Annotated in this window: 49 protein-coding genes and 1 tRNA gene (1 of these 50 only partly in view); 35 read left to right on the top strand and 15 right to left on the bottom strand. The window is 59.8% G+C overall.

What is annotated here, in order from left to right:
- Positions 1-188: the 3' end of a RidA family protein gene (locus tag ACTHV6_RS05540; protein ID WP_441386287.1), read on the top strand. The gene continues 286 nt to the left of window position 1, outside the view; only the last 188 of its 474 coding nucleotides appear in the window; its start codon lies beyond the left edge, outside the window; it ends in the stop codon at positions 186-188.
- Between the two features lie 159 nt (positions 189-347).
- On the opposite strand, the gene ACTHV6_RS05535 is transcribed toward ACTHV6_RS05540, so the two are convergent.
- Positions 348-1,025 (bottom strand): Crp/Fnr family transcriptional regulator, encoded by a 678-nt coding sequence (locus ACTHV6_RS05535; RefSeq protein WP_441386286.1) that lies wholly within the window; start codon positions 1,023-1,025, stop codon positions 348-350.
- A gap of 141 nt (positions 1,026-1,166) precedes the next feature.
- Here ACTHV6_RS05535 and nth point away from each other — a divergent pair, with 141 nt between their 5' ends.
- Complete coding sequence (gene nth / locus ACTHV6_RS05530) at positions 1,167-1,862, top strand: endonuclease III (protein ID WP_441386285.1); 696 nt, start codon at positions 1,167-1,169, stop codon at positions 1,860-1,862.
- A 12-nt stretch (positions 1,863-1,874) separates the two neighbouring features.
- On the opposite strand, the gene ACTHV6_RS05525 is transcribed toward nth, so the two are convergent.
- The 4 genes from ACTHV6_RS05525 to ACTHV6_RS05510 all read right to left on the bottom strand — a co-directional run bounded on the left by ACTHV6_RS05525 (position 1,875) and on the right by ACTHV6_RS05510 (position 6,182).
- The gene (locus tag ACTHV6_RS05525; protein ID WP_441386284.1) at positions 1,875-2,711 is read right to left on the bottom strand and encodes a hypothetical protein; all 837 of its coding nucleotides are present in this window, start codon (positions 2,709-2,711) and stop codon (positions 1,875-1,877) included.
- A gap of 398 nt (positions 2,712-3,109) precedes the next feature.
- Positions 3,110-3,925 (bottom strand): hypothetical protein, encoded by an 816-nt coding sequence (locus ACTHV6_RS05520; RefSeq protein WP_441386283.1) that lies wholly within the window; start codon positions 3,923-3,925, stop codon positions 3,110-3,112.
- Positions 3,926-4,105: 180 nt separating this feature from the next.
- Entirely contained in the window at positions 4,106-5,023 is a 918-nt protein-coding gene (locus tag ACTHV6_RS05515; protein WP_441386282.1) for an alpha/beta fold hydrolase, read from the bottom strand.
- Between the two features lie 142 nt (positions 5,024-5,165).
- Positions 5,166-6,182, bottom strand: coding sequence for a hypothetical protein (locus ACTHV6_RS05510; RefSeq protein ID WP_441386281.1), 1,017 nt, complete (start codon positions 6,180-6,182; stop codon positions 5,166-5,168).
- A gap of 274 nt (positions 6,183-6,456) precedes the next feature.
- On the opposite strand from ACTHV6_RS05510, the gene ACTHV6_RS05505 reads away from it, so the two are divergent.
- The 7 genes from ACTHV6_RS05505 to ACTHV6_RS05475 all read left to right on the top strand — a co-directional run bounded on the left by ACTHV6_RS05505 (position 6,457) and on the right by ACTHV6_RS05475 (position 11,094).
- Positions 6,457-7,530 carry a hypothetical protein gene (locus ACTHV6_RS05505; RefSeq protein ID WP_441386280.1) on the top strand — a complete coding sequence of 358 codons (1,074 nt, stop codon included), beginning with the start codon at positions 6,457-6,459 and terminating at the stop codon, positions 7,528-7,530.
- Complete coding sequence (locus ACTHV6_RS05500; protein WP_441386279.1) at positions 7,530-8,723, top strand: TadA family conjugal transfer-associated ATPase; 1,194 nt, start codon at positions 7,530-7,532, stop codon at positions 8,721-8,723. Before ACTHV6_RS05505 ends, ACTHV6_RS05500 begins: the two co-directional genes overlap by 1 nt.
- Positions 8,720-9,412 carry a type II secretion system F family protein gene (locus tag ACTHV6_RS05495; protein ID WP_441386278.1) on the top strand — a complete coding sequence of 231 codons (693 nt, stop codon included), beginning with the start codon at positions 8,720-8,722 and terminating at the stop codon, positions 9,410-9,412. Before ACTHV6_RS05500 ends, ACTHV6_RS05495 begins: the two co-directional genes overlap by 4 nt.
- Positions 9,409-9,939, top strand: a complete 531-nt coding sequence (locus ACTHV6_RS05490) for a type II secretion system F family protein (RefSeq protein WP_441386277.1) — start codon at positions 9,409-9,411, stop codon at positions 9,937-9,939. Before ACTHV6_RS05495 ends, ACTHV6_RS05490 begins: the two co-directional genes overlap by 4 nt.
- A gap of 137 nt (positions 9,940-10,076) precedes the next feature.
- The gene (locus ACTHV6_RS05485; protein ID WP_441386276.1) at positions 10,077-10,262 is read left to right on the top strand and encodes a DUF4244 domain-containing protein; all 186 of its coding nucleotides are present in this window, start codon (positions 10,077-10,079) and stop codon (positions 10,260-10,262) included.
- Between the two features lie 98 nt (positions 10,263-10,360).
- Entirely contained in the window at positions 10,361-10,717 is a 357-nt protein-coding gene (locus ACTHV6_RS05480) for a hypothetical protein (RefSeq protein ID WP_441386275.1), read from the top strand.
- Entirely contained in the window at positions 10,714-11,094 is a 381-nt protein-coding gene (locus tag ACTHV6_RS05475; protein ID WP_441386274.1) for an Rv3654c family TadE-like protein, read from the top strand. The genes ACTHV6_RS05480 and ACTHV6_RS05475 overlap by 4 nt, the downstream gene beginning before the upstream one ends.
- On the opposite strand, the gene ACTHV6_RS05470 is transcribed toward ACTHV6_RS05475, so the two are convergent.
- Positions 11,021-13,534 (bottom strand): DEAD/DEAH box helicase, encoded by a 2,514-nt coding sequence (locus ACTHV6_RS05470; RefSeq protein ID WP_441386273.1) that lies wholly within the window; start codon positions 13,532-13,534, stop codon positions 11,021-11,023. The two genes, ACTHV6_RS05475 and ACTHV6_RS05470, sit on opposite strands and share 74 nt — an antisense overlap.
- A 379-nt stretch (positions 13,535-13,913) precedes the next feature.
- On the opposite strand from ACTHV6_RS05470, the gene ACTHV6_RS05465 reads away from it, so the two are divergent.
- The 8 genes from ACTHV6_RS05465 to ACTHV6_RS05430 all read left to right on the top strand — a co-directional run bounded on the left by ACTHV6_RS05465 (position 13,914) and on the right by ACTHV6_RS05430 (position 26,144).
- A complete protein-coding gene (locus ACTHV6_RS05465; RefSeq protein ID WP_441386272.1) occupies positions 13,914-15,797 on the top strand; it encodes a ribonucleoside triphosphate reductase in 1,884 nt (627 codons plus the stop codon).
- 25 nt (positions 15,798-15,822) lie between these two features.
- Positions 15,823-16,611, top strand: coding sequence for an anaerobic ribonucleoside-triphosphate reductase activating protein (locus ACTHV6_RS05460; protein ID WP_441386271.1), 789 nt, complete (start codon positions 15,823-15,825; stop codon positions 16,609-16,611).
- A 346-nt stretch (positions 16,612-16,957) separates the two neighbouring features.
- Positions 16,958-19,363: an LPXTG cell wall anchor domain-containing protein gene (locus ACTHV6_RS05455; protein WP_441386270.1), complete on the top strand. Its 2,406-nt coding sequence runs from the start codon at positions 16,958-16,960 to the stop codon at positions 19,361-19,363.
- A gap of 321 nt (positions 19,364-19,684) precedes the next feature.
- Entirely contained in the window at positions 19,685-22,441 is a 2,757-nt protein-coding gene (gene topA, locus ACTHV6_RS05450) for a type I DNA topoisomerase (RefSeq protein ID WP_441386269.1), read from the top strand.
- Entirely contained in the window at positions 22,442-23,140 is a 699-nt protein-coding gene (tmk, locus tag ACTHV6_RS05445) for a dTMP kinase (protein ID WP_441386268.1), read from the top strand.
- A complete protein-coding gene (locus ACTHV6_RS05440) occupies positions 23,137-24,297 on the top strand; it encodes a DNA polymerase III subunit delta' (RefSeq protein ID WP_441386267.1) in 1,161 nt (386 codons plus the stop codon). The genes tmk and ACTHV6_RS05440 overlap by 4 nt, the downstream gene beginning before the upstream one ends.
- 118 nt (positions 24,298-24,415) lie before the next feature.
- Complete coding sequence (locus ACTHV6_RS05435; protein WP_441386266.1) at positions 24,416-26,008, top strand: alpha/beta hydrolase; 1,593 nt, start codon at positions 24,416-24,418, stop codon at positions 26,006-26,008.
- A gap of 60 nt (positions 26,009-26,068) precedes the next feature.
- Positions 26,069-26,144: transfer RNA gene (locus ACTHV6_RS05430), tRNA-Thr, on the top strand.
- Between the two features lie 169 nt (positions 26,145-26,313).
- On the opposite strand, the gene ACTHV6_RS05425 is transcribed toward ACTHV6_RS05430, so the two are convergent.
- From ACTHV6_RS05425 to ACTHV6_RS05410, 4 genes are all read right to left on the bottom strand, one after another.
- The gene (locus tag ACTHV6_RS05425; protein ID WP_441386265.1) at positions 26,314-26,979 is read right to left on the bottom strand and encodes a nucleotidyl transferase AbiEii/AbiGii toxin family protein; all 666 of its coding nucleotides are present in this window, start codon (positions 26,977-26,979) and stop codon (positions 26,314-26,316) included.
- On the bottom strand, positions 26,972-27,322 hold the full coding sequence (locus ACTHV6_RS05420; RefSeq protein ID WP_441386264.1) for a hypothetical protein: 351 nt from the start codon (positions 27,320-27,322) through the stop codon (positions 26,972-26,974). Before ACTHV6_RS05420 ends, ACTHV6_RS05425 begins: the two co-directional genes overlap by 8 nt.
- Positions 27,323-27,420: 98 nt before the next feature.
- A complete protein-coding gene (locus ACTHV6_RS05415; protein ID WP_441386263.1) occupies positions 27,421-29,070 on the bottom strand; it encodes an ABC transporter ATP-binding protein in 1,650 nt (549 codons plus the stop codon).
- A 267-nt stretch (positions 29,071-29,337) separates the two neighbouring features.
- Positions 29,338-30,045, bottom strand: a complete 708-nt coding sequence (locus ACTHV6_RS05410; RefSeq protein WP_441386262.1) for a hypothetical protein — start codon at positions 30,043-30,045, stop codon at positions 29,338-29,340.
- A 152-nt stretch (positions 30,046-30,197) separates the two neighbouring features.
- Here ACTHV6_RS05410 and ACTHV6_RS05405 point away from each other — a divergent pair, with 152 nt between their 5' ends.
- The 10 genes from ACTHV6_RS05405 (at position 30,198) to ACTHV6_RS05360 (ending at position 42,788) form a co-directional block, all read left to right on the top strand.
- Complete coding sequence (locus ACTHV6_RS05405; RefSeq protein ID WP_441386261.1) at positions 30,198-30,377, top strand: hypothetical protein; 180 nt, start codon at positions 30,198-30,200, stop codon at positions 30,375-30,377.
- Entirely contained in the window at positions 30,370-31,467 is a 1,098-nt protein-coding gene (locus tag ACTHV6_RS05400) for a hypothetical protein (protein ID WP_441386260.1), read from the top strand. Before ACTHV6_RS05405 ends, ACTHV6_RS05400 begins: the two co-directional genes overlap by 8 nt.
- 76 nt (positions 31,468-31,543) lie before the next feature.
- Positions 31,544-34,075: a molybdopterin-containing oxidoreductase family protein gene (locus tag ACTHV6_RS05395; protein WP_441386259.1), complete on the top strand. Its 2,532-nt coding sequence runs from the start codon at positions 31,544-31,546 to the stop codon at positions 34,073-34,075.
- 3 nt (positions 34,076-34,078) lie between these two features.
- Positions 34,079-34,699 carry a 4Fe-4S dicluster domain-containing protein gene (locus ACTHV6_RS05390; protein ID WP_441386258.1) on the top strand — a complete coding sequence of 207 codons (621 nt, stop codon included), beginning with the start codon at positions 34,079-34,081 and terminating at the stop codon, positions 34,697-34,699.
- A 7-nt stretch (positions 34,700-34,706) separates the two neighbouring features.
- Positions 34,707-35,510: a TorD/DmsD family molecular chaperone gene (locus ACTHV6_RS05385; RefSeq protein WP_441386257.1), complete on the top strand. Its 804-nt coding sequence runs from the start codon at positions 34,707-34,709 to the stop codon at positions 35,508-35,510.
- A gap of 227 nt (positions 35,511-35,737) precedes the next feature.
- A complete protein-coding gene (locus tag ACTHV6_RS05380) occupies positions 35,738-36,802 on the top strand; it encodes an NAD(P)-dependent alcohol dehydrogenase (protein WP_441386256.1) in 1,065 nt (354 codons plus the stop codon).
- Between the two features lie 606 nt (positions 36,803-37,408).
- Positions 37,409-38,995 (top strand): ABC transporter substrate-binding protein, encoded by a 1,587-nt coding sequence (locus ACTHV6_RS05375; protein ID WP_441386255.1) that lies wholly within the window; start codon positions 37,409-37,411, stop codon positions 38,993-38,995.
- The gene (locus ACTHV6_RS05370) at positions 38,992-39,951 is read left to right on the top strand and encodes an ABC transporter permease (RefSeq protein WP_441386254.1); all 960 of its coding nucleotides are present in this window, start codon (positions 38,992-38,994) and stop codon (positions 39,949-39,951) included. The genes ACTHV6_RS05375 and ACTHV6_RS05370 overlap by 4 nt, the downstream gene beginning before the upstream one ends.
- Positions 39,952-40,902, top strand: coding sequence for an ABC transporter permease (locus tag ACTHV6_RS05365; RefSeq protein ID WP_441386253.1), 951 nt, complete (start codon positions 39,952-39,954; stop codon positions 40,900-40,902).
- The gene (locus tag ACTHV6_RS05360) at positions 40,902-42,788 is read left to right on the top strand and encodes an ABC transporter ATP-binding protein (protein ID WP_441386252.1); all 1,887 of its coding nucleotides are present in this window, start codon (positions 40,902-40,904) and stop codon (positions 42,786-42,788) included. Before ACTHV6_RS05365 ends, ACTHV6_RS05360 begins: the two co-directional genes overlap by 1 nt.
- A 200-nt stretch (positions 42,789-42,988) precedes the next feature.
- On the opposite strand, the gene ACTHV6_RS05355 is transcribed toward ACTHV6_RS05360, so the two are convergent.
- Positions 42,989-44,326: an FtsX-like permease family protein gene (locus tag ACTHV6_RS05355; protein ID WP_441386251.1), complete on the bottom strand. Its 1,338-nt coding sequence runs from the start codon at positions 44,324-44,326 to the stop codon at positions 42,989-42,991.
- Positions 44,323-45,297, bottom strand: coding sequence for an ABC transporter ATP-binding protein (locus tag ACTHV6_RS05350; protein WP_441386250.1), 975 nt, complete (start codon positions 45,295-45,297; stop codon positions 44,323-44,325). Before ACTHV6_RS05350 ends, ACTHV6_RS05355 begins: the two co-directional genes overlap by 4 nt.
- 131 nt (positions 45,298-45,428) lie before the next feature.
- Here ACTHV6_RS05350 and ACTHV6_RS05345 point away from each other — a divergent pair, with 131 nt between their 5' ends.
- Complete coding sequence (locus ACTHV6_RS05345) at positions 45,429-46,652, top strand: sensor histidine kinase (protein ID WP_441386249.1); 1,224 nt, start codon at positions 45,429-45,431, stop codon at positions 46,650-46,652.
- Between the two features lie 6 nt (positions 46,653-46,658).
- On the opposite strand, the gene ACTHV6_RS05340 is transcribed toward ACTHV6_RS05345, so the two are convergent.
- Positions 46,659-47,318, bottom strand: a complete 660-nt coding sequence (locus ACTHV6_RS05340; protein WP_441386248.1) for a response regulator transcription factor — start codon at positions 47,316-47,318, stop codon at positions 46,659-46,661.
- A 326-nt stretch (positions 47,319-47,644) separates the two neighbouring features.
- Here ACTHV6_RS05340 and ACTHV6_RS05335 point away from each other — a divergent pair, with 326 nt between their 5' ends.
- The 4 genes from ACTHV6_RS05335 (at position 47,645) to rbsK (ending at position 52,674) form a co-directional block, all read left to right on the top strand.
- Positions 47,645-48,697: a galactitol-1-phosphate 5-dehydrogenase gene (locus ACTHV6_RS05335; protein WP_441386247.1), complete on the top strand. Its 1,053-nt coding sequence runs from the start codon at positions 47,645-47,647 to the stop codon at positions 48,695-48,697.
- Between the two features lie 123 nt (positions 48,698-48,820).
- Positions 48,821-49,780 (top strand): sugar-binding transcriptional regulator, encoded by a 960-nt coding sequence (locus ACTHV6_RS05330; RefSeq protein ID WP_441386246.1) that lies wholly within the window; start codon positions 48,821-48,823, stop codon positions 49,778-49,780.
- 152 nt (positions 49,781-49,932) lie between these two features.
- Complete coding sequence (locus ACTHV6_RS05325) at positions 49,933-51,477, top strand: FGGY-family carbohydrate kinase (protein WP_441386245.1); 1,545 nt, start codon at positions 49,933-49,935, stop codon at positions 51,475-51,477.
- A gap of 294 nt (positions 51,478-51,771) precedes the next feature.
- Positions 51,772-52,674, top strand: a complete 903-nt coding sequence (gene rbsK / locus ACTHV6_RS05320; protein ID WP_441386244.1) for a ribokinase — start codon at positions 51,772-51,774, stop codon at positions 52,672-52,674.
- 98 nt (positions 52,675-52,772) lie between these two features.
- Here rbsK and ACTHV6_RS05315 read toward each other — a convergent pair whose 3' ends face one another.
- The gene (locus tag ACTHV6_RS05315; protein ID WP_441386243.1) at positions 52,773-53,519 is read right to left on the bottom strand and encodes a FadR/GntR family transcriptional regulator; all 747 of its coding nucleotides are present in this window, start codon (positions 53,517-53,519) and stop codon (positions 52,773-52,775) included.
- Positions 53,520-53,698: 179 nt separating this feature from the next.
- Between ACTHV6_RS05315 and ACTHV6_RS05310 the strand changes: the two genes are divergently transcribed.
- On the top strand, positions 53,699-54,220 hold the full coding sequence (locus ACTHV6_RS05310; RefSeq protein WP_441386242.1) for a gluconokinase: 522 nt from the start codon (positions 53,699-53,701) through the stop codon (positions 54,218-54,220).
- A 13-nt stretch (positions 54,221-54,233) separates the two neighbouring features.
- Positions 54,234-55,568 carry a GntP family permease gene (locus ACTHV6_RS05305; RefSeq protein ID WP_441386241.1) on the top strand — a complete coding sequence of 445 codons (1,335 nt, stop codon included), beginning with the start codon at positions 54,234-54,236 and terminating at the stop codon, positions 55,566-55,568.
- 58 nt (positions 55,569-55,626) lie between these two features.
- Here ACTHV6_RS05305 and ACTHV6_RS05300 read toward each other — a convergent pair whose 3' ends face one another.
- Positions 55,627-57,162 carry a purine-cytosine permease family protein gene (locus ACTHV6_RS05300; RefSeq protein WP_441386240.1) on the bottom strand — a complete coding sequence of 512 codons (1,536 nt, stop codon included), beginning with the start codon at positions 57,160-57,162 and terminating at the stop codon, positions 55,627-55,629.
- Positions 57,163-57,374: 212 nt separating this feature from the next.
- Here ACTHV6_RS05300 and ACTHV6_RS05295 point away from each other — a divergent pair.
- Positions 57,375-57,671 (top strand): adenylyltransferase/cytidyltransferase family protein (locus ACTHV6_RS05295; RefSeq protein WP_441386239.1); only part of this gene is annotated, 297 nt, incomplete at its 3' end.

Here is a 57,671-nt window from a genome sequence, read left to right as displayed (position 1 = left end):
CCTCCGCGCCCGGCTTCACGGCACAGCCGCAGGTGGCGAACGGTGCGTCCGATCTTTTCGGGGAGATTTTCGGCCCGGCGGGTGCGCACACCCGTTCCGCAGTGGGAGTGGCCGTACTTCCGCTCGATTCTCCGGTTGAAGTCGAGCTCGTTTGTCGGGTTGACGACGACGAAATCCGAGCGCAGTAGAGCTCGTTCTTATTGCCGAGGATGAGGAAGTCGTCATGGCTGCCCAAGCGACGACGACGAATAACCCATCTCGCGGGCAGAACCCGAACAAGTAGGTAGTCCTTACATGCACGTGTGGGCCGGTGAAGACCGGCCCACACGTGTGTTGTGCGTTAGGCGTCAGTGCGCGCGGCGCTGGAGGCGGCCCACTTCGATAAGCAGGACGGCCCGGCCCTCAAGCCGAATCCAGTTGCGGGAGACGAAGTCAGCAAGCGACTTGTTGACGGTCTCGCGGGAAGCGCCCACAAGGTGAGCCAGCTCTTCCTGCGTGAGATCGTGAGGCACGTAGATACCTTCAGGCGTGCGCTCGCCGAAGCGGTTGGCCAGATCAAGCAGTGCCTTGGCAACGCGGCCAGGCACGTCAGAGAACACGAGATCTGCCATTTGTTCATTGGTGTGGCGCAGGCGGCGTGCAAGTTCGCGCAGCATGGACTGAGAGAGTTCGGGGTGAGCTGTCAGGAAAACCATCATGTCCTTGTGGGACAGTGAAAGCAGTTTGGTTGGAGCGATCGCCGTGACCGTTGAAGAGCGTGCTCCAAGATCAAACAATGAGAGCTCGCCGATGATCTCGCCCGGGCCGAGCACTGCAATCAGATTCTCGCGGCCGTCATCCGAGGCGTGGCTGAGCTTGACCTTACCTTCAGTCAGAACGTAGAGCCGATCACCTTCATCGCCTTCACGGAAGAGCGAATCTCCACGCTTCAGGCTGGTCTCGCTCATGAGCTCACCGAGACCCTCGAGATCCTCTGCGTCGAGATCCTTAAAGAGGGGAACCCCCTTCAGAACGGTGGTGTCCATTTGTTCCCTTTCTATCGCAAGCTTCAAAGGCCTCGATCAGACCTGATTCTTCGGAATTGTTTTCTAACCGCATCAACAATATGCCATACACATCACATCTTGCCATCTTCGCAGGGACATTGACACCAATATGCTTGAAGTATGTCTCAACGCGTCCGACTTCCATACAGGGCACGCTCGCTGAAAGAACGGCGCGAGCGTGCCAGTGCCATCACCCATGAGCTCGATGATTTGTATCCGGATGCGCAGTGTGCGCTCAACTTCTCCAACCCCTTCGAGCTGCTTGTTGCCACCGTTCTCTCGGCCCAAACAACAGATGCACGGGTCAACTCTGTAACTCCCACACTGTTCGCTCGCTTCCCGAGCCCTGAGGCGATGGCTGGTGCCAGCCGTGAGGAACTGGAGGGGATCCTCCGGCCCCTTGGGTTCTTTCGCTCCAAAGCGAAATCCTGCGCCGGCCTCTCGGCGGCGCTGTGCGAAAGGTTCGGCGGGGAGGTTCCGGCAAACCTCCCAGATCTCGTGTCCCTGCCGGGAGTTGGCCGCAAGACTGCCAACGTGGTGCTAGGCAACGCGTTTGACGTCCCTGGCATCACGGTGGATACGCACGTGGGGAGGCTGGCGAGGCGGTGGGGCTGGACCCGCCATGAGGACCCGGTCAAAGCCGAAACGGACATCAGCCAGCTTTTGCCCGAAGAAAGGTGGACGTTCACGTGCCACCAAATCATCACTCACGGGCGGCAGGTTTGTCATTCCCGCCGCCCGGAGTGCATGGAGTGTGGGCTGAAGTTTGTGTGCCCCTCCTATGAGATCTTCGTTGGAGCCCCAGCTACGGAGTAGCAGGTAGCCGCGTTAGCCTGCGAGTGCCTCCTGCAGCTCCTCCATGGTCATGACCTCGTCTTCGCCAGGAGCCTGAACTTCTTCTGCTTGATTGTGTTCACTGAGGAGCACGTTGCCCACCTCGGGAGATTCGATCCCGGCAAACTGGTTCTCTCCATCAGCAGTCAAATACAGGAGCGTGCCGTCATTGTCGTTGGTTTCATATGCGTAGACCTGCATGCCGTCTGGATCATCCGGCGAGGCGTCTGCCGTATCGAGAACACCTGGAGCGTCTGGATCCTTCAACGCAGAGACATCGAAGTCTTGCTGAGTGAAGGTGTCAACGAAGCTCTTCAAGGTCATGTCCTCCACGCCCTCAGCTTGATCTGCAGGAACCTCGAGGTACTTATCGCCCAAGGTGTCTGCTATCTGGCCGTCTGTGTCACCCATGACGGTTTCAAAGTAGCTTTCCGAGCCATTGATGTAATACGTGCCGTCGGCCCGCACGATACTCACCGCACCGTTGTCAGGAATGATGCTGCCACTGACCTCAAGAGAGTAATTGCCATCATCGGCTAATGACCCTGTTCCCAATACCTCCATGGACTCGCCGTCCTGATCAATGCTTCCGATGACGGTCACTGATTCCAGGTTATCTAAGTTGGTTCTCGCTTCCCCGATGGCCTCGGCACCGGTTGGGCCTTCCTCGGGGACAGTGGGCGCTGCCGATTCTGCGGGGGCCTGCGATTCGGCACCTCCGCTAGTGCTGGCCGGGGCCGGATCGTCACCGCCGCACCCAGATAGGGCTAGCGCCAGTGCTAGGGCGCCAGCACTTAGGCTGGCGGATGTGGTTCGTGTGAAGCGTTTCATGTGTGAGCCTCCAAATCTATGAGTTTTTGGCGTCTACATCTGCAGATATCGGTACTTGCCTACCTCCTACAGCAAGCAAGATGCCCTCCACTGTAGCGTCATCGCTCCAGTTAGGACGAAGGTCTGGACGGTTATGGCTGTGCGCAGAATTCCGCGCAGGCTCTTGACAAGTCAGGTTCAGAGTTGGACCAGTTATGGACGAATGGAATAGTAATGGACTAGATGGACATGGTGTGCCATGTCCATCGGTGACATAAGTAGTCCAACGGGCGATAAGAGGGGCCAACGGCGACATGTAAGTAAACCAACCAGCGAAAAGGGGCCGTCCAAGCGAGCTCGGTACTCACTAGGACGGCCCCTCTGGCGCAGTGAAGGCAGTCGGCTAGGGTTCGGCTAGGTTAGCCGACCATCGCCTGTTGCAGTTGCTCCATGGTCATAACCTCGTCCTCACTTGGAGCCGCAACTTCCTCTGCTTGACTGTGGTCCGTGAGGAGAACATTGCCTGCTTCGGGAGATTCGATCCCGGCGAACTGGTTTTCGCCATCCGCTGTCAGATACAGGAGCGAGCCGTCATTATCGTTCGTCTCATAGCTGTAGACCTCCCGGCCTTCAACTTCCACCAGAACACCCGGAGCATCCGGATCCTTGAGCGCCGAGGCATTGAAATCTTGCTCAGTGAAGGAGTTAATGAAGTCCTTCAGGGTTAGGCCATCCACGCCCGCGGCTTGATCGGCGGGAATCGCGAGGTACTTATCGCCCAAGGTGGCCGCTATCTGGCCTGAGGTATCACCCATGGCTGTTTCGAAGAAGCTCTCTGAGGCCTTGATGTACAAGGTGCCGTCAGCTCCCACGACTGTCAGGTCACCATCGATGCCAGAGTAATTTCCGCTCACCGATAGAGAGTAGTTGCCACCATCAGCCAATGATCCGGTTCCGGCAACCTCCATGTTCTCGCCGTCCATCTCAAGGCTTCCGGAAACCGTCACTGACTCCAGATTGTCTAGATTGGTCCGAGCTTCCTCAATGGCCTCGGCACCGGTTGGGCCTTCCTCAGGCGTGGTGGGAGTTGGCGATTCTGCGGGGGCCTGCGATTCGGTACCGGCGCTAGTGCTGGCCGGGGCCGGATCGTCACCGCCGCACCCAGACAGTGCGAGCGCCAGAGTAAGGGCACCAGCGGCGAGGCCGGCAGATGTAGTGCGCGTCAAGCGTTTCATGTGGTCCTCCAAGATATGGGTTTGTGGCGCCTACTGCTGCTGCGATGGGTGCACTCCTGCGTCACACCATGAACAAGACGCTCCTTTACTGTAACCCCACCGTTCTTGTCAGCCCCATGCGCCCCGAATAGTGATACAGGCCTCATTGTGAGGGGCCGCCGTCGTCGTCAAAAAACAAACCTACGGAAGCGATGCCAAGAACTCGAGGATAATGCTCGTGGATTCCTCGGGCGCCTCCTCGTTGACGAAGTGCCCAGCGCCCGGAACCGTGATGTGCCGGTAGGTGTTGGTGACGAATTCGGCGTCGCGGTGCCACGCGCGCTTGGGCAGGAGCGGGTCCAGATCCCCGCGCACGGTCCACACGGGAACCTCGATGTCCCGCTTCGTCACGTCAAAAAACTTGCGGCCGTCGGGGCGGGTGGTGGAGGTGTATGACCATCGCAGCTGCTCAACGGCGATGTCAGCGGCCTCGGGAAGGCGCATCGCGGCGGCGTAGTGTTCGGCCTGAGACGTGGCGCCATCGTTGCCGGGCGCGGACCATTCCGCGAGCAGGCCCTTGACGTAGGACTCGTTGCGGAGCGCCTTGCGCGCCAGCGGGCTGACGAAAGTCTGGGCCACATGCCGCCACGTGCGGAACGTGACGTGCATGCCAGCGCGCTGAAGCGTACGGGTATGTGGGGCGGAAAACGTCAAAATTCCCGCAACAAGATCAGGGAACATCGCCGGCGCGGCCCACGCGAGCATGCCGCCGCGCCCCAGCCCGATCACCACAACGCGCGAGGCCCCCAGGCTCCGAGCAATTCCGCTCAGATCGCGCGTCAATGTGCCGGCGTCAACGCCCTCGGGAGTCTTGTCCGAGCCGCCGAGCCCGCGCTGATCGATTGCCGCGACCTCGTAGCCCGCCTGAGCGATCGGCTCCAGCTGATGCCGCCACGCCCACCAGTACTCCGGGTGTCCGTGGACCAGAAGAACAAGGGGGCGGTCATCGCGGTGCTCGCCCATGTGCGCAAGGTGGAACTGGCAGCCATTGGCTTGAATGAAACGGTGGCTCCACGGTCCGGGAATGAACACACACGAGTTATCGGCCGGTGTGGCCATGGGGGATCCTAACGATGGGGACTAGGCGTTGGCTGAACGCGGGGACGATTGGGGAACGCTGGGTACTTCTGGGAAACCTGACAACCTGAGCCAAAGAAGCACGCCGGGAACAGTCCCGGCGCGCTCGTGACAAAAAGTGAGGTTACTGCGCCTGCGAATCAAGCGCAATAGAGCGCCGCGCCCGCGCATCACCCGCGCGCTCGCCTTTGCGGCGCACGGAGTGGGAAACAAAGCCGGTCAGGAGCAGGAATGCGCCAAACATGAGGAATCGGCCAGAGCTCAGATCAGAGGTGATGTGATCCACCACGTTCGCGGTGAAATCGTTGTATCCGCCGATCAGGCTGTCGAATTTCGGGAGCACTGTGTCGCGGACGAAGGTGGGGGCGATGAGCGGGACGATGCCCGCGATCAGCGTGATCGCGCCAACTACCTGAATTCCCAGAGAGGAGTTGCGCGCCAGCATCCAGATGAGGGACACAATGGCGATCCCGCCGGCCAGTTCGCCGATCGCCGCCCAGTTGAGCACGCCGGTTTCCCACGGGTTGTTTGCCACGCCGGAAAGGCGAATGCTGGCGTCCGAAAGGAAGTACCACGCCAGCGGGGCCAGCACGATGGTGGCGATGAGCACTCCGGCGTGTGCCCAGCCGCGGCTGCCCGGGGCTTCCGGGACGGGGGCGGGGCGTGATTTCTTGGCCTCGGCTGGTTCTGATGAGGAGGCTTTGGTTGCGAAGAGCTCGTCATCATCAGCGAAAATATCGGGTGTCGCTTCGCCGGCTTCCACGGGCGTTCCCTCGGAGGTGGCGGGGCTTGAGGCGCCTAGTTCGGCGCCGGATTCGGTGCCGGGTGTGCTAGGGCTGCCGGCACCTCCCGCGGTTCCCGGAGAGCTTGAGGCACGGGGCGAACGTGGCTCCGTGGTGCCGTCCTGGCGAACGATCGCGTCCGCAAGTGAGGCGGGGCCGGCATCTTCGGGGCGGGGGTCAGAATCAAACGCGGGGTCCATCCCGTGTGTGGGCTCCTCGGCGCTAGCGGCCGTGATTCCGGAATATCCGTTGGCCGGTTCCGGGGCAGACTGCGCCGTGGATTGGATTGGCGCTAATACGTCATCCTCGTCAAATGGGCGCCGAGCAGCCGAGCTGTACGGATCGGTCGGGGTAGGCATAGTTCCCTCCTAGAACACTTCTAAGACGACGCTACGTCAGAACCGCCCCGGGGTTGGAGACATTGACGGCGTGCCTTGTGTGAAACAGTGCGAATTTGGGTTCGGAGTGGTGGGTGGGGCGGCCGGGCGGGGTGGTTCCGTTGTTTTTTGACGACGACGACGAAGCCAGCCGTATTGAAGCCCGCCGTATCCCCAGCCGTGCGGTGGCACGAGTTATCCACATGTGGCAGTGGTGGCCGTGCAAGGTTCGGGCCGGTGCGTCAGGGTAGGGCCCATGAACAACTCACAAAGGAGAGCGGGCGGCAAGCGCGCTACTGAACCGGGCCGGCGCGAGGAAACTTACCGCGAGGATGCCTACCGCGAAGATGCCGTGGCAACGCTTGAGGCCCACAGCGATGCTGTGATCAAAGAGGTTCAACGGTTGGCTGCGCTGGCCGGGATCGCGGTTCCGCGAGTGGCCTCAGGTACGGCAACTCCCGCCGTTCTGCGAATCGTGGAGGAACCTGGAAGCGAGGTCAAGGTGCGTGCTCGGTTCCATCCTGTCTACACGCAGTATTTTGCTGCGGGCAGCGTGGTGATCGCCCTACCAGAACAGGCGGCCGATTTGCTGGAACTCTTGGTGGCTGCCGGTTCCACGCGGCGCGGGACCATTATCGGCGTTCTGCCAGCTCACGGAGGGGCGGGGGCATCGATGCTGTCATCGTGGCTGGCCCGGCATCTGAGCCAAGAGGATAGTACAGGGCTGATCGATCTTGATCCGCTTTCCCTTGGGCTGGCGGAAGATCTGGGATTGGCCGGAGATGCCGGGTTGCGGTGGGCCGATCTCAACGAGGATGCGGGTGCGCTTGTTCCCGGCCGGCTCAATGCGGCACTCCCGCACCTCGGGGATCTCAGAGTACTCAGCGCGGATGATCGAGGCGCAGTCCCACCCAGTGGTGAGAGCGGCGAACGCGCCATCTCCGCCCTCTCACAAGTCCACAAAACCACCGTGCTTGACCTTCCCAGAGGTGCCGGGCTTGGCCATGGGATTTCACGTGGCTGGTTGGAGTGGTGCGACGTGGTGGTGATCGTCAGTCACCCAACCTCCCGTGGGCTTGAGCAGTGCCATCGGATTCTTGCCGCGTTGCCGTCGCATCACAAGGGGATCGTGGTGGCCAATGGTGCAAATGGGGGCTCACAGGCAGCGGCTCTTGCCTTGGAGCTCGGCCATAGTCAGGTGTTTGCCCTCCACAGGTTGCGGAACATGCAGCAGGATCTTGAACACGGCGTTCGGCTCGGAGATCGCCAGCGCAGCACCACGGCGCGAGAAGTTGGGCGGATCGCCGCTGCGTGCCAAGAGGGTGCGTGATGGCGCGCCTCAGCCGCGAACAAGTGGACGCGGCGCGTGCGGTTCTGGCATCGGGGGCTGGCGTTAGCGAAGCGCTCGATGCAGTCTCTCCCGAATACGTGGGCATCCGCGATGTACTGAACATTGGCGGGCAGATCCGCCATGCGCTCGCGGGGGCGGGGCCCCACTTGCAGCCGCTGCTCGATGATCCAGCCGTCACGGATGTTCTCGTCAACGGGGCGAAGGGCATCTGGATTGATCGGGGGCGCGGGCTGGAGCGGGTCAAGGAGCTTGAAAACGTCCACAATGCCGAAGACGTGAGGGAGTTGGCCGTGCGGTTGGCGGCGGCGTGCGGGCAGCGTTTGGACGATTCAAGCCCGGTCGTTGATGGCACATTCTCCGGTGGGCTGCGGCTGCACGCCGTTCTTCCCCCGCTTGCGGCTGAGGGAACGCTGATCTCGTTGCGAACCCATCGGCCCGTGACGTTCGGGATCAAGGATCTCGACGATCGGGGGATGCTTTCAGGGATGGGATACATCCTCGAAGCCATCATGCAATCGCGTGCCAACGCCATGATTTCAGGTTCCACTGGCTCGGGGAAAACAACCTTGCTTGCTGCGCTTCTCGCAACAGTTCCGCCCACCGAACGCATTCTCATCATTGAGGAAGCCTTTGAGCTACGGCCACGCCACCCCCACGTTGTTCACCTGCAAGAACGCCGGGAGAATGTTCAGGGCGCCGGCGCTGTCAGTATGAGCGAGCTTGTGCGCGCTGCGATGCGGATGCGGCCAGACCGGATCGTCCTCGGGGAGTGCCGCGGCAGCGAAGTGCGGGATGTTCTGTCCGCCTTGAACACCGGGCACGAGGGCGGCTGGGCCACAATCCACGCAAACTCCGCGGTGGATGTACCCGCACGGCTCGTGGCACTGGGCGCTCTGGCGAACATGAATGAGGCCGTGGTGGCCGCGCAGGCAGCGAGTGCTTTGGACGCCGTGATTCACGTGGAGCGGCAGGCCGGGGTTCGTCGAATCTCCCAGATTGCCGTTCTCCAACGGCGGGGCCAGGAACTTGCGGCGCTGCCCGCCGTGGAGGTTCGCGGTGATGGGCGGCTGAGCTATGGTCCCGGCTGGGAACGGCTGGCCAAGCGCCTCGATCTTCCGGCGGCGGAGGGCGCATCTGCGTCAGGTACGAGGCGCAGGAGGAGGGCGTCATGAGCGCGCTCGCGGCCCTGCTGCTCGTGGTCACGTTGTGCGTGGCGATGCCGGCTGCTCCGCGCCTCGCCAAGGTGAAGCGGCGGAGGTTGAGCCTGACGGTAGATAAGAGGGGCAAGTCCAAAGATAAGCCACGGAAGAAGAAGCAACCGGAGGACCTTGGCATGATTGTGTCCGAGGTTGCCACACGGCTGCGTTCAGGTGAGCGCACCGAACAGGCGTGGAAGCGGACTCTGGAGAGAGCGGGATTCGAGGGGCAATGGGAGCTCGATGATCATGGCGTCCCGCAGGCCATGCGAAAGATCTGGAACGCAAGAGGCCCGTTGGGCAACACGAGAAAAGGAACACTGCGCACCGGCGTTCCTGCCGCCGTTGCCGTATGCCGAATGAGCCGGTTAACGGGTGCTCCCACCGCGGACATACTGGACTCATGCGCTCGCGGTATTACCGAGGCCGGGGAGGCCACGGCCGCCCGCGAGGTGGCACTAGCCGGCCCGAAAGCAAGCGCGCGAATGCTCTCATGGCTGCCTCTCATGGGGATTGGCTTCGGAACCATCATTGGCGCACAGCCTCTGGCGTTTCTCACGGGAGAAATCGTTGGATACATGTGCCTTGCTCTTGGCGGTGGGCTGGAGATTATTGGCGTGCTGTGGGTGCGGCGGCTGACGCTCAATGCGGAGCGAGCAACATGACGTTGATGATTGCCGTGGCCGGCATTGTGCTCATCGCCTTCATCTACAGTCCGGGGCTAGGGCGCGAAGGTGGTGGCGAGGAACGGAGCTTGCCGCTAGATCGGATCGATGGGGCGATGGCCGCCGATCTGATCGGCGCGGCGTTGCGCGCTGGAACGTCCATTCCGGGAGCCCTCCGGGCGCTCGATACCGCACTCGAAGAAGAAGGCGAAAACCATGTGAACCGCGCGGCCCAGATTCTCCTCATGGGAGGCCAGTGGGAGGAAGCGTGGAGCGAGGCCCCAGAGCACCTTCACCCAGTTCGCGATGCTCTGGAGCCGGCGTGGACGGACGGGGCGGCCCCGCTGCCACTCCTTGAACGGTGTGCGGACACGATACGGCAGAGCCGGGACCGTAAGGCACGCGAAGCAGCCGCCAAGCTTGGCACGAAGTTGGTGATGCCGCTGGGTCTGTGTTTCTTGCCAGCATTCGTGGTACTGGGAATCATTCCGGTGATTGCTGCAGCGGGCATCACCATCTTCGGGTAGGTGCTCGTGGTTTCCACAGGTTCGGTTCGTGCAGTCCCTATTCACAGGGGAAGAGCAATTCACGTTGCGGGATGTGGTGATCGGACAGAGTTGTCCTAGCTCGCAACCGCGGGCACCTCACTGAAAGGACAACAAACATGTTCACTAAGGAAAACTCGCTCATGATGGAGGAGCACAATGCGGAATCCGGGATGGCTACTGCTGAGTATGCGGTTGGCACGATGGCGGCATCCTCGTTTGCGGGGATCATCCTCTGGCTCGTCCAGCAGGATTGGCTCAAAGATGCCGTGGAAAGCATCTTCAAGAACATCTTCAAGATGTAGGCCGATCGTCAACGTGTAAGTGAGCGGGCCGGTGGGGTACGGCCTCAGCGGCCCGCTCGCGCGGTGCGTGAGCCGATACCTTTGGAAGGGATGGCAACATGAAGAAACGATCATCAGAATCGGGCATGGTCACGGCCGAAATCGCGATGGGTCTGATACCGATCATGGGGGCATTCTTGCTTCTTATGGCCGCCATCGCCTTGGGCAATGCTGCACTGCAAGCTCAAGAGGTGGCGCGCGCTCTCGCGCGGCAGGCGGTGATAGGAAAGCCGATCACCAACATGATCTCCCAGTATGAGCAGGACATTCCAGGATCGAATATTGAGCTGGGTGCAGATGGAGAATACGTTGTTGTCACCGTGTCTGTTGAACCCAACGGCGTGCTCACACCGTTCGATATGGAGGTGTCCTCAACAGTGACGGGCATTCCTGAACCGGGGGTGAGTTTGCCATGACGGAGACTGAAAGGACTGAAGCAGGTTCGGGGACAGTGCTGAGCCTCGCTGTGGTGATAGCAATGGTGATCTCCCTACTCGGGATGTTCGCCATTGCGGAGGCCCTGCTGGCCAGAGACCGCACTCAGGACGTCGCGGATCTCGCTTCGCTTGCGGGAGCTGAACAGCTTCGCCTCTCGGGTGAGGGTCAGGCGTGTAGCGCGGCTGGGGATCTCGTGGCCCGCCACAACCTGGACATGGTGGCGTGCGAGGCGGAGGGCGGTCACCTGTCCGTCACAGTTGAGGGCAAGCCGAAAGCTATCCCTATGACTGTGACGTCCCGGGCCCAAGCAGGCCCTGCGAACGAGCCTCCCGCATCGAACGGACGAGCACCGTGAGCAGATCTTGGGCCCCGCGCTTGGATAAGGGGGAGTTATTGTTGCCGCACTTGGGGGACTGAACGCATCGGGGGCAGCCGCTCACGCATGGGCAGGTGGCGATTGTTTCCAGCGTGGCGTTGATCCAGTCCACGCCGGCCTCGAAGCCGCGTTCGGAACAGCCTGATCCGCCCTCGATGGCATCGTGCACGATGACGGTGGCTGAACCGGTATCGAGGTGGGCAGCGGTAGACAGCCCGCCAAGATCCCATCTGTCGCATGTGGCGAAGAGCGGCAGTATGCCGATTGAGGCATGTTCGGCTCCGTGCAGGGCACCGGGCAGATCCGCGGTGGGCACGCCAGATTCCTTGATGGCCGCAGCGCTCATGGTCCACCACGTGGCACGGGTGCGGAGTTGGCGGACCGGCATGACGAGCGGAACCATGCCCAGATACATGCCGTCTCTGGCACGCCGGATGTCATAGCCCACAACGCGCGAGGAGACCACAACGCTTCCCCGCGCCCAGACGCCAGTGGCGAGCTGGACGGATTCGTCAGTGTCCAGAATCTCCACCGATGTTTCCTCGCGGGCGAAGGTTCGCAGCTCCTCGTCGCGGTGCTGATGTACGAGTGCCACTTCCTCGCCCAGTTCCTCTACTTCAAAGGGGACTCCCTGATGAAGATAGATGGCGCCGGGGAACACGGTGGTGTCCGCACGGGACGAATCCACGGTTCCGAGCACCGTGCCATCGGCCGTATCCACGATCGAGACGGTCGATCCTTCGCCGCGCAGGCTGACGGTTTCATGCGCCCCCACCCCGAGCGTGGTGTTCCAGAACCATCCGGCGGGCCGGCTGCGAAGCAGGCCTTCGTTGGCTAGTTCGCCGAACAGCTCGGTGCCTTCTAACCCGAAAACGGCGGCGTCGCTCGCCTGAAGAGGCAGCTCGGCAGCCGCCGCACATATCTGCGGGATGAGCACCCCGGGGTTTGCTGGATCGAACACGTTGGCCTCGCTGGGAGTGTCCGCGATGACCTCAGGATGGTCAAGGAGGTACTGGTCCAGTGGATTGTCGCGGCCGATAAACACAGCGAGTCCGGGCCTACCCGCGCGGCCCGCCCGCCCAATCTGCTGGCTGAAGGAGGCATGCGTGCCGGGCCAACCCGTCACCACCACGGCATCCAGCCCGGATATGTCGATTCCCAGCTCAAGGGCGCTCGTGGTGGCCAGGGCTCGCACATCCCCCGTCCGCAGCTTCGCCTCAAGCTCCCGCCTCTCCTCGGGCAGATATCCGCCACGGTAGGCGGCAACCGTGCCAGCTAGGTGGCTGGCCGAAAGCTCCAAACGCTCCTGCGCGATCTCCGCAACGCGTTCCGTTCCAGGGCGCGAGCGCACGAAGGTCAGCAGGCGCGCCCCTTGCTCAACAAGGAAAGCCGTCAGATCTCCGGCTTCAGAGTTCGCGGCGCGCCGCGGAGCATCATCTTCCATGGGAGCATCCGCGGGCTCTACGTGTTCCGGAACGCTGGCAGGCTGCGCTGGCCAAGCTGCATCGATCGGTGTGGTCAGCCATTGATCGTCATCAACGCGCCCATCGAAACGTGCGGGAGGCGGGGCAAACCCGTCGTCGTCGTTCTTCTCAATCCGAGCGGGCCTCCACAACACGATGGTGCTGCCCGCACGCGGCGAACCGTCCTCGGTGACGGCTTCAACCGGCCCGAAGGATTCGCCGAGGAAGCGGCTCGCGGCGCCGGCCGGATCGCCGCTGGTGGCGGAGAGAAAGATGACGGACGGGTGGGCGCCGTAATGTGCGGCGAGGCGGAGGATTCTGCGCACCACGTGGCCAACGTGCGCGCCGAACAGGCCCTTGTAGTTGTGGAATTCGTCCACCACGATCAGCCGGAGTCCCCTCCACAATCGCGCCCATCTGGCCTGCCCGGACAGCATCACGTGATGGGCGAAATCGGGATTGGTGAGGACGATATCGGCGTTATCTCTAGCGTAGGAACGCTCAGGCAGATCCGAATCGCCGTCCGCTGTAGCCACGCCAATGTGCGAACCGGTCATGGAGATCAACGCGTCAAGCGCCGCCATCTGATCCGCGGCAAGCGCCTTGGTGGGGGAGAGGTAGAGGGCGGTCGGGCGATGCCGCAGGGAGGCGAGGCTCACGCGCTCGGTGGAAAAGCTCAGCAGATCGCTGAGGATCGGGACCCAGGCGGCAAACGACTTGCCCGAACCCGTACCGCTGGCCAGCACCACGTGGCGGCCCTCGTGCACGCACTCGGCGGCGCGGGCTTGGTGGATCCACGCCTCCGTTGCCCCCGAGGAAGCCAGAGCGGTGAGCAGATCGGGGTGCACCCACTTGGGCCACGGCGTGGTACGGCTCTCGCGCGCCGGACGCTCAATGGTCCCGGCAATCTGGCCGGGCAGAGCGTGGCGGTTGAGGGCAGTCAGCAGATCGGTCACCTACCTAGTGTGCACCAGCGGCCTAGCTGCCGTGGTAGCTGAGAGCGATGCCTCTATCACTCATGGGCAGGCGGGGCGCGCATGCACGGGGGTGACAAGTCGCCTAGATCCAGATCGGCCTCAAGCCCCGAAATAGGACTTCTGACCTAGGATTTCGCAGGGCTGGGGCGTAGGGCGTTCACTAGATGTAGTGCTCCCCGCGTGTTGCAAACACTAGATCTTGTGGTCGGGTCATTAGGCTAGGGAGCACCCCGGAAGATGGGCAGTCCTCGCCAAAGCGAGCGGCCACAGCAAGCCGGGGAAAGAACGAACAACGGACGGCGCACCTCTGACGCGCCGTCCGAGACAGCAGCCCCAGTGGGGAAGAGGAGAAGAGGATATGGACAAGGTTTCTCAGCGCGTGACGATCGATGCTCTGTCAACGGTGGACGAGTATCTTGACCGCTCGGATTGGCGTGTGAACGCGAATGCGAATCAGGACTACTCGCTCGGTGGCCTGATCCTCAATTCGTCCGGTAAGACCATCGCGAACTATTGGCTCTCGAGCGTCTACTCACCGGAAGAGGGAGCGGCACATCGCGAAGGCGATTACCACATTCACGATCTGGACATGCTGGCTGGGTACTGCGCCGGGTGGTCGCTGCGCCGCCTCATCGAAGAAGGTTTCAACGGAGTGAGCGGGGCGATCAGCTCCGCCCCGCCAAAGCACTTCAGTTCTGCCTGCGGGCAGATCGTCAACTTCCTGGGCACCCTGCAAAACGAGTGGGCGGGGGCGCAGGCCTTCAGCTCCTTCGATACGTACATGGCCCCGTTCATTCGGCTGGATGACATGACCTTTGATCAGGTCAAGCAGCAGATTCAGGAGCTCATCTACAACCTCAACGTGCCCTCGCGCTGGGGCAGCCAGTGCCCGTTCACGAACCTGACGTTCGATTGGACGTGCCCGGAGGATATCGCGGATAACCATCCGTTCATCGGCGAGGACGTTTGCGATTTCACATACGGTGACCTCAAGGCTGAAATGGACATGATCAACCGTGCCTACATGGAAGTCATGATGGAAGGCGATGCGGATGGGCGTGTGTTCACGTTCCCGATCCCCACCTACAACATGACGAAGGATTTCGATTGGGACAGCGAGAACGCCGATCTCCTGTTCGCCATGACGGCCAAGTACGGCCTGCCCTACTTCCAGAACTTCATCAACTCGGAGCTCGATCCGGGAATGATTCGCTCGATGTGCTGCCGCCTCCAGTTGGATCTGCGCGAGCTCCTCAAGCGAGGCAACGGCCTGTTCGGCTCTGCTGAACTCACCGGCTCTATCGGCGTGGTGACCCTCAATATGGGGCGGCTCGGTTACCGCTACAAGGGCGATGAGGCGGGCCTGTTGGCTCGCGTTGATGATCTGATGGATCTGGCGAAGTCCACGCTGGAGAAGAAGCGCGTTCGGGTGAGCGAGCTGATGGATCAGGGGCTCTATCCCTACTCCAAGCGCTACCTCGGAAACCTCAACAACCACTTCTCCACGATCGGCGTGAACGGGATGAATGAGATGGTCCGTAACTTCACGGACGATCGCATGGACCTCACGGATCACGAGGGCCACGAGATGGTGGTCCGCGTGCTCGATCACGTGCGCGCACGGCTCGTCGATTTCCAAGAGGAAACCGGCAACATGTACAACCTCGAGGCCACCCCGGCCGAGGGCGCCACGTACCGGTTTGCCAAGGAAGATCGCAAGCGCTTCCCCGGAATCCTGCAGGCGGGCACCGATGCAGAGCCGTACTACACGAACTCCTCGCAGCTGCCGGTGGGCTACACGGAGGACGCCTTCGAGGCGCTTGAGCAGCAGGCCGATCTGCAGTCCATGTACACGGGCGGAACGGTTCTGCACCTATACATGAATGAGAAGATGACCTCCGCCGAGGCCTGCAAGAAGCTCGTGCGCCGCTCGCTCACGAACTTCCGCCTGCCGTACGTCACGATCACCCCCACCTTCTCCATCTGCCCGATTCACGGTTACCTTGCCGGTGAGCACCTCACGTGCGAGAAGTGTGCGGAGCTGAATCCTGATGCTGAGCCGCAGGTATGCGAAGTGTGGACGCGCGTCATGGGCTACTTCCGCCCCGTCAAGTCCTTCAACATTGGGAAGAAGGGCGAATACCACGAGCGCGTCACCTTCAAGGAGAACGCACTAGCGTCCACCTTCGGAGCTGACCGTTTGGCGGATACGTACGAAGAATTCCAAAAGATGAACGCGTAGCGCTCGGGAGGAACTCGGGAGGAATATGACTCCGGATACTCAGGTAGGCGCTGCGAACGCCGCGGGCAACCCGGTGGGCGCCGAGGACTTAGCGATCGCCGGCCTCGTGCCGCTTTCCAGTGTGGATTGGCCAGATCATCTGGTGGCCACCATCTTCTGTCAGGGATGCCCGTGGCGGTGCCCGTATTGCCAGAACGCTGGGATTCTGGACACCAAAACGCCCGGGATTGTGCCGTGGCCGGAGGTGAGAGCGCTGCTGAACAAGCGCCAGGGCCTGCTCGATGGCGTGGTGTTTACCGGCGGGGAAGCGATGCGCCAGCACGCACTCATTCCCGCGATGGAAGAGGTGAAGGCCCGCGGGCTTTCCATCGGCCTCCACACGGCTGGCGCATACCCGCGGCGCCTAGCCGAAGCCATGGACCTCATCGACTGGGTGGGGCTGGACATCAAGGCCCTGCCCGCCGATTACCGAGAGGCCGCCGGCTACAACGGTGGCGGGAAGGCGTGGGAGGCGCTGCGGATGGTTCTCGAGGCGCATCGGGCGCGCGCTGGTGGGGGCCGGCCCCTTGATTACGAGGTCCGCCTCACCGTATTCCCCGGGGCACCGGCCGATCGCCACTTCACGGAGTTCCTCCGGGCGTTGGGCGAGGAAGGCGTAGAAAACTTCGCCCTGCAGGAGGCGCGCGCTCAGGGCACGGACGAGGTCTTCCAAGCCATGGCCGCGCGCTGGGATATGCCCGCGTGGCGCCGGCGCTTCGATGAGATGTCCGAACAAGCCCGAGCTGCCGGGTTCACGGACGTTGTGATTCGGTAGTTTTTTGACGACGACGGCGGATCCTCCCGTACGTACTGAAGGTCATGTACGTACGGAAGGGCTCGTCGTCGTCCCACAACGTGTGATTCTCGCTGAGATTCCCCGAGGCGCCGGGTCGGGGGCGTGGCTGCGATGCTGGGACTTGGACTCAACGATCAGATTTTCTGTGGCGCCGGGTCGGGGGCGACGGACCTAGTCGCGCGCTCGCGGTATCCCCAAACCCGGTTCGTGCGCACTTTATCCACAGGTGCGGCCTCGACGCCGCGGCTGCTTTCACCGTTCTTATAACGTCCAAGGACTAGCTGAGCTGCTCATTGGCCCAGCGATATTGGACCGAAAGGACGAGATGGTGAAAGCAACATGTGCGTCTCTCGTCGCGGCGGCCATGACGGTGAGTGCCTTGCTGGCTCCAGCAGCGCACGCCAGTGATGTTCCCGCGCAATCCCCTGTTGCCCACCAGCTGGCGGTGCCAGCTGGTGGCTTCATTCCTCAAGCTGCGCCAGGGTGGAGCTTCAACGAAGGAATCTCCTTCGGCACGAAGAACTTTTCTGGCGTGGTTCAAGATAAAGCGGGAACGAAGTACACGTGCGCCGCTGATGGTGGCGTGTACTCTCTGGCCTCATCGTTGGTCAGCAGCGGAAAAATGAATGCGCCCAAGCAGGTGAAGAGCCTCAAGGTGCAGGGCAATGTTCCCTCGGGGGCAAAGGCCAAGAAGGGCACGGTCACGGGCAAGAAAGAGCTGGGGCAGATGGCCTACATCGCCTCGCTGGCAGGCTCACCCAGCAACCTAGATGCCGCGGCAACGGAGGCGGCACTTGCGCGCGCTGGTGGAGTGTATTCAGGATCCATCTGGCAGAAGGCGGGGGACGGCACGTTCAAGGCAAAGAACGCCAAGTATCTCAAGCCTGCTGATAAGCGAAGCGCAGAGCTGTATGAAAAGGCGAAGAAGTATGCGGGCCCCTACGAGGCAACGGTGAAGCTGGATGTTCCCAAAGATTCCCGGAAGGGCGTGATCAAGGGTATTGGGCTCACTGCAGCCTCTGGCACAAATGTGCCGGGGCACGCCTTTGAACTGACGCTTTCAGGCCCGGCAACCTTCGTTGATGGAAGTACGTCAATCAAGGAGAAGACCGCCGCCTCCACCCAGAAAGTGGATATTCTCCTGACGGGCGAAGGCAAAGTGACGGCCACACTCAAGATCAAGGGAGTGGCGCACGCGCTCCCGTGGATCTCAACCGGTAGCTCGGATAAGGGCCGGGCCCAAAATCTCATCGTGTTGGGCAAGAAGACTGATGTGCAGGCGAAAGCGACCGCTCAAGCCACCTCTCCCATGTTCGAGCCTTCGATTGCCACGGAAGTGAAAGACAAGGTCATTGCGCAAGGTGATCCGCTCGTGGATGTACTGACCGTCAGCAGCGCGAGCGGTTCGTGGCCTTTCATTAAGGACACGGGAGAGCCGATCACTGTGCACGCCAAAGTAGATGTGTATGGGCCGTTCTCTACCCCGCGTGCGCAGGTGACCGACGGTCAGGAGTTCGCAGAATCACTGTTGGGAACCTATGACGTGGATGTTTCGGGGGAAGGAACTCTCGAAACTGACGGGTCCATCACCGCTCCAGAGGAGGGCTTCTACTTCTTCCAAGCGCGGATAGATCCCAAGGATCAGGGTGAACTGGGGGAGAAGTTCACGGAGTTCAGCTCGCCGTTCTTCGAGGCGAGCGAGACCAGTGTTGTCCAGTGGCAGCCGAATATCGCTTCGGCGGCGTCCCTTGATGTTGGGCAAGACGGGCAAGCTGGGGTGCGCGATGTCATTACTGTGACGGGTTTCCCTGAGGATCACGGAGATTTCGGAGGCATCGACGGGTGGGACGGGGACGGTACAACCATCTCGCACACGTTGTACTTCATCCCTGCTCAGGTCGAGCATGTTGAGGGAGTGACGGAAGATATGGAGCCGATCGCGACAGTGGAAACGCCAGCGGGTAACGGCGAATACACGATTGAGTCAGGAGAGTTTCCTATCAACCATGACCTCGGGGTTGGGACATACCAAGTGGTCTCTGAGTTCGCCGGGGATTCGAGGGTAGCCTCCCTCAAGACCTCCGATATTGAGCCCACCGAGCAGGTGAGTCCAGAGTTCGGAGCCGTGAGGACGCAGGCAGCTGTGGTAGACGGCGGTGAACTTGCTCCCGGCGGAACTATTCGTGACACGGTGATCCTCGAAGGAATCTTCCCTGATGGCGCCTATACGGACGTGTCTCTCTACACGTGGCCCATCGGGCAAGAACCCGTGTGCGAGGAGGCCATTTGGACGGCCGATCGGATCGAACACGGCAATGAGGCTGGTGAATATCAGACAGGAGAGTTCCAGATTCCATCGGATGCACCGGCGGTCTACGGATTCGTTGAGCGCACATACGATCGCGATGGAAACACCATTTCCGCTGGCGCATGTGGCGCTGAATCGGAAACTCTCGAGGCGAAGGAAGAGGCTCCCCCTGAGGCGACTTCACCTCCAGAAGAGACGCCTCCACCCGAATCCACGCCGTCTCCTGAGACGACGTCAACCGATCTGACCCCGCCGGCTACCGTGCCTCCGGCTCCCGACTCGGTTCACCCTTCGGCACCTGTGCAATCCTCCACACCTGCGGAGCTACCGAACACGGGGTTCGATGCGAAGATCCTTCTACCGATCGCCCTCGGATTGATCTGTGCCGGATCGATTGCCTTCTTGGTGACACGGAGGAGGTAATCAGCAGATGCTGGCACTGGCAGTGGCGTCAGCTAGGCGCCGATGAGAAGGGTGTCAGAAGAGCACCGGTGGTGTGGCCGTACAGGGTGTGCGGCCACACCATGTTGCACTCGCAAACAGGACACAGGCCTTTGGGCAGGCTGTCAGCGTATGGCTAAGATTGGTATGCAGCCGCGCTAAATGTTGGTGGGCGGTGTTATAGTCCCGAGAGAACCTTAAACATCATGTCAGAACTCGCTTGCTGTTTTTGGTTGTGCAGAACTCAAACGAAACTGTGAACGCAACCGCAGCTAAACGCACTGCGTGCCAGAAGGAAGTAACGTGACCAAACTCGTCATTGTCGAGTCGCCGGCCAAAGGGCGGACGATCAGCGGATACCTAGGCAACGATTACGATGTTGAGGCATCGGTAGGCCACATTCGCGATCTGCCGCAGCCGTCAGAGCTGCCCGCTGACATGAAGAAGGGACCCTATGGCCGCTTCGCCGTGGATGTGGATAACGGCTTCGAGCCCTATTACGTGGTGGCACCGGACAAGAAGAAGAAGGTTGCCGAACTGCGGAAGAAGCTCAAGCAGGCGGACGAACTCCTGCTGGCAACTGATGAGGATCGCGAGGGCGAAGCCATCGCGTGGCACCTCTACGAAGTCCTCAAGCCAAAGATTCCGGTCAAGCGGATGGTGTTCCACGAGATCACACCAGAGGCCATCTCGCGGGCGCTCAACACTCCTCGGGAACTGGACAACCAGCTGGTAGACGCTCAGGAATCGCGCCGCATCCTCGATCGCTTGGTTGGCTACGAAGTTTCTCCCCTGCTCTGGCGCAAGATTGCTCCAGGACTGTCCGCGGGCCGCGTGCAATCGGTAGCCACCCGTCTTGTGGTTGATCGCGAACGCGAGCGCATGGCGTTCGTTGCGGCCTCCTACTGGGACGTGACCGCACTGATGAACAAGGAAAACGAAGAGTTTTCCGCCAAGCTCATCAGCCTTGATGGCTCGCGCATCGCCACTGGCCGCGATTACAACGATCACGGCGAACTCAAGCCTAAGGCCCTCAAGGACGGAGTTCGCAGGCTGAACGAGGCCGATGCGCACGGACTCGAGCTGGCGGTGGCCCAGAACAAGGCAACGGTCACCTCCGTTGAGACCAAGCCATACAAGCGCCGCCCGGCCCCGCCGTTTACCACGTCCACGTTGCAGCAGGAAGCCTCCCGCAAGCTGCGCATGAGTGCTAGGGACACGATGCGTACCGCGCAGGGGCTGTATGAAAACGGCTATATCACCTACATGCGTACCGATTCGGTCAACCTGTCCCAGCAGGCTGTTGCTGCTGCACGTGCACAAATCAAGGAACTTTACGGGACTTCTTCCCTGACGGAGAAGCCCCGCTACTACGCAACGAAGTCCAAGGGAGCTCAGGAGGCACACGAGGCCATCCGCCCAGCGGGAGATCATTTCCGCACGCCGAGTCAGGTCAGGGGTGATCTGAACGGTGCGCAGTTCAAGCTCTACGAATTGATCTGGAAGCGCACCATCGCTTGCCAGATGGCCGATGCTGTGGGGAAAACGGCCACTGCCAAGATGGCGGTTGCCGTCAAGGGTGCAGCTTCTGCTGATACGGCGGAGTTCTCCGCCTCGGGCACCGTGATTACCTTCCCCGGATTCCTCGCAGCCTACGAGGAATCACAGGATGCCAAGCGCTACGGCGGGTCGGACAAGGATAGCCAGAAGAGGCTTCCAGACTTGGCGGAGGGCGAGAATCTGGACGTCTCCGAAGCAACCGCCGAAGGCCACGAAACTCTGCCGCCTCCGCGTTACACCGAGGCTTCTTTGGTCAAGACCATGGAAGAGCTGGGAATTGGGCGCCCATCCACCTATGCGGCCACCATTTCCACTATTGCGGACCGCGGCTATGTGGAGCACCGCTCCCAAGCGCTTGTTCCCACGTGGGTGGCGTTCTCTGTCACCCGATTGTTGGAAGAAAACCTTCCGCACCTTGTGGATTATGATTTCACCGCAAAGATGGAAAACGAGCTGGATTCCATTGCATCAGGTGATGAGTCTGGCCCGGCCTACCTTGAGCGGTTCTGGCGCGGAAACAACGCCACCCCGGGACTCGAAGGTCAGGTGGAGAGCCTCGGCGATATCGATGCTCGCGCGGTCAACTCGATCGATCTGGGCGAGGGAATCACGCTGCGCGTTGGCCGGTATGGACCCTACCTTCAGGAGACTGGACCCAACGGCGAAGAACTGCGCCGCGCTTCTGTGCCTGAGGGGGTTGCCCCTGATGAGCTGACGGTGGCCAAAGCACAGGAGATCCTTGAGAAGGGATCATCACAGGGCCGTGAACTGGGCATCGATCCAGAAACGAACCATACTATTTTGGCCAAGGTGGGCCGTTTTGGTCCCTACATCACCGAGGAGATTCCCGATGGTGAGGTAGCACTGACGCCCACTGGCCGGCCCTCCAAACGCAAGCCGAAGCCCCGGACTGCCTCCCTTTTCTCCACGATGGACACAGAAACCGTGACGTTGGAGCAAGCACTCGCTCTGCTCTCGCTTCCGCGCACCGTTGGCCAGCTTGATGATGAGGATGTGCTCGCCACGAACGGGCGGTACGGCCCGTATCTCAAGAAGGGATCTGATTCCCGTTCGCTCACGAACGAGGAGCAGATTTTCTCCATTACGCTTGACGAGGCCAAGGAGCTCTTCGCCCAGCCGAAGCAACGGCGCGGAGCAACTCAGAAGGCCCCGCTCAAGGAACTCGGCGTGGACCCGGTCAGCGAGAAGCCCGTGGTTCTCAAGGATGGACGATTCGGCCCATATGTCACGGACGGCACCGTCAACGCCTCGCTGAAGCGCGATGACGATCCGAACATGATCTCCAACGATCGAGCGTACGAACTGTTGGCCGATCGTAGGGCCGCGGCGCCTGCCAAGAAGCCGAGGCGTAAGGCGGCGGCGAAATCGTCGTCGTCAAAAAAGAAGTCTCCCGCGAAGAAGGCTCCTGCAAAGAAAACCCCGGCGAAGAAAACTCCTGCCAAAAAGACCGGCACCAAAGGTACGAAGGCGAGCGAGTAAATGTTCATCACGTTCGAGGGTGGGGACGGCGCCGGGAAGAGCACCCATCTTCAGCGGCTGGCCGAGCATCTGCGCCGTTCTGGCTACGAGGTAGTGACCACGCGTGAACCCGGCGGGACAGACCTCGGGCGTTCGATCCGCGAGCTTATTCTGCACGGCGGTGACGTGTCCGCCAAGGCGGAGGCGCTGTTGTACGCGGCTGATCGCGCCCATCATATTGCGACGCTCGTGCGGCCTGCGCTCGATCGCGGTGCTGTGGTGATCGGTGATCGGTACCTTGATTCGTCGGTGGCCTATCAGGGGGTCGCGCGCGATCTTGGGCCGGATGAAGTTCGCCAGCTCAGCCTGTGGGCCACCGGCGGGTTGATGCCCGATCGCACCATCTTGCTGGATGTGCCCGTGGATGTGGGAAGCGCTCGGGTTGGTGGCACGCTGGATCGTATCGAGGCTGCCGGCCGTGAGTTCCACGAGGCTGTGCGCCGCGAGTTTCTTGCTCTGGCTGAGGCGGAACCGGCGCGGTGGCGCGTGGTGGACGCTAGCGGTGACATGGCATCGGTTACGGCGTCGGTTTGGGGAGCTGTTGCCGATTTGTTTGGTGGGGACGGCCCGATCGCTGCTGATCTTTCTGGGGCGGTTGATAGCAGCGCCGGGGACGATGTGTCCCGTGGGGCCGGGCCTCGTGGTGAGGCGAGCGCGTGAGCGTATTCGATGATCTTGCCGGGCAAGACGTGGTGCGTGAACAGCTGGAACGGGCAGCTGTGGCTTCCCGAGGATCGGACAGCAATTCGTCCATGAGTCAGGCGTGGCTCTTTACGGGGCCTCCAGGCTCAGGGCGCTCGAATGCCGCGCGTGCGCTCGCGGCTGCGTTGGAATGCACGGGACCGACTCCCGGATGCGGCGAGTGCTCCGGATGCCGAAGCGTCCTCGCGGGAAACCATCCTGACGTTGACATCGTGTCCACACAGGGAGTCACCATCACCGTGGATCAGACGAGGGGACTCGTTGGTGGTTCCTATGTTGCGCCGGGCGTTGGGCGGTGGCGGGTCATCATTGTGGAGGATGCTGACCGCATGGCCGAACGCACCACAAACGTGCTGCTCAAAGCCATCGAAGAGCCGCCTCCAACAACAATTTGGATTCTGTGCACGCCTTCGCCAGAGGACGTCATGCAAACGATCCGTTCGCGTTGCCGCAATATTAATCTTGTGGTGCCCGCACCCGACGATGTTGCGGAGTTGCTGGTGCGGCGCGATCACGTGGATCCGGAGATGGCTCAGGTTGCGGCGCGCGCGGCGCAATCTCATATCGGCAGGGCGCGCGCCTTGGCGCTTGACCCGGAAGCCGGCAGGCAGCGGAAAGACACGTTGAAGGCGGCACTATCTGTGCGCGGAGCTGGCGATGCCGTGATTGGTGCTCAGCGGATCATGAACGTTGCGGTTGCTGTTGCCCAATCTAAGAGCGGTACGTCCAAGGACGAGGATATTGCTGAGCTCAAGAGATCTTTGGGCATCGAAGAAGGTACCCGGGTTCCTCCTGCCGTGCGCGCCCAAATCCGCGAGGTGGAAGAAGAACACAAGAGGCGTGCCACGCGAGCCAAACGCGACGAGTTGGACCGCGCAATGATCGATATGCTCTCCCTGTTCCGCGATGTCCTGACCGTTCAGTTAGGCGCGGATGTTGCGCTAGTGAACGGAGATTTCGCGCGGGAGATTGAGGGACTTGCCGGTGCGTCAACGCCCGAGCAATCCGTGGAGCGTATGGATGCAATCTCTCAAGCGCGTACTCGGATCGCTGGCAACGTGGATCCTCTGCTGGCAGTGGAAGCCATGATGTTGGCCTTCCGCCCGCAAGCGTAGAAGCTCAGGACGCGGGCAGTCGTAGCTCGCCGTGTCCACAGTTTTCCCGGCGCATTTCTTATCCACAGGTTTGTGAGAGAAAGTGCGCAGTGCGGGCTCCTGCCTATACGGTGTAGGGGTGAAGCCACGACAGTTGATGTTTGCGACCCTCTCTGCCTCCGCGCTGGTCTTGAGTGCATGTGCAGTTGAATCCTCCGCACTCTTGCCCACCGAGCCCCAACAAACTTCAGGACCTGAGCCCACTGCGCCCGCCCCATCGGGGGAGCCTTCTGGCGACGTAGTCCCGATCGATGCTCCAATGCCGGAGATTCCGTCTGGTCTGGAGGAGTTCTATGGTCAGGATCTGACGTGGGAAGAATGTGACTCTTTCGAGTGCGCAGATATTACGGTGCCGCTCGATTACGACGATCCTGGCGGCGAGACAATCACTGTTGCGATGCTCAAGCGGCCGGCTGACGAATCGCCGATTGGCAGCCTGTTCGTCAATCCGGGTGGTCCCGGCGGCTCCGGCAAGGGCGTGGCGGAGAGTGCCGAGTACTATTTCGACGAGAATATTCGAGCTAACTTTGACATCGTTGGCTTTGATCCGCGCGGAGTCGGGGATTCAACGCCGATCGATTGCGTTGATGATGCCACGCTGGACAAGCTTCTGGATGCGGCATACGACGAATCTGAGGACGGGTGGGAAGAGAAATACGAAAAGGATCTGAAAACCATCACCGATGGGTGTGACGAGAACTCCGGTGGTCTGCTGGCGTATGTTGGCACGCCTTATGCGGCTCAGGACATTGACGTGATGCGTCACCTCGTTGGCGATCCCAAGCTTTACTACAAGGGATTCTCCTACGGCACGTTCCTCGGCGGAGAATACGCAGATCTGTTCCCAGAAAACGTTGGCCGGCTAATCCTCGATGGGGCGGTTGATCCAACTCTGGGCCTAGAGCAGATGAGTTATGACCAGACGCTCGGGTTCGAAGTGGCCTACGAACGCTACATGGAGGATTGCCTAGCTGGCGGGACAACGTGCCCGTTCGATGGAACAGTTGACGAGGGCCTCGAACAGGTTCATGATATTTTCGAGGCCTCTCTGAAAGAGCCTATTCCAACCAGCGATCCCGACCGTCCGCTCACCCAGTCCCAGCTTTTTGGCGGGATGATCATGCCGATGTACGAAGATGCGCTCTGGCCCCAGCTCAGTCAGGCCTTCGACGAAGTGATCAATGACGGAACAGGCGATCTCTTCCAGATGTTCAACGATCTGAGCAACGAACGCAACGATGATGGCACGTTTGAAACGAACGGGACAGAGGCCAACTGGGCTATCAACTGTGCGGATTACGGGCCTGGATCAGGCAAGGATGGGGAGGAACTCTCCGAGAAGATCAAGGATGAAGCCCCCGTATTCGGTAGCTACATGACCGAAGGCGAAAGCATGTGCGCCAACTGGGCCTACCAACCGGCCGAGCAGCCGGACGCATTGACCGCACAGGGATCAGACATGATCGTTGTTGTGGGAACTAGATACGATCCGGCAACCCCTTACCATTGGTCCGAGGCGATGAACGAAGATTTCGACAACTCTGTTCTTGTGACGTGGGAAGGTGATGGCCACACGGCCTACAGCCGCGCTGATTCATGCATCAACGATCCCTTGAACGCCTACCTTCTGGCTGGAACCGTCCCACAAGACGGCCTCACATGTGAGAAGTAGCGCCTAATTTGCAGCGCGTTATTCCCTTGGGTAATATTGCGAGCGCTGCAAAAGCGGCGTGCCACCTTAGCTCAGTCGGCAGAGCGTCTCACTCGTAATGAGAAGGTCAAGAGTTCGATTCTCTTAGGTGGCTCCATTGGCCCCGGTTCCGGATGGAATCGGGGCTTTCGGCTGCCCGAAAACAAACGAAAAGGGAGTAATAAGGGGCAATAGGCCATTAACCCCGAGAAACCGGAATCCAGTTTCCCTGTCCGTCAGTGGGCATTTCTGTTGGCAACTTCCTCGCTTATAAGACGGTAAGCCAACTATTCTCTGGACTGTGGTTTGTCATCTGAAACAGACCGTGCCCACATCATTAACCGGTCTTGGATGGCGACAAGTTGAGTCGGTGTAATACCGTAGGGCTGTACTTGCTCGGGTATGATATTCGCGCTTCGTTGGAGGACGTGCGTGAAATACTCAAGATCGAAGTTGGGCTCGAACCGCTTGGCCATGTCAATGAGTTCGGTATCGGAAAACGCACCAGTCTCGCGGATCGTGTCAACGTCAAGGAAGTCGCGTGCTTCGTTGCGAGAATACAGGGCAGCAACTTTGCTTCCCACCGAATCGAGCAGAGATAGGACAGGGCCGATATCAAGCTCTGCTGGTTCGCTGCCGCGCCAGTCAACTCCCAAATCGATTGAAAGATCCTCTTGGTTGGGAGATCGCAGAGTAAGGCGTGCGTACTCATCAGACTGGCGGCTAATACTGACATCCACACCCTGCTCGACCAATTTGGATACAAGCCGCTTCAACGCACTCTGAAACTCCCCCGAATGCTGGCGCGACGTGAAAAGATCAATGTCCTCAGTAGGGCGGTTAATGAGTCCATGTTCGCGAATGGCACCCGACCCTGCGAGAACAAAGCCATCGGATTTAAGGACTTGCAGTGCTACGCGCGCAACATGTCGTTGCAGGGCAACGCTATCCATGGTTGGGATAGCCTTGTGGGAGAGGATGTTTCGGAAGCTCTGGAAAGCGCTCTTGCCACATGTATGCCACTCGGATAGGAAGTAAGAGGTCTTCCCAGGTGGCAACAAGAAGATCCTTGTTGACGAACTTCTCAAGCTCAGGAAGCTGCGCTTCATTAAGTAGCGCTGGGTAGGCGAAACGTACAGCGTTTAGATCCTTGAGCACAATAGTTTGTGCTCCGGGTGCCCAAATGATCGAATGGTCCAGATGTAAAGTGCTCCCGAGTCCGGGTCCATTCAGATCATCCAGAGACTTAGGCAGGGCATAGACCTTCCTGTCCGCGAATGACAGCGGTGAAGTCATGATTTCTCTCCTCTCTTCCTCAGTCTAGCGTTCAGCAACTTCTCGCAGGAATAGCCCGACTTCACGGGTAGGGGCTTGCCCCTTAGCTTTGGAGCTGTCTACGTAAGTTCTCCTGCGTGGAGCAGCTCGTGAAATAGGCCAGCACGTTCATCAAGCGAACTGAAGGTGCCTTCCTGATCAATGTGGCCGTCCTTCATCACGACGATCTCATCGGCCTTTCGGAGTGTGGACAGCCTGTGAGCAATAGAAATGACTGTCCGGCCCGAGGACAGAAGTGCTTTCATGAAATGCTCCTCGTTCAGATTGTCCAGCGCGGAGGTCGCCTCATCAAGCACGATCACTTCGGCCGGCCGAAGAAGGATGCGTGCCAGCACTAGGCGCTGCTTTTGTCCGCCAGACAGTCCATCGCCGTCCTCGCCAACGGTGGTTTCGAGGCCGTCCTTCAGCTCATCAAAGAGTCCCACAGTTTCTAACATGCCGGTCAGGCGCTCGTCCGTGATGTCAGCGGATTGTCCCAACCTCAAGTTGGCTCGCACTGTACCTGACACGGTGTATGGGTCCTGTGAAACGTAGGCAATAGTGCTTGCGAGTTGATCCGCATTCATATCGGAGATGGCGACACCCCCGACGGTAATCTTTCCGCCTGAGACCGGGAGGATCCCTACGAGGGCCTTGATGAGTGTGGATTTACCGCAGCCCGCCGGGCCGCAGATTCCAAGAAAGCTACCCTCTGGCACTCGCAGGGAAACGTTCCGAACGGCGCGGGTTCCGTCACCATAGGTCACACTGACACCATCGAAATCGACATCCGCTCCCGTTACCTTATCCCTGCTTGCTGATCGGGTGAAGAGTTGATCGAGTGGTTGCCTCAGAATGCGGAAAACCTCGTAGAGCTGAAGGTTGGATTCGTTGAGCTCGTCGCGAATCCTATGGATGTCCTGCAAGGGTGTCGCGAACTGCGTAAAGAGCAAATAGAGCGTAAGAACTGAGCCAGGGTTTGCTCCGGACGCAACGAATCCTGCCGCGACGATCAAGACGACTACGCTAAAGATAGACTCTGACGATGTTTTCGCAGCGTCAAAGAGGCCCATGACCTTGTGATGGCGCACCTCCACTGATGACAGCTCCAGTGCTCGCCTGCCAACCCGGTGCGATTCAGCATCCGCCGCGTTCAGAGTCCGAATCACGGGCTTGCCTCGCAACAGCTCGATCATGACGCCGTCTAGGCGGGACTTCGCCTTGTTGATCCTGAGGCGGACTCCTCCCTGATTGCTCAGTTGAAACTGGGTAAGTGACATTGAGACGATTCCCGATAGCAGAAGGATCAGCCCGATTTCCCACCTTGAACTGAATGCCGTGATCGCTGCGACAACTGCCTGCATAACCGCTGGCATGAGGTCATTGAACGCAATCTTCACGCTGTCGCCGCCCGCCTTCGCTCCCTTTCCCATGAGAGAGTTGAGTTCAGCTGCGTATTGTGAGTCGCCGCCTCCAGTCTCAACAGGCGTTTTGAGGGCCCTTTCAAGTTGGGCTTCACGTAGGTCCGCTTCAATCCTTGGGAGCACACTGTGGAGGCTGATGTGGACGGCCACTTTGAGAATGACAAACAGTGCCAAGAGGCTACAGAGCAGTGCAATGTCTCCAACAATAGATGCGGCCGGATCGATGGTCAGCTTCGAAACGATGTCTCCGATGATCACCGAGGGCAACACAACTGACACGGCGGCACCAGTGTTGCCTATGCTCACCAATATAAGAATGACCTTCTGCCTCGTGGCCAAGAGCTTCCAGAGAGCACCGATGACCCGAGGTGAGCGCGTTGGCGAGGTGCTGGCTCCCGCCTCGGTTCCGATTTTGTTCCCTTTATGAGTCTGACTCGCGCCCATACCCATTGCCTTCCTCGTGGAAATGCTCGCCGAGCAGTTCTCTGGTCAACCGTTGTGTCCATAGGGGCTCGCAGTTGAAGCTGTTCTGCCCAGACTATAGTTCTCAGACAAGACAGAGACTAGGAGGCCTCACCCGTCAAGCCGATCGTGGCGGCGGCTCACCAGCTGCTCAATGTTCAGCCAGCCTTCTGGCGTCCGTCGCGCGAGCTGCCACGGCGGGGCAACGATCATGAGAGTATCAACAAGTTGTTCGGGATCTGGTCTCTCTTCGGGAAGTGCCCAGAGGCGGATGAGCGCGGTAACGTTACCGGCCTGCTGTTGAGCGGCTACCGATGACCAGATGGCGCCCACTTCGTTTTCTACAAACGTGCCGATCGTGTCCTCGATAACGTCACCGGCTGCTCGAATCAAGATGTCGGTGAGTGCGAGGAATACTGACGAATGAGAGACGATCATTGTCTTGTAGACCTCGATGTATTGATCCACATGCCTCAAGGTCCGGAGATAGGCCTCGCGCCAGACAGTCGCGAATTCCAGCGTGGGGTCTGCCAATGCCTCGGACAAGATTCTTCCCAAGTCAAGATGTTGCTGCCCGAGAACTTCGCTCAAGCACTGGACAGGGGAGCCCCAGCGCCGGTAGAAGGTTTGCCGAGAGACCCCGGCCATATCGCTGATTTCGCCAACCGGAATGGCTTCAGCAGGCCGCGTTGCCGCTAGCTCAAGCATCGCCGCCGCCATGGCATCGGTGCTTCGCCGGGATCGGACTGTGGCTCTGGGGCCTGAAAGGCTGGAATTCGTCACGCGTTCCAGCATATCTGAGCCGAACACATCGGGCATGAGCTGCTCCCTGCCGAAGAAGAGGCCATCACATGATCGACCAAAGTCCCACTTTCGGCGACACGTGACCAATAGGCTAAGTTTTGGAACAGGTGCTCCATTACCGAAAATGGAGCCCTCGTTGCAACAGATGTTGATTTTCGAAACGGGGCATGAAAATGACATATCAACGTGGCAGGGGCCGTGAGGTTGAACCGGAGATCTACGAGCGTGCAGTATCCGGCGCTCGACTTGCGATTATCGGTGGCGTGATCGCGGTTTTGGCGCTGACTATTCGCGGTGTTGCGATGGCCGGTGCGGCTTTGATTCAGCGGGGTGGGTGCGATGAGTAAAGCATCGTTGCCCGCGCCGATTCACCAGTTCAAGACTGTTGTCGAGTCCGTGGTTGAGGCGGCTTCGCGGTGGGTTGATTCCGCGGCAGAGGCCGTGGTTCGTGACGTTGTTGGGTGGACGCCTAGAGTGTTGTCCGACGACGACGGACTCTCAACCAGTACCCCCTCGACAGTGAACCGGCCAGAGCGAGCGTCCCGCTTCGCCGATACGGAGGAGATCTCGTGGCTGGAATCGGGACGCCATGAGTTGCCATATCGCCGCGATAAGCGGTGGGCCGTCGCGCAGATGTGGTGGGAAATGGGCTTGGGCGGTGTTGGCGCAACAACGTATCTTGCCTCCTCAATCGCCCGAAATCCTGTTGGCATGGCGGCTGGCTGGGCGCTGGCCGCTGGCGGTAAAGGTATTTTGTTGTTGGCGGATCTTGGCCGTCCCGAGCGTTTCCCTCTGGTGTTCTCCAAGCCGAAAACGTCGTGGATTGCTCGCGGTTCATGGGCGTTCGCAGCCTTCGCGGGTGCCGGCGCTGTCTCGCTTGTGCCCTTCGTTCCCAAGCCTGCTCGGATCGGGGCGGCGGCCGTGGCTAATGCGGGTGCGTGTGTGCTGGCGGTGTATGACGGGTATTTCCTTAATGATTCCAAGGCGGTTGCTTCGTGGCGGCCCGCGGTGATCCCGTGGATGTTTGCCGCTGGCGCCATGCAGGCCGGAACGGCTCTCACGGGCGCTCTGTCATCACGGCCATCTCGTCCACTGGCCGTGGCTTCCACGGCGTTCGGCGTGGTCAGCGCGGTGCTGACGGATGTGTACATTAAGCAACTCGCGCAGGGCGGTACGTCCGCCAGGCTCTCGGCTCGTGACCTTATCGAAGGTGTTCAGAAGGACCGATTCCTCGTCACAGGAGGGGCGGTGGGGACAGCAATCCCAGCCGTCCTGACGGTGGTTGGCTCCGCATCGCCAATCATCCAGGCGGTGGCCGCGGCCGCCTCGGCAACTGGTGTAGAACACGTTCGCCGCGCCGTGCTCCAAGCGGGGATGCATGCCCCCATCATCGATCCGCCACGGCGCAGACCTGCCGGAGAAGGGCGCCAATCATGACCTGCCAGATGAGCGTTGCGGCCTTCGTCGTCGTCCCAAACAATCCAAACGGAAGCTATCGGAAAGACGTGGAACTATGACTACCACGAAAAGATCATTCTTGAGCGAAGCCACCCGGCCCAACAACTTCGTGGCGAAAACAGTCTTGCATCCGGGCGAGGAAGTATTCCGTTCAGTGTGCAGGCCGGGCTGCTTCGGAGCCTGCCCCCACCACGTGACGGTCCGCGACGGGCGCATCGTCCAATCCCTCCCGGCGCCGATGCCGGACAAGAGTTTCAATCGGATCTGCCTGCGCGGAATCACGAACCTGCAGCGTGTGTACGATCCCAACCGGGTCAAATACCCCATGAAGCGTGTGGGCAAACGTGGCGAAGGCAAGTTCCAGCGCATCAGCTGGGACGAAGCCCTAGATATGATCACGGATAACTGGAAGAAGACTCAGGCGGAGTACGGTGACACGGCGGTGGGCATGATCGGCGCCTCGGGAAACCAGACGCCGCTCAACGGATCGTTCCCCGGGCTCATGGGGCGGCTCGGCAACATTCTGGGGTTCACATCCATCAACCATTCCGTAGATGCCGCGGCCAACTACGCAATGAACGCCATGATCGGATTCAACGGGCTCGGTACAGGTAACGGCCCCACCGATTTGGTGAATGCGGACACGGTGATTCTTCTTGGATTCAACGTGTCAGAGGCAGCGATTCACTACTACCATTTCGTGCAGGACGCGCAGGATGCCGGTGCGAAGATCATCGTGATCGATCCCGCCTTCACCCACGCAGCGGCTCAGGCGGACCAGTACATTCCGTGCCGCCCGGGTTCCGATCCCGCGCTGATGCTGGCGATCATTCACTGCATCCTTCGTGACGGCAATGAGAATCGTCCGTTCTTGCAGGAGAAGACTGTTGCTCCGTACTTGGTGCGCTCCGATACTGAGGAGTTTCTGCGGGTGAGTGATCTTCCCGGGCGTGATAGCGATCCGGGCGATCCGGGCGATTCGGACGTGGAAGGCTTTCCCGCCGTTGTGCGCACCACTGACGGGACGATGGGGCATGTCAATGCCGTGTCCAACCCCCTCATGGAGGGACGCTGGGAAGTGGAGCTGGCGGACGGTTCCACGGTGGAATGTGCAACGGCCTTCCAGCTACTGCGCGAGCGTGTGGATGAGTATCCCCCAAGCGTTGGTGCCGAGATCAGCGATGTCCCCGAGGAGACCATCGAAGAATTGGCCGCGCGTATCGTTTCCGGGCCAACAACTATTCGGACTGGATGGGGTTCTCAGGCGTTCAACAATGGAACCATGGCGGCACGGTGTGTGCTGACTCTTGCGGCGGTGACAGGCTACATCGGACAGCCGGGCGCGGATGTGGGTTCTCAGTTTGAGGTGTTCCTTGGGCTTAATCAGGGTTTCGCCACGCCGACGGATCGGCGCATGGCCCCGATGGAGTCCATTGTTCTTGGGGATGTTCTTACTTCTGGGAAGTTCAAGGGCGAGGAATATCCTCTGAAGTCCCTTTATATCTATTGCGGAAACCCCGCGGGGACGTCGGTTGACGAAAACCAGTTCAAGCGCGAGATCGTGGATAACTTGGACTTCATCTGTACTGCGGATCAAGTGATGAACGAAACCGCACTGCTCTCGGACCTCGTTTTGCCTGCCGCCCATTTTTACGAGAGTGAAGACATTATCCCGATCCCGGCAACACATCCGTACCTACAGTATTCGGAGCGCGCGATCGATCCACTCTTCGAGTGCAAGCCGGACGGGACAATCGCGCGGATGCTCGCAAAGAAGATGGGGCTGGAAGAATACTTCAACCAGCCTGATGATGAGTACTTCCGGGAGCTGATGGACTCCCCGGAGCTACGAGAACGCGGCATCACGTGGGATGATCTCAAGGAGAAGCGTGCGATCCGGATCGCTGCCGAGCCGTGGATTGCCTACGGTGGCAACCAGACGTTCAACACGCCCAATGGCCGCATGCAGTTCTATGAGGAATCGCCGAGCCCGCGCTTCGATTATGGGCAGAAGATTCCAGTCAAACGCGAGCAATTGCCGAGCTTCTACTCTCCGACAGAGGCGTGGCCAGGAACGCAGGCTCAGAAGAAGTACCCGTTTGTGGTGATCTCTGAGCGTTCTCGTTACCACGCGCACTCGCAGTTCACGCGGGTGCCGTGGTTGAAAGAGCTCGATGCGGAGCCGATCCTCAAGATGAGCCCGAAAGATGCCGCCAGCCGAGGGATCGCTGATGGCGATCACATCGAAGTTTTCAACGATCGCGGCCATGCCGTGGCAAAAGCAGTGATCACGGAAGGCATCAGGCCGGGGATGTTGATGTATCCGAAGGGCTGGCAGTCACGCCAGTACAAGGCGGGGTCCTTCTCAGAGGTGAACTCTTCGGAGATTGATCCGATGGGTGTGAATCAAAGCTTCTTCGATGCCACGGTTGACATGCGTAAGTGGGACGAAACGGTGGACTCGATAACGGACGAAACGTTGGACTGGTCAGCGGACGAAACGTTGGACTGGCCAGCGAGCGAAGCGGCGGACTGGCCAGCGAGCGAAACGTTGGACCGAACATCGTCCCGAATGAAGGAGGTCTGAGCGATGCGCTTAGGAATGTTGATTGATACGAAGCGGTGCATCGGCTGCGATACGTGTGCCGTGGCGTGTAAGGCGGAGAATAATCTGCCCGATGGCGTGTGGTGGAATCGCGTGTGGACTGTGGGTGGGGCGGATCGGGACACGCCCACTGGAACGTTCCCGGATGTGTCCATGTCCTTCTTGACGGTGGCGTGCCAGCATTGCGAGAACCCGCCGTGTGTGCCGGTGTGTCCCACCGGTGCCACCTACAAGCGTGAGAAGGATGGCGTTGTTCTCATTGATTACGATAAGTGCATCGGCTGCGGCGCGTGTATTGAGGCATGCCCGTATGACGGTGTGCGAACCCGCAATGAGGATTCTCTGAATTGGGCGACGGGCTTTGCCGTCGGGCACGCAAATGTTGTACCCCAGCAGCCGGCCACGGTTTCGAAGTGCACGTTCTGTACGCAGCGGTTGGATGAGGGGCGGGTGCCTGCTTGCGTGGAGGTGTGTCCGACCCGTGCGCGGTTCTTCGGCGATCTGGATGATCCGGATTCTGAGGTTTCCCAGGTATTGGAGGAACGGGAATCCTTCACCCTTCACGCCGAGGCCGGGACCGGACCATCGGTCCGCTTCCTGAAGTAGGCTGCCGGTGGCTTCACGAAAGGAAGATCAGGAGGCTGCCGGGCGCCTCGAGGCCATCCGTGATTTGGCCGCTCTGCTGGCTGTGGCGTGGGACGAACCGACGCGGCGGCTGGCGGAAGGCTTGAGCGGCGGGACGTGGGTGAGCGATATTCGTGCCTGCGCCGCCGATATTCGGCTGGATTCGACGGGCGCGGCGCCGCTTCATGCCATTCATGAGCAGTATCGGAATAGTGGAGCGGGGCCCGTACTCGAGTCCCTCCGGACTGAACACACGAGTCTGTTCGATATCCCCCGGCGGTCCATCAGTTCGCCCTTTGAGTCCCACTTTGTGGATGCTGATTCCTCCGGTAAGGACGTGCCGCTGTTCATTTCGCGGGCTGCCACGGAGGTAGGCAGCCTCTACGCGCTGGCCGGCGTGGTGGCGCCCGAATCCGAGCCGCCGGATCACGTTGCGCGAGAGTTGGAGTTTGTTTCCTTTTGTGCCCACCACGAGTTGGATGCGGGTACGTGGGGTTCCCCGGGTTCTCAGGGTTCCCCGGGTTCGCGGAGTTCCGGGCGTGATAAGGACGACGACGGCGGCTCACCTCGCACCAGCGGCCCCGGCACGTGGCGCGAACTCCGGGCGCGCATGGGGACTGAACACTTGTCTGAGTGGATACCGGCGATGACCAGCGAGGTGGCTGAGGGAGCCGAGACGCCGTTCTATCGCGAGCTCGCGCGGCTCACTGCGGCCGTCATCGAATCGGGCGTGCTGTGGTCCGATGCGTCCGGGCACGGTTTCCGCCGTAGGCTGCGCCTTTCGCCGGTTTAGTTTGTTCAGTGCCCGTCCGTCTCAATGCCACCCGCCTTCTCAATGTCATATGATATGGCGGACCGTGAAGTGGGAAGCTAGAAGGAGTAAACCGCTGGGTCTTTCGTCCATAATTTAGCCCCGCTCTTTGAGTCTTTGGTCTAGCATGGAATGTACAGGTGAAGCCACTCATATGTTGGTTTCACGTGTTTTTAAACATACAATGCATGGATCGAAGGGGATCTCTCATGAAAGCTATACAATTGCGCGAATACGGGGGAAGGCCCGAGGTAGTTGAGATTGACGACCCCACTCCGGGACCCGGGCAAATTCTCCTCAAGATGACGGCCGCTGGCCTATGCCATTCTGACATTGGCGTGATGAACTGGACCAAGGAGAATTTTTGGGGAGAACTTCCACTCACGCTCGGCCACGAATGTGTGGGAACCGTGGTGGATGCCGGCGCAGGGTCTCGTCAGCTAGTGACCATCGGTGAGGATGTGCTCGTGTACGGCCCATGGGGATGCGGGCGTTGCCGCCAATGCGCTCAGGGATACGAGAACTACTGTTACAACGCGAAGAAGTTGGGAATCTATCCTCCAGGACTGGGAACGCCTGGTGGACTGGCCGAATACATGTTGGTGGATCGTGCCCGTTACCTTGTTCCGATCGGTGATTTGAACCCCATTAAGGCCGCGCCGCTCACGGATGCCGGACTCACTCCCTACCACGCCGTGATGCACTCGTTGCCCAAGCTCAAGGCGCATTCCACGGCCGTTGTGTTTGGGGTTGGCGGGCTCGGTCACGTGGCAATTCAGCTCCTCAAGCATCTGACGCCATCCACGGTGGTTGCCATTGACGTCTCTGACAGAAATCTCGATTTAGCTAGGAAGCTGGGCGTTGACTACGCCTTGAAATCCAACCAAGATGCAGTTGACGCGGTGAGCGATTTGACCGGAGGCTTGGGTGCTGAGGTTGTGTTTGACTTCGTCGGCATTCAGGCAACGGCGGATCTGGGCGCGCAGATGACCCGCGTGCGCGGAGATTGGAACTTGGTGGGCATCGGCGGCGGTGTGGCCAAGGTTGGATTTGGCCTTCTGCCATATGAGTGCCAAGTGTTTTCGCCGTATTGGGGGACGCGCTCCGATCTTTACGATGTCGTTGATCTTGCTCGCAAGGGAGTTATTGATATTCACACGGAAACCTATGCATTGGACGATGCTCCGGAGGCCTACCGGCGCTTGGAGGCAGGAGAAATCTTGGGACGCGGCGTGATCGATCCGCAGCTCAAAGGATCGGCGCTGACAAGCTAGCACCGCCGAGCACGGTCTAGCACTATCTAGCCTCCGTCGTCCCGCGCCCTCTTTGCTCGATCTTGGAGCCTCTGATTGGACGGAATGTGGTGCGGCGCGAAAGAACGGCCCTCGGGTTCCTTCGGGAACGCGGGGGCCGTTCCCTCGTTCATGGGTTTCTCGCTATGGTCAGCCGGATAGTGGATGCGACGTCCGGACGGATGACGGCTGTGTCGTGTGGAGTCTTCCTCTTGAATTCGGTTATACCGATTCCTGTCGAGATGCTCCTTCGTCCTGACTCGATGGATTCTAATTTTTGATAATGCTTGAAGTTCGGGTAAGGGCTGTCTATTGTCGCAGTATGACCTATGGCACACAGAATGTTGACGTGGTGCCTTGCGGGTTAGCCCTTGGCCGGACCGACACCGCAAGGCTTGAACAACACTCGGTCTTTTGACGGAGCGTGGCACTATCCGAGCGCGTTGATTGACCGTTACATGCGGCTAAGCACTGCGAACTGTGCCTCACACCGTGGAATTTTGCGAACACCTCTTCAGCGCGCGGCTCCTCATTTCTCAGCAGCAATTGTGTGCGTATTAGTTACAGGACCTCTCTAAAGGAAACGTCATGGACAGCGAAGGGCGCTCGCCAGACGAGCGATGGATGCCAACGCGGCGCAGCGTGCTGGGCGGGGCGGCGCTGCTTGGCGTAGGCGTGATGCTCACTGCCTGTGCTGGAGGGCAATCCGGTGGTCCCACTCAGCAGGTCACTGGCCCGCCCCAGAAGGGTGGAACCTTACGAGTTGGCTTCGTGGGCGGCGGTGCTTCTGACACACTCGACGGTGCTCTCGCAACGAACTTGGGTGATATTGCCCGGGCCATCAACATGTATAACACCCTCTTGTATCGCGACGATGATTACGAGCTACAGCCGATGCTTGCTACGTCCGTGACGCCGAATGCCGATGCGACAGTGTGGACTGCGCAGCTGCGTGATGATGTGAAATTCTGGGATGGACGCCCGATGACGGCTGACGATGTGGTGGCCAGTATCGAGCGGATCGTGGATCCCGACGATCCGAAGGCTGGAGCGGCTGGACTCTCCGCGCTGGACAAGGCGGTGTCAATCGATGATTACACCGTTGAGTTCCGGTTGAGCACCCCCGATTCCGCGCTTGATGACACTTTGGGGCAATACATGAACACGATTGTGCCAGCGGATTTTGATCCGCAAAACCCAGTTGGCACGGGTCCCTTCATGCTTGATAGCTTCACGCCCGCGCAGTCAACGGTGCTCAAGGCGAATCCGCATTACTGGGGAGAAGAGGGGCCGTATCTGGACACCCTCGAACTCTTGAACTTCAATGATACGGATGCGCTCATCAACGCGTTGCTCTCATCGCAGGTGGACGTTGTTGCCCAGATTCCAGCCGCTCTGTCCGAAGTCATTGCCTCGGACACGAGAATGAATATCCTCGATTCAGAAACGGGGATGTGGTTGCCGTTTACGATGCGTACGGACGTGGCACCCTTTGACGATGAACGGGTCCGGCGGGCGTTCCGGCTGGTTGTAGATCGCGAGCAGATGATCAATCAAGTTCTCTCCGGATACGGGCAGATCGGCAATGACATGTACGCTCCCTACGATCCTGCCTATCCCGATCTTCCGCAGCGCACCCAAGATATTGATGAGGCCAAGAGACTCCTGTCAGATGCCGGGTATCCGGACGGGCTGGCAGTTGAACTCGTGACTGCCCCTATTCAGGCTGGCGTGGTTGAGGCGGCTCAGGTGTACGCCGAACAGGCAGCTAAGGCTGGCATTACGGTCACGATCAATCGGATGGATCTGACAACCTATTGGGGAGGGTACCTAGAATATGCCTTCTCGCAGAGCTTCTGGTACACCCGCAACTTCCTGCCACAGGCCAACCAAGGATCGATGCCCGATTCGCCGTTTAACGAGACGCATTGGGATGACGAGGAGTTCATCGATCTCATCGAGCAGGCGCGCGGCGAGACTAATGACGATGCTCGCGGCGAACTCATTGTCAAGGCACAGAGCATCATGTATGAGCGTGGCTCGCTGATCATCTGGGGCTTCGCCAATCAGCTGGACGCCTACCAATCCTACGTTGGCGGTCTCGTGCCGAACACAACGGGATTGCCACTGTCAGGATTCCAGCTCCAGCGCGTGTGGATCGGGGAGCTATCATGATTCTTCGCCTGATCGTCAAGCGCTTGGGAACTAGCATCATCATCCTGTTCGTCGTGTCCATGCTGATCTTCTTCGCCACTCTCTTACTCCCAGGAGATCCGGCACAGGCGATTCTGGGCCAGCAGGCCACTCCGGAGCGAATTGACGCCCTCCGTGATCAAATGAATTTGGACGAACCAGCGTGGACACGCTATTTCCTGTGGCTAGGCGGAATCTTTCACGGCGATTTAGGTGTCTCGGCATCTACCGGTCAGCCAGTGGCCGAGTTGATCGGGCAGAGGGTTGGTGCCTCACTGGTTCTTATGATCGCAGCGGCGGCTATCGCGATTCCGCTCGGTATTCTGGTGGGAATCTGGTCCGCGCTGAAGCGTGGCCGCGCCACTGATTCGGCGGTCACCGCCGTCTCGTTGGTTCTCGCGGCGCTTCCAGAGTTCGTTATTGGTATCGCCCTTGTTGCCATCTTCTCCACAACGGTCTTTTCGCTGCTCCCGGCGGTCACTATGCAACCCCCGGGATCGAAGGTGTGGGATTTCCCAGAGCAACTCATTCTCCCGGTCGCGGTGCTCGTGCTGGTTGTTAGCCCGTATATTGCGCGAATGATGCGAGCCACGATGGTGGAGGTACTCGATTCCGGGTATGTGGAGATGGCTCGCTTAAAGGGTGTTCCCGAGCGCCGCGTTGTGATGCGGCACGCCCTGCCGCGGGCAATTGGGCCAGTCGCGCAGGTTGTCGCGATCCAGCTTGCGTGGATGGCCGGGGGAGTGGTGGTAGTCGAGTTTCTCTTCCGCTACCCGGGCCTCGGCCAAGCTCTTATTGACGCAGTGAACTACCGCGACGTCATGGTGGTTGTGGCCATCACGGTGATCATTGCCGCCGTGTACATCGTGGTGAATCTGCTCGCCGATATCGTCGGGATCCTGTCGAATCCGAAACTGCGGACTGGAGGAGAGAAGTAAATGGCTACCTCACAGCAAACAGACGTCTCTAGCTACCAGAACAGTGAAGGCCCCGGCCCCCAAGAAACACTCGAAGGCAACGACAAGGCTAGTAACGATGCCCGCAAAGAGCGTCGCAATACCGTGCTGACTCGATTCTGGAGCCAAGGCCAGGCCAAGGTGGGCGTGATACTCACCGCGATTATCGTGCTGCTGGCCTTCTTTGGCCCTTTGCTCTTGCCGTGGGCCTCGGGCTACACGGCAACGGAGTTCGCTGGCAGGCCCTTCCAATCAGACGGGATCTTTGGCACCGATAACATCGGGCGCGACGTATGGTCGAGGTTCCTTGCGGGCGGGCTCAACCTCATTGTGTACGCCGCCCTAGCAACGCTCCTTGGGCTTGTACTGGGCGTCATCATCGGGATGAGCGCTGCCTACGCTCGCGGATGGTTGGATTCATTCATCATGCGTTCGAACGATGTGCTTCTCGCGATCCCACAGCTCATCGTGGCGCTGCTCGCTGTGACCGTACTTGGCCCTCAGGGCTGGGTGATCGTCACGGTGATCGGAGTGACCCATGCGCCCAGAATCGCGCGCGTGGCACGATCGGCCACGTTGGACGTTATCAACGAGGATTACATTCGGGTTGCTGAGATGTATGCCGTGCCGCGCGGGCGCATCCTCATCCGCGAGATCATGCCGAACATTACGGGGCCCCTCGCTGTGGAAGCTGGCCTGCGCCTAACCTATTCGATCGGCTCCATCGCCTCATTGTCGTTCCTCGGACTGGGCATGCAGCCACCCGCGGCCGATTGGGGCCTCATGATCAACGAGAACCGTATCGCGCTCGCGGTGGAACCGGCGGGCGTCCTGCTCCCGGTACTCGCCATCGCAGTGCTGACGATCGGTACGAACCTCATTGCAGATTCGATCGCCCGCGCCTCCGCAAGCATGAATTCTGGTGAGAACTGATGAATACAACGGATAAGCATCCCCAGCGCATGCCCAAAGCTCCCACATCCCCCAAAGCACGCGAATCCGCGAACAGACCTACAGCGGCGAACACGCGTGACGAAGGGACGGCGTGGCACGCACGCGTCCTCGAAGGCAAGCACATTCTTGAGGTCGATAACCTCACGATTAGGGCAACCGCGTCCGGCGCGCCCATCGTGACGGACGTGAATCTGGACCTCATGGCCGGAGAAATTCTCGCGCTTGTGGGCGAATCAGGATCAGGCAAAACAACGGTGGGCTTGGCGCTTCTGGGCCGTATCCGCGATGGACTCACCCTCACCAGCGGAACGGTGACCCTGTATGCCTCGCACAGCGAAGAGCCAGCCGAGATGCTCACGATGGATCGAACGTCCAAGCGCCGCCTGCGTGGTACGCGCGTGAGTTACATTCCTCAGGACCCGGCGCTTTCCCTCAACCCCGGCATGCGGGTTGGCGATCAGATCCGCGAGGTGCTGGACATTCACGGTTACGGTTCCTCCAATTCGGATCGCGCTGAACGCGTTTGCTCGGTGCTGCGCGAAGTTGGCCTGCCGGACGATGAACGCTACCAACGCCGCTGGCCCCATCAACTCTCCGGCGGCCAGCAGCAACGCATCGGCATCGCGATGGCCTTCGCCATGTATCCGGATGTCATCGTGCTTGATGAGCCGACGACGGGGCTGGACGTGACCACACAGGATCAAGTACTCGAAACCATTCGCGACATGACGGTGAGGAACAAGGTGGCCGGCCTGTACATCACCCATGATCTCGCCGTGGTTTCGGAGATCGCCGATCGGGTTGCTGTGATGCTCCAAGGCGAACTCGTGGAGGTTGGTGACGCGGCCACAGTGCTGCACCGCCCAGAACATCCCTATACACGCAAGCTTCTTGCCGCTGTTCCGGACTTGGCCGGCAAGAACCAGATCGGCACGTCGGGTGAGGCCGCTCCAGAAACGGTACGGGCCCACGAACCCCAGAAAGCCCAGAAAGCAAAACAGCCACAGAGCCCCGAGCAACCACAGAGCCCCGAGCAACCACAGAGCCCCCAGCAACCACAGAGTAGCGAACAATCCCGAGAACCCCAGCCAACCCACAGCGAACCGGAGTTGCCGGGTCCCGCTCTGTCCGTGCGCGATCTCAGTGTCTCCTATGGTTCGAATGCGGTGCTCCACGGTGTGAACATCGAGGTTCGCACGGGTGAGTGCACGCTTCTTCTGGGCGAATCGGGTTCGGGCAAAACAACACTCGCGCGCTCGATCGCCGGGATTTTGGACAGCTACACCGGCTCGGTTGAATACCACGGCGAGCAGCTCGCCCCCTCCACCCGTAAGCGGACGAACGAACAGCGTCAGCAGATTCAGTACATCTTCCAGTCGCCGTTCTCCTCGTTGAACCCGCGCCGTACCCTCGGACAGTCGCTATCGGTGCCACTGGAAATGTCTGGCGAACTGAACGCGAAGCAGCGCCGCGAGCGCGTCCGTGATGCCCTCGACTCCGTCCGCTTAGGTCGCGAGTTTTACAGCCGCCGGCCAGGCGATCTTTCGGGAGGTGAGCGCCAGCGCGCTGCGATCGCCCGAGCCCTCGTCAATATGCCCTCGGTTCTGGTGTGTGACGAGATCACATCAGCCCTCGACGTTTCCGTCCAGGCCAGCATCATCTCCCTTCTGCACACGCTTCAGGAGGAGCGGGGGCTCTCGATGCTCTTCGGCACGCACAATATCGCGTTGGCGCGGCACATCGCATCGCGTGTCGCGATCCTCAGCCACGGCCAGATCGTCGAAAACGGCCCGGTTGATACCGTGCTGGATGATCCGCAAGATTCCTACACCCAAGAGTTATTAGCTAACGTCCCCACACTTTAGTGGTGACTGCGAGTCCGTAGGACGCTGTTGGTTGGGAAAGCTGCCGAATTTTTTGACGACGACGGCGAACCCCCGCGCCAATCTCCTCATCCAACGGCACTGCCTAGGCAGCCTATCGGCACCGCCATATACGCGTGTGAGTAGCTGGCCGCAGTGGCAACTCGCACGAGTCATAGGTGGAGGTGAGGCTGCGGACCCTATCACTCAGCAGTCCGCAGCGCGCTCAGGGTTGCCGATGCTGGAGCAAATGCACGCGTGGCCGCCACGGCGATGCAGGCGGTGGCAAGCGTAGCGGCAGCGATAACACCAACCTGAAGCCAAGGCCCATCCGCCAACACGGGGCCAGCCTCCGCTCCGAAGATGTATGTACCAGCAAGCAACGAGCCTAGAGTGATGGTCAACCCGGCCAGAGTGGCCGCTAGGGTGTGGACGATGCCTTCGGATAGGTCGATAGTGAAGAGATGTTCCTCGCGTGCACCTGCCGCAATGAGTAGGGCACCGTCACGGCGCCTCCTACCAGCGCTCATGGCAATGACGGCCACGCCGCCAACCCACGCCACGATCAGTGCTGGTCCGAACAGCGAGAACATTCCTGCGGGCGTTACTCCGGAGGCTCCCAACGCCTTCCAGCCAAAGAACAGCCCCGTCAGCCCGATCGCAATTGTGAAGGGCAGAACGGTGGCGCTGGATCGTCCGGATTCAGCAGCGCACGTGCGGGTTGCTACATGCCAGCTCACCGAACGTATCGGCAGGGCGCCCAGCAGGCGTTCAATCAGTGGGGATACCCACGGCGTCAACAGAATGACCAGCGCTAGGACAGCAAAACCAGAACCTGTCACCACAGAGAAGATGTCATCCACCTGCGAAGAATCGACCGCCAGAGTGGCAATCAGCCCGGCTGCGGCACCGATCACTAACAGCGCGCGGAAGAGCATTCCAACGATGGCGCGGCGCAAGGGCCGGACCTCCTCTCCGCGCAGCAATCCGGCCTCGGGAGCCCTGAGGCTCGAACGTATAGCGGCCCAACCGCTCACAAAACAGGTAGCGGCCACGATCACCGCGCACCATGCCCCGTCATTCACGCTCAGTTCGGGCTGCATGCCGGGCATCGCCACATTTTCGCTGACCAGCATGGGTTGGAGCACTTTGGCCGCCGGGATGGCGAGAACGCATCCCACGATCCCTCCGGCCCCACCAACGATTGCTAGCTCGCCCAACAGAATCGTTCCAACGCGCCGTGGCGCCATTCCTAACGCCCGCCAGAGCCCGATGTCGCGGCGGCGTAGCTCCATGGCCAACCGGATTGTGGACGTCAGGACTGCTAGGGCGCTGATGGCAACGAAGACGATGACGAAGACGGCAACGGTAATGGCGGTCTCCTTCATGTCCGGATCGCCGGTGGCTTCCGCTGCACTCACGCCGCCGCGCATCAGCGCGAATTGGGAGGACACCGCCGTTCCGCACACGAGCGCAACCACGAATGTCCACAGCCACACGCGCGCATTGGCGCGCAGATCAGCAAACAAAAAGTGAATCATCGGGCCTCACCGTCCTGAACGCGAGTGAATACTGGGCGGGAGTTCTCCCGTCCATCCGAGCTTGAATCAACCTTCTTGACGCGTCCGCTCAACACGGCATCGGAGATCTTCTGTGGGTCCCCGCCGGGCAACTCGCGGGCGATGCGCCCCGCGTTCATGACAAGCACGCGGTCCGCCCGTGCGGCGGCCTGAGCATCGTGAGTCACCATGAGAACTGAACTGCCGCCATTGGCGGCCTCGCGTAGCCATCCCAACACCTGTTCCCCGGCCCCCACATCGAGTGCCGCGGTTGGCTCATCGGCGAAAATCACGGCGGGCTTGGAGGCCAGAACGCGAGCAACGGCCACGCGCTGGCGCTCGCCTCCGGACAGGGCGGAAGGCATACGCCGTGCCTGACCGCTCAGCCCCACGCGTTCGAGCGCTTCGTTGACGGCACTGCGGGCAAGCGGCTTGTGCCGCAGCTGACCGGGAAGGGCAATGTTGTCGCGTGCGCTCAGCGAGCTGACGAGGTTCCCGTCCTGAAAAATGAAGCCCACGTTCTCTGCTCGGAATGTGGCGCGTTCGCGCCGCCCCAGTCCGCTTGTTTCCACGCCGAGCATGTTGACGGTGCCCGATGTGGGCTGGTCCAGCCCCGCCACGCAGAGCATCAGCGTGGACTTGCCGGAGCCGGAGGCTCCCACGATTGATGTGAAGGAACCGGGCCTCAGCTCGAGGTTCACTCCCGCCAGTGCCTCTACCTTTTCCCTTCGCCCGGGGATCTTGAAGGTGCGCGTAAGTTCCGCCACCGCCACGCCACCTTCGGATGTGATGTCGCCCTGACGCGCGGCCCCACCGTGGCCCGCTGTACTCGTGCCGCCTGCAGAGTATCGGCGTCCCGAGGAGCGATGCCGTCTCTTCGATTCGACGTGCGCCTTCTTCGTGTTGTCCGCGGCTTGCCCGTGGCTGCCGTCATGCGAGTTTTTCTTGAACATGTCTCCACCCTGCCCGCGAATGCATCCCAGAGCACTGGCCCGTTGTACCGAACTGGGGTGGACGTAGATCCACCACCACCGGGTACCCGTGTTTCTTGGGAATGGCCGCCTGAGACCGTATGGTCGGATTTATGGATCACGATGGCGAAAAGCGCACCCCCCATCCCGCAGCTCTCATCATCAACGAGCTTGCGCATGCTGTGGTCTGGATATTTGAGATCATCGCCGTAGTGCTCACTGTTTTCCTCGTCCACATCACGGTGCCTGCACTTGCCGAAGTAGAGCGATGGATTGGCCGGATCGTCGGGGCCGAAACGCCATCGGAACGGCACGGCTCGAAAATGGGCAAGTGGCTCAGTGGGCGGGTAGCAACGGCGGACTTCTGGAAACGGGATCTGCCTGTCACGCTGTCCACCTTGTTGGTGTCCACGGCCTCGTTCTTCCTTGCCTTCGTGGGGTTGGTTCTGGCGGCCACTTTCATGGTGGCGCCATTCATTTCCGGCCCAGATCGTCCTGTCATCCAGATCGGGGATTGGATCGTGGACGGGCCTGTCAGTAAGACATGGTGGCTGATCCTCATCGGCATAGCCGTTGTTGTTCTTCTGTTCTGGCTTCTCTGGCTACTGGGAAAGATCCGGGTCCGGATCATTGAATCGCTGGCCACCACGCCCGATGAGGCCAACGCCGCCGAACTTCGTGGCCAAGTCACAGGGCTGCGCAAGGGCAGGATCACCTTGGTGGATGCCTTTGAAGCAGAACGCACACGCATTGAACGCGATTTGCACGACGGCACGCAACAAGAGCTCGTGGCTCTCACCATGAAGCTGGGTGCGGCACGAGTAGCGGCCGGGTCTGACGATCCGGAGGCCCGTGCCCGGCTCCTGCCACTCATCGAAGAGGCACAGAGCCAAGCCGAATCCTCGCTGCGTCAGCTTCGGGAGGTGGTGCACGGGATTCATCCGGCAGTCCTCACCGATCTGGGCCTCAAGGCGGCTGTTGAGGATCTTTGCGCACGTTCGGGCCTTGACGTTCATGTGCGCGTTACAGGTGGGAGTGAACCAGCGCTTCCGGTTGCTACAGCGGTGTATTTCGCTCTGTCAGAAACACTGACCAACGTGGCTAAGCATTCGGGAACCAACCAAGCCACCCTCGAACTGGAGTTAGGGGATGCGGAGGTATCCGCCGTCGTCGGCGATCAAGGAACCGGTGGGGCAACGCCAGCCGAAACCGGGCACGGGCTGGCCGGAATCTCCGAACGCCTCGAAGTGGTGGGCGGTGGGCTCCGCGTGGAATCCACGGCCGGAGAGGGAACACAAGTGCACATATGTGCACCAACCGAGCCGGACTGGAGCTAAACCTCGCTACGGCTTTTCCGCGCGAAGCCAGGTGAGGACGGCTCTCACGCGCCGGTTATCCTCGCCGGGCGGTAGGTCCAGCTTCATGAAAATGTTGGCCACGTGCTTGGACACCGCAGTTCGCGAGAGCACCAGTTTCTCGCCGATCTGCGAGTTGGAAAGTCCCTCGGCCATAAGGGAAAGGACGGCGCGCTCGCGGTCAGTGAGGCGGCTGAGTGCGCGGCTGGAGCCACCCATGAGATGGCTGACAACTTCGGGATCCACAACCACCCCGCCGGCAACAACAACCTCGAGGGTGTGGAGAAAATCTTCGATCCGGCCCACGCGCTCCTTGAGCAGGTAGCCCGTTCCGCCATCCGAATCCGCCATGAGCTGGTCAACGTACGGGCCGGCAACGTAGGCAGAAAGCACCACCACGGGCAGGCCGGGGAACTCGGAGCGGAGCTCTACCGCAGCAACCAGCCCGTCATTCGTGTTATCCGGCGGCATGCGGATATCGGTGATCAGCGCGTCCGGCTGATCGGGTGTGGCCATGAGAGAGCGGACAAGGGAGCGCAGCTCATCTGCATCGGCCGCCGTGCCCACAATCGTATGGCCCGCGCCCTGGAGGAGCGCCGCGAGGCCGTCACGTAGGAGGGCCACATCGTCTGCCAACACAAGCTTCATAATCCGAAGTTGCCACAGTGTGGGCAGGTGCGGGGCGAGGTTCCGTCAAGTGGAAGGCGGCTCACATGGCGCGTCTGCTGCTGGCGCCGCCGGCCAGACCCGTTGCCGCCGGTCACGCCCGCTGCTCGTGTGTGTTCGCTCCCTCGCTCGCCACTCCACACTCGGCGCCCCGGATTTGTTGCGGTGTAGGTCTTGTGCCCTCAATTCATGGATGACGATGCGCTCCATTGCCACATATGTGCAATTCTCTCTGGAAACACATGCCAACCGGCTCACCGATCTAGTGTGGAACAGTCGAGAAAAACGGGATACAGGGAGGTAAACCAATGGCACAGATGAACGCCGTCATGATGTACGGGGTTGGAGATATTCGGTTGGAGCAGGTGGAAAAGCCTAAGGCGGGGCCGGGTGAGGCGTTGATCAAGGTGGCTGCGTGTGGTGTGTGTGGTTCGGACCTTGATCGGATGTACAAGAAGGGCCCCCACTCCTTGCCGCTGATCTGCGGGCACGAGTTTTCTGGTGTGGTTGAGGCTGTTGGTGAGGGCGTCGAGAGCGTGGAGCCCGGTGATCATGTGACGGTGCCGCCGATGTTGCCGTGCTTTAGGTGTGGTCCGTGTGAGCAGGGGCATTACTCGTTGTGTGAGGATTATGATTATTACGGTTCGCGGCGTGATGGTGCGTATGCGGATTATGTTGCTGGTCCTGCGGATTTGTTGTTGAAGGTGCCTGAGGGTCTTGATTTGCGGGCTGCTGCGATGGTGGATCCGGCCGCGATCGCTCTTCATGCGATCCTCAAGACGAAGCTGACGGTGGGTTCTCGTGTGGCGGTGACTGGTGGTGGCGGGCCGATTGGGTTGTTTGCGATCCAGTGGGCCAAGCTCATGGGGGCTAGTGAGGTTGTGTCCATTGATGTCTCGGCGCAGAAGGTGGCTTTGGCGTTGGAGGCGGGTGCTACAGCGGCGCCGGTGGGCGCCGAAGAGTTGGCGGCTGTGGTGGGTGACGGCTTCGATGTGGTTGTTGATACCTCGGGTGCTCGCGCTGTTCCGGATGAGGCGGTGGCGATGACTGCTCGTCATGGTCAGCTTGTGTTGATTGGTATTCCGAATGCGGATATTACGATTTCGGATGCGAGTTGGGCGCGGATGATGCGGTTGGAGACGGCGATTCTTGGGTCGTGGAATTCGTTTTCTGCGCCGTTCCCTGGTACGGAGTGGACGACGACGGTGGATAAGTTGGCGTCCGGTGATTTGAAGTGGGAGTTCATGATTACTCATGAGCTGGGCTTGGATGCGGTGGCCGAGACAATCAAGAACATGAAGGAGCGGACCATTCACTCCTCCAAAGTCATCTTCATGCCAGAGAAAACTCAGGTGTCCTAGGGATGGCGGGATGCGCGGCCTAGCGGGGCTCCCGATGCCGTCGTTCCGTACCTCGCCGAGTGACGGTGCGGTGGCACGCTGCGCCCAGAAGCGGTGGGCCGGGCGCATGCAAGAGGAAGTGGCATGAAACCGGACGATACCCAGCGCAGGGACGCAGTCCTCAAGGTCTGCGAGCTCTTTTACGTTCAGGGGCGGAACCACCAGCAGATAGCGGAAGAACTCGGGTTCTCCCGATGGAAGGTGAGCCGCCTGCTGGAAGTTGGACGTAACGAAGGCTTCGTGCAGGTTCGCGTGCACGATCCCTACTCGCGTGATGGCGATCTGGAAGCAGAACTCCTTCAGCGTTACTCGCTGGAGGAGGCCGTAGTGGTGCGCGATCGCGCAACCTTGTCTCAAACTATTGGGGAAGTGTGCGCCCACGCCGCTCAAGTCATGGTGCAGATTCGCCCGAACCCCGAAGTAGTGGGAATCTCTTGGGGTAATACCATGGCTCGGGTAGCCTCCTGTCTGGGCGAGGGATGGGCGGATCATCCCACCGTTGTCCAGCTCAACGGAGGAATCGCCACGCTAGGCAAGGTGCCGTCCGCGGCGCAGACTGTGGTGAGTGTTGCCAAGCGCGCACGTGGCCAAGCGTTGGTACTTCCGTGCCCAGCCATCGTGGGATCGCCGGAGTTGGCCACGGCGTTGAGCCAAGATCCCGCTGTGGCCAACGTACTCGAACACGGCAAGAAGGCCAGCGTGGCTCTCTACTCCCTCGGTGCGCTGCGAACCGATTCCGTGCTGGTGGAGGCCGGATGTTTGACTCGCGGCGATGCCACTCAGCTTCGCGCCAAAGGTGGGGTTGGCGATATTCTCGGCCACTTCATTAATGGAGTGGGGCAGATCGTGGATCCCGATTGGGAGGCGCGCACGATCGGGCTATCCATTGATGACCTGAAGAAGGTTGATACCTCAATTGCGGTGGCCGTTGGTTTGCAAAAGAGTGCGATCACGCGCGCGGCGCTTCTGGGCGGCTACCCGAGCATCCTCATCACCAGCCAATCCACAGCGCGCGAAGTCTTGAGGGAGACAGATCCGAAATAGAGACTCGCCCGAATACTGGTGGGAGCAGGAAATCTGCCCGAATACCGGTGAGAGCGGCGATTCGAGAGAAAGGACGGTGGTGTAAACGGACTCCGCCGGAGAACCATGAAAATACCCGTTGAGAGAACTCCACAACGAAGTGAGGATAAACCATGGTAGAACAACTACTTTTAGCAGTTGATGTGGGCACGGGCGGGGTACGCGTTGCACTCCTCGATCCCCACGGTCAGCTGGAAGCAACAGCGTCCGTACCAGTCGATACGGCACGGCCACGCCCGGCGTGGGCTGAACAGAACCCAGACGATTGGTGGGAGGGCCTCAAGGCCGCGCTCCCCAAAGCTCTCGACGGTATCGATGCCTCGAGAATCGCCGGTATGTGCGTGGATGGGACGGCCTCGACGTTGGTCGCTTGCAACAGGGATGGCGCACCACTGCGTCCCGCCCTCCTATGGATGGACGTCCGCGCCGCACAGGAGGCCGAGGATTTAACGAACACAGGTGATCCGGCACTGAAGTATGCAGGGCAGGAAACGGTTTCTGCCGAATGGGGTATACCTAAACTGATGTGGTTGAGCCGCCACGAACCTGAAACATACTCCAAAGCCGAAGTCTTTGCTGACTGCGTGGATTGGATGAACTTTAGGTTGACGGGTGAATGGACGATGTCCATTTGCACGGCAACGTGTAAGTACTTTTACGATTCGAACTGGTCAGGGTGGCCAACCAATCTCTATACACATGCTGGCATTCCTGATGCTCTTGGGAGAATTCCTTCGCGTGTGCTCAACATGGGCGAACGAGTGGGTGAACTCAGCAGTGCCGCAGCAAACGAGCTGGGACTTCCAGCTGGTATTCCCGTAGCGATGGGCGGAATTGACGCACACGTAGGCGCCATTGGTCTTGGCGTTGTTGTGCCCGGATCATTAGCGCTTATTACTGGGTCTTCACACGTGATGCTGGGACAGACTGACCAAGCTATCTACTCTAAGGGCCTATGGGGAGCCTACTTCGATGCGATTGTTCCGGGACAATACACCGTGGAGGCTGGCCAGATTTCCTCTGGTTCTGTGAACAACTGGTTCGCCAAAGGCTTCACATTGCAGGCGCATACGGATGCTGCGGAAACCGGAGCCGACATCTATCAAATTCTGGATGAGCGAGCTAAGGAGATTCCGATTGGATCGGATGGTGTGATCGCACTTGATCACTTCCAAGGGAATCGTTCCCCCTTTTCCAACGCATATTCGCGTGGTGCCTTCACCGGGCTCACGCTCGCTCATACTGAAAACCACCTGTATCGCGCCGTGCTCGAAAGCGTGTGCTTTGGTACCCGAACTATCTTTGACACGATGCGTGAAAAGGGCCTCGACCCCACGACGGTGATGGTGTCCGGCGGGCCAACGAAGTCAGAGTTTTGGATGCAGATGCATGCGGACGTGACAGGCGTGCCAATGTCCCTACCTGAGAACACGGAGGGGCCGCTGGTTGGCTGCGCGATCCTAGCTGCCGTGGGAGCTGGAATATATGAGAGCATCCAAGATGCGGCAGGAAACATGATGTCAATCGGGCGGACAATCGAGCCTCGGCCGGGTGCCTATGAAGAATACGATTTCTACTTCCATCGCTATCTAGAGATCTATCGGGCGCTCGAACCAATTGCGGCGAAAACGTCACGGCACATCGGAGCGCGCGAGTAATCAGGCACGTAATCCTCGGGTGCTTCATCTCGGGGTTGAATACGACGTGGGTCAGCGTAACTCCAGCGAGTAATACCAGCGGGAGTTCCTCTCCATAAGGAGCTTCTATACAGGTTTCTTTAAGCGCCTCCCGAAAACAATTAGTGGGGCGTGGATCACCCGATAAGATGGTGGTCCACGCCTCTAGCTGCGGCACGCGGTCCCAAACGCGGCACGCGGTGTGGTTGCGTACACCCGTTATTGTGTGGGAATGCCTCCAAGGTGCAGGCTCTCGCTGAACCGAAAGGAATCCAGATGGACATTGCAGTTATCGGCTCGAACATGGTGGATCTGATCTCCTATGTGGAGCGCATGCCAGAGCAGGGAGAAACTCTAGCCGCCCCGGACTTTCAGATGGGGTGCGGCGGCAAGGGTGCCAATCAGGCTGTGGCGGCTTCGCGCCTTGGCTCTGAGGTTTTCATGCTTACTAGAGTAGGAAACGATATCTTCGCGAAGAACACGATCGACAACTTCGCTCAGAACGGTATTGATACTCGGTTCGTTCTAGAAACAGAATCCACGTCCGGTGTGGCACCCATTTTCGTTGATAAGGAATCCAACAACTCGATCATTATCGTTCTAGGTGCGAACGAGAAGCTTTCACCGGCCGATATTGATGCGGCTGCCGATGAGATCGCCGCTTGCAAGCTCATCGTTCTCCAGTTGGAGGTGCCGCTGGAGACTGTTTATGCTGCAATCGAGTTCGGCAACGCGCATGACATTCCCGTGCTTTTGAACCCGGCTCCTGCGCACCCAGATCTAGACATTGAGAAAGTCACGAGCTGCACGTACTTCATGCCGAACGAAACCGAACTGGCCATCCTGACGGGAAAGCCGGTAGAGACGATCGAGCAGATCAAAGAAGCCGCTCAGGTGTTGGTGGATAAGGGTGTTAAGGACGTCATTGTCACCATTGGGTCTCGCGGAGCAGTGTGGGTAAACGCCGAATTCGTACGCGAGATACCGGCAGTCAAGGTAGATGCCAAGGACTCAACTGGTGCGGGAGATGCGTTCATTGGCTGCTTCAGCCACTACCTTGTGGACTCCGGAAATGTCGAGCAGGCGCTCGCGATGGCCAGCACATACGCCGCCGATTCGGTGACCAAGCTGGGTACGCAGAGTTCCTATGCAACCGCAGAAGAGTTCGCCAAGATCTGATCAAGGCTTACGGACGTCCGCCGAACCGGATAGAGCTGTGGTGTAGCAGCAGAGGCTGGACTGCTTGATCACGGTGCTCGTGTGCGCGAACACCGGGACTAACGCTCTGATCGGGCCCAGCGCGTGAGACCTGCGCGGGTTTGTGCCGCATCATCAAAGGTTTCACGCACCTCTTCAAGTATCTTTTCCATAGAATCACGAGCGCGCTGAGCCTCTCCTCGGAATACCGCGTCAGCAACCTCCTCATGGAGATCGAGTGCCTCGGGTTTGGGCTGAGCAGGCATGAGGTCAAATTCAGTGCGCCATTGAAGGACCACGGCTACAAGGTCCGCCATGGCCGCGAAGAGCTCGTTTCCTGATCCGCGGAGCAACAGACTATGGAACGCAATGTCCAGCTCCATGAATTCGTCTAGCTGTCCAGCCTCACCGGTACGCCTCATTTCGGAGGCTATTGGGAGGAGCTGGGCCCGAGTGTGGACGGAGGCGAGCCTCGCGGCGCCTTCGGCAGCCGCGGGTTCAACCGCTAGGCGAAGTTGGGTCAGCGAGTAAATCTGATTCTCGCGATCTGTTGAGTGTAGACGCCAATTAATGAGTTGTGGATCCAGAACGTTCCACGAGCTCATCGGTTGGGCGGTGAGGCCCACCCGGCGGCGTGCTTGCACCAGACCGAGGGATTCCAAGAGCCGCGAAGCCTCGCGAGCCACAGTTCGTGAAACGTCAAAGCCATCTTGTATGGCTTCCAACGTACGTGAGCTACCTTGAGGCCACGCCCCTTCGATAATAGCCACGCCCAACGACTGCGAAATGTGTAGATGGAGCAACTCCTTGCCTGAGTCTGATTGCAACTCGTTCTCCTTCTTTGCTTCTTTCACTGACGCCGCTGGACTTTTGTCCTAAAAGGGTACCAAAACCGACAACAAATCACTCAATTCAGATGATTAGGAGCACTAATACATTGTAAAAGAGTGTTAATCATGTTTAAGATCGTCTCAAGGTCACACTTGATCTTGTCAAGGAGGACAATATGGTACAAACACATCTCGTTGTCATGGGTGTGGCAGGCTGTGGAAAGTCAGAGGTTGGAAAGGAAATCTCACACCGGCTCGACTGGCAGATGGCCGAGGGGGACGAATTCCATCCTCAGGCAAATGTGGACAAAATGCACGCGGGACAACCGTTGACCGATGAGGATCGTTGGCCTTGGCTAGACATCATTACTCAATGGACCGCCGAACAGGACAATTTGGGGCATAACACGATCGTGACGTGTTCCGCGTTGCGCAAGGTGTACCGTGACCGATTACGACAGGCCCCAGGGCGGACGGTCTTTGTGCACCTGCACGGTACCGAAGAGCTGCTGAGTGAGCGGCTCCAAGGTAGGCAGGGGCATTTCATGCCGCCGTCGCTCTTGCCGTCACAACTCTCAACTCTTGAGGCTTTGGAGGCTGATGAAGATGGCGTCGTCGTCGACATCACTCCAAACGTCAAAACGATCGCCGAAACTGCACTGGAGCAGCTCGGACTATCGAATCTAGCCAGTTCCTAGAAAGCCGATAATCATGACAACTCAACTCATTCTGGCTGCGCTTGCTGGCATTGCCACCATTGTGGTGCTCATCGTGTGGCTCAAAATCCATCCGTTCTTGTCTCTCATGGCCGGCGCTGCCGTTATGGCCGTGGCCGCTGGAGTTCCATACACTCACGTCTTCACGAGCTTCACTGCGGGACTTGGCGAGACCCTTGCTGGGGTTGGCCTGCTCATCACGCTCGGTTCGATCATCGGAACCTTGCTGATCGCCTCCGGCGGCGCGGACCAGATCGTGGATACGATCATGGCCAAAACTCCGGCCAAGAGGCTTCCGTGGGCGATGGCGCTCATCGCGTTTATTGTAGGAATTCCCCTCTTTTTCGAAGTGGGAATCGTCATTCTCATCCCGGTCGTCATGTTCGCGGCACGGAGGGCGAAACTTCCAGCCGTCCTACTGGGTATCCCGGCACTGGCTGGACTTTCTGCACTTCACGGTCTGGTTCCGCCCCACCCCGGGCCACTTATTGCCATCGATTCGCTCAATGCGAATCTTGGGATGACTCTCGGGTTTGGACTTATCGTTGCCGTACCCTGTGTGATCATCTCTGGTCCACTACTTGGCAAGGTCATGGCCCGATGGGTGCCGATCCCTGCGCCAGATCGCTATGCAGTACAAGAAAACAGTGAGGGAGAGGGAAAGCGGCCCAGCTTCGGTACATCGATCTTTGTTGTTCTGCTCCCAGTTCTCCTCATGCTTGCCCGTACCGTTGTGGAAATGATGGGGCAAGAAGGCTCCGGTTTCGGAACAGTACTGGTCTTCATCGGAACGCCACTCATCGCTTTGACCATCACGACGGTTGTTGCCATGTTCCTGTTCGGCTTCCTGCTGTCGAAAACTCGCGACGAAGTCAATTCCCTTGTCGGTTCGTCCTTTGGCCCGATCGCCGGAGTGCTTCTTATTGTTGGTGCAGGTGGCGGTTTCAAGCAGACGCTTGTGGATTCTGGGATTGCGGATCAAATTGCCCAAATCATGTCCGACGCTGCACTTCCCCCACTATTCGCCGGCTGGCTCGTGGCCGTGCTCATTCGTTTGGCAACGGGTTCTGCAACGGTGGCTACCATTACCGCTTCCGGTATTATGGCGCCAATCGCAGCTGGACTTTCAGCGCCAGAAACAGCGTTGATGGTGCTGGCGATCGGCTCTGGATCGGTGTTCTTGAGCCATGTTAATGACGCCGGTTTCTGGATGGTCAAGGAATACTTCGGCATGACCGTAGGACAGACCTTCAAAACATGGTCGCTCATGGAAACCACGCTGTCCGTTGTAGGCTTGGTCTCCGTCCTACTCCTCAACTTGGTGGTGTAGTGCGATTGAGAAACCAGAAGAACCGGTGGGGTCGAATGTTAAGTTCGGCCCCGCCGTTCTAGGCCCCGATGCCCTGATCAGCGCCAGCTTCCCGATCCGGGGCCGCAGCCTGCCCGGCTTCCTGCCCCCGCACCCGCCCGGCGCAGAAGCCGTAGTAGCCGACGAAGCTCAGCGCCATCGCAACGATCACGCCGATGTTTCCGGCGGCCCACACGCCGTCTCTGCCGCCGATCAGCCCAAGCAAATAGCCCTGCCAATCGTTCCACGCGGCGTCGGAGTAGCCGTTGACAACCAACCCCCACCCGATCGCGCAGCTCACGGCCATGAGGCCGAGCGAGATCCAGTTGAAGGAACCGTAGCGTCCAGAAGAGTTGAAAAGTGCGAATTCGTCATAGCTCTTCTTGCGAAGGGCGATATCTGCCATCATGATGCCGGCCCACGAGGCCAGCGGAACACCTAAGGTCACGAGGAAGGATTGGAATGGTCCGATGAAGGTGGGGGAGAAGAACACCACGTAGATCGTCCCCAACGTGAGGATTACGCCGTCAATGAGTGAGGCAACGGGCCGCGGAATGTGAATTCCTAGCGTCAGGAGAGTGAGGCCGGAGGAATAGATTCCATTGATGGCCCCGGAAAGCAGGGAGAGAATCGCGGTCAACAGGAACGGGATGAGGAACCACGTGGGCAGCAGGGATGCGAGCGCACCAACGGGATCGTCCCCGATCGCTGAGGACAGATCCGCGGAGGATCCGGCAAGCATGAGACCGAATGTAATGAGCACAACGGGCCCGAGCGAACCACCAACGGTATTCCAGAAGACAATCGCTCCGCCCTTGGCCTCGCGCGCCTGATAGCGTGACCAATCGGCGGCGATGTTGACCCACCCGAGCCCCATCCCCGTCATCACCATGGTCATCCCGCCGATCATGGCCGGCACGGTCCCGTTTGGAATCGCCAACAACACATCCCAATCGATGCTGGGCACAACCAGAATCACGTAGATGATGGTGGTGAAGCCGGTGAGCCAGGTGAGCACGGCCTGCATCTTCATGATGATGTGGTAGCCGGCCACAGCCCCCAAGATGATGAGCACCGCCACCACGATTGCCGCCACGATAGAGATCGCGGTGTGGTCACTTCCCACCCAACCAAGCCGCTCGAAAACGGTGGCGGTGGCAAGAACGGCGGTGATGGCCAGCGAAGTTTCCCACCCAATCGAGGTCAGCCATGAGACCACCCCGGGGATTTTGGCGCCTTGAACCCCGAATGCTGAACGCGACATGACCATGGTGGGCACGGAGCCACGTTTGCCTCCCAGCGCGATCACGCCGCAGATCGCGAAGGAGAGAATCGCGCCCACAATGGCAACCACGGTGGCCTGCCAGAACGAGATGCCGAATCCGAGAACCCACGCACCGTACGCCATCCCGAAAACGGAGATGTTGGAGGCGAACCACGGTAGGAAGAGGTTGCGCGGCTTGGCGGTGCGTTCGGCCTCGCCAACTATTTCGATGCCCGTCAGCTCAATGCTGGTGGAGGCTGCCTGCTTCGCGGGTTCTCCGAAGGCAGGCAGGGAGCCTGTTTGTGCGCTCATCAAGCACTCCTTAGTGAAATCTCCTGTGTGCTGAGGTAAGGATACATTCCGAACGCAGAGCCGCCACAGAAAAGGGGAGCGGCCACAGAAGAAGTAGAGCCTCCACGGAGAAAGTAGAGCCGCCACACAAAAAGTACTAGAGTCGAGCCAACCATTTAGCAGGGTTAGCCCTATCGCCTGCTTTACCAAAACATAAGGAAGGGTTCGCACAAATGGATTTTGGTCCGGACATCTCCACATACGCCGCGGCGCGCACTGGACTCTTTGCCGATACGTTCATGCCGCTGCACAACGGTCATCTCGCGATGATCGATGAGGCGGCGGCGCAGGTGGACGTCCTGTTCGTCTGCGTGCTCACTAACGAGGCGTTTGAGGCTGCCCTGTGCCAGAACTCAAAATTTACCCCCGTGAGCCCACGCCTTCGCGAACGGTGGCTCTCCGAACTCTTTGCGGCCCGCCCGAACATCCGCGTACTGGCCGCCGAAGCGGCCCCGGCCGCACTGGCGCTT

The organism is Ancrocorticia sp., from assembly GCF_052089425.1.
GTDB lineage: Bacteria > Actinomycetota > Actinomycetes > Actinomycetales > Actinomycetaceae > Ancrocorticia.
The sequence above is the reverse complement of the archived record's forward strand: the minus strand, read 5'-3'. Positions and strand labels throughout refer to the sequence as shown.

Coding starts and splice junctions, on each gene's coding strand:
- ACTHV6_RS05535 (WP_441386286.1), bottom strand. CDS start 1,025: ATGGACACCACCGTTCTGAAGGGGGTTCCCCTCTTTAAGGATCTCGAC.
- nth (WP_441386285.1), top strand. CDS start 1,167: ATGTCTCAACGCGTCCGACTTCCATACAGGGCACGCTCGCTGAAAGAA.
- ACTHV6_RS05525 (WP_441386284.1), bottom strand. CDS start 2,711: ATGAAACGCTTCACACGAACCACATCCGCCAGCCTAAGTGCTGGCGCC.
- ACTHV6_RS05520 (WP_441386283.1), bottom strand. CDS start 3,925: ATGAAACGCTTGACGCGCACTACATCTGCCGGCCTCGCCGCTGGTGCC.
- ACTHV6_RS05515 (WP_441386282.1), bottom strand. CDS start 5,023: ATGGCCACACCGGCCGATAACTCGTGTGTGTTCATTCCCGGACCGTGG.
- ACTHV6_RS05510 (WP_441386281.1), bottom strand. CDS start 6,182: ATGCCTACCCCGACCGATCCGTACAGCTCGGCTGCTCGGCGCCCATTT.
- ACTHV6_RS05505 (WP_441386280.1), top strand. CDS start 6,457: ATGAACAACTCACAAAGGAGAGCGGGCGGCAAGCGCGCTACTGAACCG.
- ACTHV6_RS05500 (WP_441386279.1), top strand. CDS start 7,530: ATGGCGCGCCTCAGCCGCGAACAAGTGGACGCGGCGCGTGCGGTTCTG.
- ACTHV6_RS05495 (WP_441386278.1), top strand. CDS start 8,720: ATGAGCGCGCTCGCGGCCCTGCTGCTCGTGGTCACGTTGTGCGTGGCG.
- ACTHV6_RS05490 (WP_441386277.1), top strand. CDS start 9,409: ATGACGTTGATGATTGCCGTGGCCGGCATTGTGCTCATCGCCTTCATC.
- ACTHV6_RS05485 (WP_441386276.1), top strand. CDS start 10,077: ATGTTCACTAAGGAAAACTCGCTCATGATGGAGGAGCACAATGCGGAA.
- ACTHV6_RS05480 (WP_441386275.1), top strand. CDS start 10,361: ATGAAGAAACGATCATCAGAATCGGGCATGGTCACGGCCGAAATCGCG.
- ACTHV6_RS05475 (WP_441386274.1), top strand. CDS start 10,714: ATGACGGAGACTGAAAGGACTGAAGCAGGTTCGGGGACAGTGCTGAGC.
- ACTHV6_RS05465 (WP_441386272.1), top strand. CDS start 13,914: ATGGACAAGGTTTCTCAGCGCGTGACGATCGATGCTCTGTCAACGGTG.
- ACTHV6_RS05460 (WP_441386271.1), top strand. CDS start 15,823: ATGACTCCGGATACTCAGGTAGGCGCTGCGAACGCCGCGGGCAACCCG.
- ACTHV6_RS05455 (WP_441386270.1), top strand. CDS start 16,958: ATGGTGAAAGCAACATGTGCGTCTCTCGTCGCGGCGGCCATGACGGTG.
- tmk (WP_441386268.1), top strand. CDS start 22,442: ATGTTCATCACGTTCGAGGGTGGGGACGGCGCCGGGAAGAGCACCCAT.
- ACTHV6_RS05425 (WP_441386265.1), bottom strand. CDS start 26,979: ATGGATAGCGTTGCCCTGCAACGACATGTTGCGCGCGTAGCACTGCAA.
- ACTHV6_RS05420 (WP_441386264.1), bottom strand. CDS start 27,322: ATGACTTCACCGCTGTCATTCGCGGACAGGAAGGTCTATGCCCTGCCT.
- ACTHV6_RS05410 (WP_441386262.1), bottom strand. CDS start 30,045: ATGCCCGATGTGTTCGGCTCAGATATGCTGGAACGCGTGACGAATTCC.
- ACTHV6_RS05405 (WP_441386261.1), top strand. CDS start 30,198: ATGAAAATGACATATCAACGTGGCAGGGGCCGTGAGGTTGAACCGGAG.
- ACTHV6_RS05400 (WP_441386260.1), top strand. CDS start 30,370: ATGAGTAAAGCATCGTTGCCCGCGCCGATTCACCAGTTCAAGACTGTT.
- ACTHV6_RS05395 (WP_441386259.1), top strand. CDS start 31,544: ATGACTACCACGAAAAGATCATTCTTGAGCGAAGCCACCCGGCCCAAC.
- ACTHV6_RS05390 (WP_441386258.1), top strand. CDS start 34,079: ATGCGCTTAGGAATGTTGATTGATACGAAGCGGTGCATCGGCTGCGAT.
- ACTHV6_RS05380 (WP_441386256.1), top strand. CDS start 35,738: ATGAAAGCTATACAATTGCGCGAATACGGGGGAAGGCCCGAGGTAGTT.
- ACTHV6_RS05375 (WP_441386255.1), top strand. CDS start 37,409: ATGGACAGCGAAGGGCGCTCGCCAGACGAGCGATGGATGCCAACGCGG.
- ACTHV6_RS05370 (WP_441386254.1), top strand. CDS start 38,992: ATGATTCTTCGCCTGATCGTCAAGCGCTTGGGAACTAGCATCATCATC.
- ACTHV6_RS05365 (WP_441386253.1), top strand. CDS start 39,952: ATGGCTACCTCACAGCAAACAGACGTCTCTAGCTACCAGAACAGTGAA.
- ACTHV6_RS05360 (WP_441386252.1), top strand. CDS start 40,902: ATGAATACAACGGATAAGCATCCCCAGCGCATGCCCAAAGCTCCCACA.
- ACTHV6_RS05355 (WP_441386251.1), bottom strand. CDS start 44,326: ATGATTCACTTTTTGTTTGCTGATCTGCGCGCCAATGCGCGCGTGTGG.
- ACTHV6_RS05350 (WP_441386250.1), bottom strand. CDS start 45,297: ATGTTCAAGAAAAACTCGCATGACGGCAGCCACGGGCAAGCCGCGGAC.
- ACTHV6_RS05345 (WP_441386249.1), top strand. CDS start 45,429: ATGGATCACGATGGCGAAAAGCGCACCCCCCATCCCGCAGCTCTCATC.
- ACTHV6_RS05340 (WP_441386248.1), bottom strand. CDS start 47,318: ATGAAGCTTGTGTTGGCAGACGATGTGGCCCTCCTACGTGACGGCCTC.
- ACTHV6_RS05335 (WP_441386247.1), top strand. CDS start 47,645: ATGGCACAGATGAACGCCGTCATGATGTACGGGGTTGGAGATATTCGG.
- ACTHV6_RS05330 (WP_441386246.1), top strand. CDS start 48,821: ATGAAACCGGACGATACCCAGCGCAGGGACGCAGTCCTCAAGGTCTGC.
- ACTHV6_RS05325 (WP_441386245.1), top strand. CDS start 49,933: ATGGTAGAACAACTACTTTTAGCAGTTGATGTGGGCACGGGCGGGGTA.
- rbsK (WP_441386244.1), top strand. CDS start 51,772: ATGGACATTGCAGTTATCGGCTCGAACATGGTGGATCTGATCTCCTAT.
- ACTHV6_RS05310 (WP_441386242.1), top strand. CDS start 53,699: ATGGTACAAACACATCTCGTTGTCATGGGTGTGGCAGGCTGTGGAAAG.
- ACTHV6_RS05305 (WP_441386241.1), top strand. CDS start 54,234: ATGACAACTCAACTCATTCTGGCTGCGCTTGCTGGCATTGCCACCATT.
- ACTHV6_RS05300 (WP_441386240.1), bottom strand. CDS start 57,162: ATGAGCGCACAAACAGGCTCCCTGCCTGCCTTCGGAGAACCCGCGAAG.